This window comes from Ruminococcoides intestinihominis, from assembly GCF_040096285.1.
Taxonomy (GTDB): Bacteria; Bacillota; Clostridia; order Oscillospirales; family Acutalibacteraceae; genus Ruminococcoides; species Ruminococcoides intestinihominis.
In genome coordinates, this window is sequence record NZ_JBBMEY010000011.1 from 1 (window position 1) to 57,671 (window position 57,671).

The 57,671-nt window shown below is 34.5% G+C and carries 54 protein-coding genes and 3 tRNA genes (1 of these 57 running past the window's edge); 28 read left to right on the plus strand and 29 right to left on the minus strand.

Translation table 11 applies throughout. From position 1 onward, the window contains the following. Positions 1-505: 505 nt before the first annotated feature. Positions 506-1,372 (minus strand): class II fructose-1,6-bisphosphate aldolase, encoded by an 867-nt coding sequence (gene fba, locus WMO18_RS04280; protein WP_211147236.1) that lies wholly within the window; start codon positions 1,370-1,372, stop codon positions 506-508. A 258-nt stretch (positions 1,373-1,630) separates the two neighbouring features. On the opposite strand from fba, the gene WMO18_RS04285 reads away from it, so the two are divergent. Beyond that, on the plus strand, positions 1,631-3,334 hold the full coding sequence (locus WMO18_RS04285; protein WP_211147237.1) for an AMP-dependent synthetase/ligase: 1,704 nt from the start codon (positions 1,631-1,633) through the stop codon (positions 3,332-3,334). A gap of 123 nt (positions 3,335-3,457) precedes the next feature. Here the strand turns inward: WMO18_RS04285 and WMO18_RS04290 are convergent, their stop codons facing one another. Then, positions 3,458-4,678, minus strand: a complete 1,221-nt coding sequence (locus tag WMO18_RS04290) for a resuscitation-promoting factor (RefSeq protein ID WP_022505913.1) — start codon at positions 4,676-4,678, stop codon at positions 3,458-3,460. Between the two features lie 633 nt (positions 4,679-5,311). On the opposite strand from WMO18_RS04290, the gene WMO18_RS04295 reads away from it, so the two are divergent. Then, positions 5,312-6,565 carry a cation:proton antiporter gene (locus WMO18_RS04295; protein WP_211147270.1) on the plus strand — a complete coding sequence of 418 codons (1,254 nt, stop codon included), beginning with the start codon at positions 5,312-5,314 and terminating at the stop codon, positions 6,563-6,565. Positions 6,566-6,634: 69 nt separating this feature from the next. Beyond that, a complete protein-coding gene (locus WMO18_RS04300; RefSeq protein WP_211147238.1) occupies positions 6,635-7,414 on the plus strand; it encodes a histidinol-phosphatase in 780 nt (259 codons plus the stop codon). Positions 7,415-7,461: 47 nt separating this feature from the next. Here WMO18_RS04300 and WMO18_RS04305 read toward each other — a convergent pair whose 3' ends face one another. The 6 genes from WMO18_RS04305 to rplM all read right to left on the minus strand — a co-directional run bounded on the left by WMO18_RS04305 (position 7,462) and on the right by rplM (position 11,814). Next, on the minus strand, positions 7,462-8,091 hold the full coding sequence (locus WMO18_RS04305) for an HAD family hydrolase (protein ID WP_211147239.1): 630 nt from the start codon (positions 8,089-8,091) through the stop codon (positions 7,462-7,464). Positions 8,092-8,100: 9 nt separating this feature from the next. Next, positions 8,101-8,769, minus strand: coding sequence for a sugar O-acetyltransferase (locus WMO18_RS04310; protein WP_211147240.1), 669 nt, complete (start codon positions 8,767-8,769; stop codon positions 8,101-8,103). 170 nt (positions 8,770-8,939) lie between these two features. Further along, the gene (locus WMO18_RS04315) at positions 8,940-10,265 is read right to left on the minus strand and encodes a uracil-xanthine permease family protein (RefSeq protein ID WP_211147241.1); all 1,326 of its coding nucleotides are present in this window, start codon (positions 10,263-10,265) and stop codon (positions 8,940-8,942) included. A gap of 10 nt (positions 10,266-10,275) precedes the next feature. Then, positions 10,276-10,857, minus strand: a complete 582-nt coding sequence (locus WMO18_RS04320; RefSeq protein WP_211147242.1) for a xanthine phosphoribosyltransferase — start codon at positions 10,855-10,857, stop codon at positions 10,276-10,278. 109 nt (positions 10,858-10,966) lie between these two features. Continuing rightward, on the minus strand, positions 10,967-11,368 hold the full coding sequence (rpsI, locus tag WMO18_RS04325; RefSeq protein WP_022505906.1) for a 30S ribosomal protein S9: 402 nt from the start codon (positions 11,366-11,368) through the stop codon (positions 10,967-10,969). A gap of 17 nt (positions 11,369-11,385) precedes the next feature. After that, the gene (gene rplM / locus WMO18_RS04330) at positions 11,386-11,814 is read right to left on the minus strand and encodes a 50S ribosomal protein L13 (protein WP_211147243.1); all 429 of its coding nucleotides are present in this window, start codon (positions 11,812-11,814) and stop codon (positions 11,386-11,388) included. 265 nt (positions 11,815-12,079) lie between these two features. Here rplM and WMO18_RS04335 point away from each other — a divergent pair, with 265 nt between their 5' ends. Both WMO18_RS04335 and WMO18_RS04340 read left to right on the plus strand, forming a co-directional pair. Next, on the plus strand, positions 12,080-13,033 hold the full coding sequence (locus WMO18_RS04335; RefSeq protein ID WP_211147244.1) for an ROK family protein: 954 nt from the start codon (positions 12,080-12,082) through the stop codon (positions 13,031-13,033). A 111-nt stretch (positions 13,034-13,144) separates the two neighbouring features. Further along, complete coding sequence (locus WMO18_RS04340) at positions 13,145-13,651, plus strand: deoxycytidylate deaminase (RefSeq protein ID WP_211147245.1); 507 nt, start codon at positions 13,145-13,147, stop codon at positions 13,649-13,651. Between the two features lie 50 nt (positions 13,652-13,701). Here WMO18_RS04340 and WMO18_RS04345 read toward each other — a convergent pair whose 3' ends face one another. Then, positions 13,702-14,376, minus strand: coding sequence for a DUF6062 family protein (locus WMO18_RS04345; protein ID WP_211147246.1), 675 nt, complete (start codon positions 14,374-14,376; stop codon positions 13,702-13,704). A gap of 78 nt (positions 14,377-14,454) precedes the next feature. Here WMO18_RS04345 and WMO18_RS04350 point away from each other — a divergent pair, with 78 nt between their 5' ends. Next, positions 14,455-15,294, plus strand: coding sequence for a DNA-3-methyladenine glycosylase family protein (locus tag WMO18_RS04350; protein WP_211147247.1), 840 nt, complete (start codon positions 14,455-14,457; stop codon positions 15,292-15,294). A gap of 37 nt (positions 15,295-15,331) precedes the next feature. On the opposite strand, the gene WMO18_RS04355 is transcribed toward WMO18_RS04350, so the two are convergent. From WMO18_RS04355 to guaB, 6 genes are all read right to left on the minus strand, one after another. Further along, the gene (locus WMO18_RS04355; protein ID WP_211147248.1) at positions 15,332-17,281 is read right to left on the minus strand and encodes an N-acetylmuramoyl-L-alanine amidase; all 1,950 of its coding nucleotides are present in this window, start codon (positions 17,279-17,281) and stop codon (positions 15,332-15,334) included. Positions 17,282-17,423: 142 nt separating this feature from the next. Next, positions 17,424-17,511, minus strand: a tRNA-Leu gene (locus WMO18_RS04360). 6 nt (positions 17,512-17,517) lie between these two features. Further along, a tRNA-Glu gene (locus tag WMO18_RS04365) sits at positions 17,518-17,592 on the minus strand. A 4-nt stretch (positions 17,593-17,596) separates the two neighbouring features. Beyond that, a tRNA-Met gene (locus WMO18_RS04370) sits at positions 17,597-17,673 on the minus strand. A 210-nt stretch (positions 17,674-17,883) separates the two neighbouring features. Beyond that, positions 17,884-18,381: a SprT-like domain-containing protein gene (locus WMO18_RS04375; protein ID WP_211147249.1), complete on the minus strand. Its 498-nt coding sequence runs from the start codon at positions 18,379-18,381 to the stop codon at positions 17,884-17,886. 57 nt (positions 18,382-18,438) lie between these two features. Then, a complete protein-coding gene (guaB, locus tag WMO18_RS04380) occupies positions 18,439-19,908 on the minus strand; it encodes an IMP dehydrogenase (RefSeq protein WP_367286381.1) in 1,470 nt (489 codons plus the stop codon). A gap of 169 nt (positions 19,909-20,077) precedes the next feature. Between guaB and WMO18_RS04385 the strand changes: the two genes are divergently transcribed. Then, positions 20,078-20,554 carry a hypothetical protein gene (locus WMO18_RS04385; RefSeq protein ID WP_211147251.1) on the plus strand — a complete coding sequence of 159 codons (477 nt, stop codon included), beginning with the start codon at positions 20,078-20,080 and terminating at the stop codon, positions 20,552-20,554. Between the two features lie 88 nt (positions 20,555-20,642). Here WMO18_RS04385 and serS read toward each other — a convergent pair whose 3' ends face one another. The 13 genes from serS to rpmH all read right to left on the minus strand — a co-directional run bounded on the left by serS (position 20,643) and on the right by rpmH (position 31,552). After that, positions 20,643-21,929, minus strand: coding sequence for a serine--tRNA ligase (gene serS / locus WMO18_RS04390; RefSeq protein WP_211147252.1), 1,287 nt, complete (start codon positions 21,927-21,929; stop codon positions 20,643-20,645). Positions 21,930-21,940: 11 nt separating this feature from the next. Further along, the gene (locus WMO18_RS04395; protein WP_022505895.1) at positions 21,941-22,798 is read right to left on the minus strand and encodes a ParB/RepB/Spo0J family partition protein; all 858 of its coding nucleotides are present in this window, start codon (positions 22,796-22,798) and stop codon (positions 21,941-21,943) included. Beyond that, on the minus strand, positions 22,791-23,564 hold the full coding sequence (locus tag WMO18_RS04400) for a ParA family protein (RefSeq protein WP_211147253.1): 774 nt from the start codon (positions 23,562-23,564) through the stop codon (positions 22,791-22,793). The genes WMO18_RS04395 and WMO18_RS04400 overlap by 8 nt, the downstream gene beginning before the upstream one ends. 245 nt (positions 23,565-23,809) lie before the next feature. After that, positions 23,810-24,655 carry a ParB/RepB/Spo0J family partition protein gene (locus WMO18_RS04405; RefSeq protein ID WP_211147254.1) on the minus strand — a complete coding sequence of 282 codons (846 nt, stop codon included), beginning with the start codon at positions 24,653-24,655 and terminating at the stop codon, positions 23,810-23,812. A gap of 170 nt (positions 24,656-24,825) precedes the next feature. Then, the gene (gene rsmG / locus WMO18_RS04410) at positions 24,826-25,533 is read right to left on the minus strand and encodes a 16S rRNA (guanine(527)-N(7))-methyltransferase RsmG (RefSeq protein WP_211147255.1); all 708 of its coding nucleotides are present in this window, start codon (positions 25,531-25,533) and stop codon (positions 24,826-24,828) included. Beyond that, a complete protein-coding gene (locus WMO18_RS04415) occupies positions 25,530-25,748 on the minus strand; it encodes a hypothetical protein (protein WP_022505891.1) in 219 nt (72 codons plus the stop codon). The genes rsmG and WMO18_RS04415 overlap by 4 nt, the downstream gene beginning before the upstream one ends. A 1-nt stretch (position 25,749) precedes the next feature. Further along, entirely contained in the window at positions 25,750-27,618 is a 1,869-nt protein-coding gene (gene mnmG / locus WMO18_RS04420; RefSeq protein ID WP_211147256.1) for a tRNA uridine-5-carboxymethylaminomethyl(34) synthesis enzyme MnmG, read from the minus strand. Position 27,619: 1 nt separating this feature from the next. Beyond that, entirely contained in the window at positions 27,620-28,981 is a 1,362-nt protein-coding gene (mnmE, locus tag WMO18_RS04425; protein WP_211147257.1) for a tRNA uridine-5-carboxymethylaminomethyl(34) synthesis GTPase MnmE, read from the minus strand. Positions 28,982-29,044: 63 nt separating this feature from the next. Further along, positions 29,045-29,821 (minus strand): RNA-binding cell elongation regulator Jag/EloR, encoded by a 777-nt coding sequence (gene jag, locus WMO18_RS04430; protein WP_211147258.1) that lies wholly within the window; start codon positions 29,819-29,821, stop codon positions 29,045-29,047. A 20-nt stretch (positions 29,822-29,841) separates the two neighbouring features. Beyond that, positions 29,842-30,771, minus strand: coding sequence for a YidC/Oxa1 family membrane protein insertase (locus tag WMO18_RS04435; RefSeq protein ID WP_022505887.1), 930 nt, complete (start codon positions 30,769-30,771; stop codon positions 29,842-29,844). Continuing rightward, positions 30,768-31,013, minus strand: coding sequence for a membrane protein insertion efficiency factor YidD (gene yidD / locus WMO18_RS04440; RefSeq protein WP_022505886.1), 246 nt, complete (start codon positions 31,011-31,013; stop codon positions 30,768-30,770). Before yidD ends, WMO18_RS04435 begins: the two co-directional genes overlap by 4 nt. Positions 31,014-31,016: 3 nt before the next feature. After that, positions 31,017-31,358, minus strand: a complete 342-nt coding sequence (rnpA, locus tag WMO18_RS04445; RefSeq protein WP_022505885.1) for a ribonuclease P protein component — start codon at positions 31,356-31,358, stop codon at positions 31,017-31,019. Positions 31,359-31,417: 59 nt separating this feature from the next. Continuing rightward, complete coding sequence (rpmH, locus tag WMO18_RS04450) at positions 31,418-31,552, minus strand: 50S ribosomal protein L34 (protein ID WP_022505884.1); 135 nt, start codon at positions 31,550-31,552, stop codon at positions 31,418-31,420. 367 nt (positions 31,553-31,919) lie between these two features. Here rpmH and dnaA point away from each other — a divergent pair, with 367 nt between their 5' ends. The 9 genes from dnaA to gyrA all read left to right on the plus strand — a co-directional run bounded on the left by dnaA (position 31,920) and on the right by gyrA (position 41,599). Then, positions 31,920-33,236, plus strand: a complete 1,317-nt coding sequence (dnaA, locus tag WMO18_RS04455) for a chromosomal replication initiator protein DnaA (protein ID WP_022505883.1) — start codon at positions 31,920-31,922, stop codon at positions 33,234-33,236. A 249-nt stretch (positions 33,237-33,485) separates the two neighbouring features. Next, a complete protein-coding gene (dnaN, locus tag WMO18_RS04460; RefSeq protein WP_022505882.1) occupies positions 33,486-34,583 on the plus strand; it encodes a DNA polymerase III subunit beta in 1,098 nt (365 codons plus the stop codon). Continuing rightward, complete coding sequence (locus tag WMO18_RS04465; RefSeq protein WP_211147259.1) at positions 34,583-34,801, plus strand: RNA-binding S4 domain-containing protein; 219 nt, start codon at positions 34,583-34,585, stop codon at positions 34,799-34,801. The genes dnaN and WMO18_RS04465 overlap by 1 nt, the downstream gene beginning before the upstream one ends. Beyond that, positions 34,798-35,901 carry a DNA replication/repair protein RecF gene (recF, locus tag WMO18_RS04470; RefSeq protein WP_211147260.1) on the plus strand — a complete coding sequence of 368 codons (1,104 nt, stop codon included), beginning with the start codon at positions 34,798-34,800 and terminating at the stop codon, positions 35,899-35,901. Before WMO18_RS04465 ends, recF begins: the two co-directional genes overlap by 4 nt. A gap of 2 nt (positions 35,902-35,903) precedes the next feature. Then, positions 35,904-36,155 carry an extracellular matrix regulator RemB gene (gene remB / locus WMO18_RS04475; protein WP_022505879.1) on the plus strand — a complete coding sequence of 84 codons (252 nt, stop codon included), beginning with the start codon at positions 35,904-35,906 and terminating at the stop codon, positions 36,153-36,155. Positions 36,156-36,169: 14 nt separating this feature from the next. Next, positions 36,170-36,736: a hypothetical protein gene (locus tag WMO18_RS04480; RefSeq protein WP_211147261.1), complete on the plus strand. Its 567-nt coding sequence runs from the start codon at positions 36,170-36,172 to the stop codon at positions 36,734-36,736. A 9-nt stretch (positions 36,737-36,745) separates the two neighbouring features. Further along, positions 36,746-37,057, plus strand: a complete 312-nt coding sequence (locus tag WMO18_RS04485) for an MJ0042-type zinc finger domain-containing protein (RefSeq protein WP_022505877.1) — start codon at positions 36,746-36,748, stop codon at positions 37,055-37,057. A 26-nt stretch (positions 37,058-37,083) separates the two neighbouring features. Then, a complete protein-coding gene (gene gyrB / locus WMO18_RS04490) occupies positions 37,084-39,039 on the plus strand; it encodes a DNA topoisomerase (ATP-hydrolyzing) subunit B (RefSeq protein ID WP_211147262.1) in 1,956 nt (651 codons plus the stop codon). Positions 39,040-39,052: 13 nt separating this feature from the next. Next, positions 39,053-41,599 (plus strand): DNA gyrase subunit A, encoded by a 2,547-nt coding sequence (gene gyrA, locus WMO18_RS04495; RefSeq protein ID WP_248004645.1) that lies wholly within the window; start codon positions 39,053-39,055, stop codon positions 41,597-41,599. Between the two features lie 144 nt (positions 41,600-41,743). Here the strand turns inward: gyrA and WMO18_RS04500 are convergent, their stop codons facing one another. Further along, on the minus strand, positions 41,744-43,606 hold the full coding sequence (locus tag WMO18_RS04500; RefSeq protein ID WP_211147263.1) for a glycoside hydrolase family 13 protein: 1,863 nt from the start codon (positions 43,604-43,606) through the stop codon (positions 41,744-41,746). A gap of 149 nt (positions 43,607-43,755) precedes the next feature. Here WMO18_RS04500 and WMO18_RS04505 point away from each other — a divergent pair, with 149 nt between their 5' ends. From WMO18_RS04505 to WMO18_RS04560, 12 genes are all read left to right on the plus strand, one after another. Then, positions 43,756-44,280 (plus strand): cell division protein ZapA, encoded by a 525-nt coding sequence (locus tag WMO18_RS04505; RefSeq protein ID WP_367286382.1) that lies wholly within the window; start codon positions 43,756-43,758, stop codon positions 44,278-44,280. 11 nt (positions 44,281-44,291) lie between these two features. Next, positions 44,292-46,346 carry a U32 family peptidase gene (locus WMO18_RS04510; RefSeq protein WP_211147265.1) on the plus strand — a complete coding sequence of 685 codons (2,055 nt, stop codon included), beginning with the start codon at positions 44,292-44,294 and terminating at the stop codon, positions 46,344-46,346. 225 nt (positions 46,347-46,571) lie between these two features. Next, entirely contained in the window at positions 46,572-47,015 is a 444-nt protein-coding gene (gene dut, locus WMO18_RS04515; protein ID WP_211147266.1) for a dUTP diphosphatase, read from the plus strand. A 149-nt stretch (positions 47,016-47,164) separates the two neighbouring features. Beyond that, positions 47,165-48,172: a rod shape-determining protein gene (locus WMO18_RS04520; protein ID WP_211147267.1), complete on the plus strand. Its 1,008-nt coding sequence runs from the start codon at positions 47,165-47,167 to the stop codon at positions 48,170-48,172. 61 nt (positions 48,173-48,233) lie between these two features. After that, the gene (gene mreC / locus WMO18_RS04525) at positions 48,234-49,073 is read left to right on the plus strand and encodes a rod shape-determining protein MreC (RefSeq protein ID WP_211147268.1); all 840 of its coding nucleotides are present in this window, start codon (positions 48,234-48,236) and stop codon (positions 49,071-49,073) included. Position 49,074: 1 nt separating this feature from the next. Next, complete coding sequence (gene mreD, locus WMO18_RS04530; protein ID WP_367286383.1) at positions 49,075-49,590, plus strand: rod shape-determining protein MreD; 516 nt, start codon at positions 49,075-49,077, stop codon at positions 49,588-49,590. Between the two features lie 41 nt (positions 49,591-49,631). Beyond that, on the plus strand, positions 49,632-51,635 hold the full coding sequence (locus WMO18_RS04535) for a penicillin-binding transpeptidase domain-containing protein (protein WP_367286384.1): 2,004 nt from the start codon (positions 49,632-49,634) through the stop codon (positions 51,633-51,635). Positions 51,636-51,896: 261 nt separating this feature from the next. Beyond that, a complete protein-coding gene (gene minD, locus WMO18_RS04540; RefSeq protein ID WP_211147953.1) occupies positions 51,897-52,643 on the plus strand; it encodes a septum site-determining protein MinD in 747 nt (248 codons plus the stop codon). A gap of 61 nt (positions 52,644-52,704) precedes the next feature. Further along, a complete protein-coding gene (mgsA, locus tag WMO18_RS04545) occupies positions 52,705-53,100 on the plus strand; it encodes a methylglyoxal synthase (protein ID WP_022505865.1) in 396 nt (131 codons plus the stop codon). Positions 53,101-53,151: 51 nt separating this feature from the next. After that, complete coding sequence (gene hisS, locus WMO18_RS04550) at positions 53,152-54,450, plus strand: histidine--tRNA ligase (protein WP_022505864.1); 1,299 nt, start codon at positions 53,152-53,154, stop codon at positions 54,448-54,450. A gap of 16 nt (positions 54,451-54,466) precedes the next feature. Continuing rightward, on the plus strand, positions 54,467-56,242 hold the full coding sequence (gene aspS / locus WMO18_RS04555; RefSeq protein ID WP_211147952.1) for an aspartate--tRNA ligase: 1,776 nt from the start codon (positions 54,467-54,469) through the stop codon (positions 56,240-56,242). Between the two features lie 157 nt (positions 56,243-56,399). Next, positions 56,400-57,671, plus strand: the 5' portion of a protein-coding gene (locus WMO18_RS04560; RefSeq protein ID WP_211147951.1) for an Ig-like domain-containing protein. It continues 15 nt past the right edge of the window; 1,272 of the gene's 1,287 nt are visible here — the first part of the coding sequence; the start codon lies at positions 56,400-56,402; its stop codon lies off the right edge, out of view.

Consider the following 57,671-nt stretch of genomic DNA (forward strand, 5'->3'; position numbering starts at 1 on the left):
ATCACACTTTCATTACGGGCGAACACTGTTCGCCCCTACGACTGTGAGCCAAAATTTTGTTATAATTCACACCCACAAACCCTAATTTATAGAACTGATTAATCTTTACCCACAAACAAAATTTTAAAATTTAAAAAGAAAAGTTTTCCACATTATCATTTGGTAATGTGGAATTTTTATTTTCATCATAAGGTGGTGCAGATATAAGAAGGTCATTTCTTAAAGTCTTCTATATAACAATTTTTGCCATTAATTTGCCCTAAAGAGGACTTTAAGTAATGAGGTTCATACATCTGCACCTTTTTTAATTCCGATTATTTAGTGAAATGAAAATGCTTTTAATAACTATGTTCTCTACCCTATCATTGATGATATTGTGTAAAGCTTTAGAAGTATTGAATATTATAAATTAAATAATATAAATTAATAAAATTTTTGGAAAATGAAAAAGACTCCCCAACCGAAGTTAGGGAGTTTGAAAAATGGAAGTTTTTCCGAAATAATCTTAAGCCTTGTTAACAGAACCGAATAGTTCCATCTTTTCTTTTACTGTAGCCTTGATTGCTTCAAAACCAGGAGCAAGAAGCTTTCTTGGGTCAAAGCCCTTACCTTCCTGATCCTTACCGGCTTCAATATACTTTCTTGTTGCTTCAGCAAATGCTAGCTGACATTCTGTGTTAACATTAACCTTGCTTACGCCAAGAGTGATAGCCTTCTTAACCATTTCATCAGGGATACCTGAACCACCGTGAAGAACTAGAGGCATATCGCCTGTCTTCTGCTGAACAGCGTCTAGTGTTTCAAATGATAGACCTGCCCAGTTTGCTGGGTACTTACCGTGGATATTACCAATACCGGCTGCAAGCATTGTTACACCTAGGTCTGCAATTCTCTTACATTCTTCAGGATCAGCACATTCACCGGAACCGATAACGCCATCTTCTTCGCCACCGATTGCACCAACTTCAGCTTCAATTGAAAGACCCTTTTCGTTACAGATGTTAACTAGTTCAGTTGTCTTTGCAACATTTTCGTCAATATCATAATGAGAACCATCAAACATTACTGATGAGAAACCAGCTTCGATACAAGCCTTTGCACCTTCGTATGAGCCATGGTCTAGGTGAAGTGCTACAGGAACTGTAATGTTAAGTTCTTCTAGCATACCGTTTACCATACCAACTACTGTCTTGTAGCCACACATATACTTACCTGCACCCTCAGATACACCAAGGATTACAGGGCTGTTTAGTTCTTCTGCTGTTAGAAGAATAGCCTTTGTCCATTCTAGGTTATTAATGTTAAACTGACCAACTGCATAATGACCAGCTTTTGCTTTTGTAAGCATTTCTTTTGCATTTACTAATGGCATTTTGAATTCCTCCGTAAATTAAATTGTGGCATAATAATTTATTGCCTTACAATGGTATTATACAATATAGAAAATACATTATAAATCATTTAAAGAAATATAAGTACAAAAAGGGCCTTATTTCGATATTTTTTTAACAAACTTACATATTTCTAAAAAATGTTGAATAATATACACTATATTGTTTGACTTAACATACTTTAATATGCTAAAATTATTTAAGTATAAAATAAGTATATTTAATTTCGGGAGAATATTATGGATAATGTAACATTTACACCTCCTGCAATAGCTAATTTGAAAGATATGCTTAACAAATCAGCTATGCTCTATGGTGAAAAAGACGCTTATCAAATAAAGAACAGTGATGGTACTTTTACACATTACACCTATAAAGATGTACTGAATATGGTACAGGGTCTTGGAACAGGTCTTATAAATATGGGACTTAAAGGTCAAAAAATTGCAATTATCGGTGAAAACCGTATTGAATGGGAAATTGCTTACCTTGCCATTGTATGTGGTGTTGGTATTGTTGTTCCTATTGATAAGACTTTACCGGAAAATGAACTTAAAAGTGTTATTGAGCGTTCAGAGGTTAGTGCAATTTTTTATTCAGAAAAATATAAGGATGCATTGACCAGAATTAAGTTTGGTGGACAAAACAACCTAAGACACCTTATCTCTATGGATCAAGAAAAGCATAGTGGTGGTGTTTATAGTCAAAAAGAACTGACTGAATACGGTAATCACCTAATTGATGCCGGATTTAATGAATATATTGATGCAAAAATCAATCCTTACACAATGAACATTATGTTGTTCACATCCGGTACAACCAGTCAATCAAAGGTTGTTGCACTTTCTCAGTACAATATTTGTTCTAATCTTTTAGACATTGATAAAATTCTGGATATTAGTTATGAGGATATTTTTCTGTCTTTCCTACCACTAAACCATGTTTTTGAATGTACAGTAGGTTTTCTGTTCCCTATTTATAAAGGTGCAAAAATTGTTTTTGCTGACAGTGCAAGAAGAATTGTTAAGAACTTACATGACTACAAAGTTACTTTCCTTGCTTGTGTACCGGCTATGTATGAGAAAATCTTTGAGCATGTTAACAAAGCCCTTGATAAAGCCGGTAAGCAAAAGAACATTGTTAAGCTAAAGAAACTACATAAGCACGATTCTATGGAAAAGAAAAAGGAAATTTTCAGCTACATACACGATATGCTTGGTGGTAACATTAGATACCTAATCAGTGGTGCTGCACCACTTGATAGAGATTACGAAAGAAGATACAGAGAACTTGGTCTTAACCTACTACAGGCTTATGGCTTAACAGAAACCTCACCTGTTGTATCTATGGCAAATGAAGAAAACTATAAACTTGGCTCAGTTGGTAAACCTGCTCCCAGTGTTGAGGCTAGAATTGCTAATCCTGATGCTAACGGTATTGGTGAACTGGTGGTAAAAGGTCCTAATGTTATGATGGGCTATTACGCCAACGCTGAGGCTACTGCACAAGTTTTACAGAATGGTTGGTTTCATACCGGTGACCTTGCAAAAATTGATGAGGATGGATTTATCTTCATCTGTGGTCGTCAGAAGAATGTTATTGTTCTTAAGAACGGTAAAAACATCTTCCCAGAAGAAATGGAAGCTATCGTTAACAAAATTGAAGGTGTACAGGAATCATTAATCTATGGTAAACAACATGGTGCTGACAAAGATGACCTTCGTATTCATGTTAAGATTGTTTATGATCCTGAAACTATGGAAAGAGTTTACCACCTAACTGATGAAAAAGAAATTCAACAAGCATTGTTCCAAGAAGTTAAAGCTATCAACAGAACTTTGCCTGTATACAAAGCAATCAGAGGTGTTGTGGTTTCTAAAAAACCACTAATCAAAACTGCAACTAATAAAGTTAAAAGACTTGAAGAAATGAAAACACTTTAATTTTCCACATACAAATAAGGACTCTTAGATTACTAATAATCTGGGAGTCCTTTTCCTTGCTTAAAAAATTTTCCACATAAAAAAACAGAGTAACCAATGGGCTACTCTGTAATCAACTATAAATTATAGAACATAAATTGTTACATTTCTTCTACCAAATGCAGCACAGTCAGCATATGAATCCATAAATAGGTCAACAATTGCTGAACCATCCATTAAAGCACCACCTGTATCAACAGCAGTTGCATAACCATATACATAACTACCGTCAGATGCTTTAATATAAAGTTTACTGCCATAAGGAATAATGTTAGGGTTAACTGCTACACCACCAACCTTTGCTAAGTTACCTGTTGCAGTACCTGAACCTGCAGGAGCAGTATAAGCAGTACCTGAACCTGTAATAATCTGTTTGTAAGAAACTGTGTTACCGTTGTTATCTACGAATGTATTACCACCGTTATTACTACCACCAATTGTATATGAGTTAGTTTTCTTAGTAGTTTTCTTCTTAGTAACCTTAGTACCAATTGTCTTTTTCTGTGGTACAGGTTTCTTTGTTACCTTAGTTGAAACAACCTTTGAAGAAACAAGAACACCATCTTCATATGTACATTTCTTAGTAACTACCTTTTTACCTTCAACACCATACTGAGTGATAACTGATGTTCCCTTTTTCATTGAACTATCCTTAGTTACCTTAGTATCAAAGTCAATAGTCTTTGTTTCCTTTACATTCTTAACAGTAACCTTAGTTACATTAACTTCCATACCGTCATAAACTTTTGCATTAGCCTTTACATTTAGCTTGTCAGCCTTTTTATAACCAAGGTCAAGACTTTCTAATGCTTCCTTAACTGTACCCTTAGGTACTTCGTAAGAATCAGTTTCGCCACTTACTGTTACAGTAATGTTTACTGTTTTGTTAATAACAATCTTAGTATTCTTATCAACTTCTGTTGTAAGTGAAGGGCTAACCTTCTCGTCATTTGCTACTGTAATACCGGCTTTATCAAGTGCATCGGCAACTGTACCACTTGCCATAGTAACTGATGTTGTCTTTCCATTGTGTTCAATAGGAAGTTGAAAAGCCTTTAAAATAGTAATACTGATAAGACCGTTGTTGTCTGTTCTGATAACTTCATCATCATCTGAAAGCTGAAGACTGGCCTTATCCAAAATGTTATCTGTATTAATATTTGATGTGGTAGGAGTATTCATATCTGTGCCATAAGTTGCTTCATCATTAGTAAGAGCAGCAACTGAAAGAACTGTTGCAAAAGTAATAGCCAATGTTAACACTATTGAAACTAATACAAACAAGCTCTTCTTGTTAATAGCCATAATAATTAACTCTCCTTTTCTTAATTTTTCATAGACGCAATTTGCCTACGGTCTATAGTATATCCGTTTGATTTGTTTATGTCAAACATATAACAGCCTTTGAATTTGTGCATAATATACAACAAAGAGCGAAAATCCTTTGGACTTGCCAATTTTATATTCTTTAAAAGAATTATTAACGGCTTTTTGTTGTGCAAAATAGAGAAAGTTATCTGTAACTTTTCTGTAATCTTTAGTTCTGATTTAGAAACAAATTTATTACAGAAATTTGAGAAAGCCCATTAAATCTAGGTTTTCTCCATTTAATTTATTAAATACAAGAAAAATATTTGTTACAACTCTGTAATAAATACTGTTTTCTCCCCTATTTTGGGCTGATTTTTTATTCTTTTTCTGCAAAAAGAGCTATTTTTATTGAATTTTTCGTATAGACTTTTAAGGTAAATGGGTATATAATGAAGTTGATTTTGGGTGTTTTTATGACAGGAAACACTCACAATTTTACAAGACATTTTTCTATTACTTTTATCGTAGAAACGAACATTATTAATCTAATTTTCTTTCTATTATATATAGTATATAGAGGATGTTAAAAACGGGGGTTAAAAAATGGATTTTATTGATCTAACAAGTTTGCATAGTTACAGCTATCTTTTAGTTTTAGCTGCAATTTTGCTAACTACAAAACTACTTGGACTTTTCTCACGATGGGTTCGTTTGCCACAGGTTCTTGGTGCATTGGTTGCCGGTGTTATTCTTGGTCCTGTTGTAAATGCTATTGTGGGTTGGAGTACAGGTGATGGTTTCTTCTCACAAGCAGCCGGTTCTGATCAGCTATTCGGTATGCTTTCTGAACTTGGTGTTATTGTACTGATGTTTGGTGCAGGTCTTGAAACTGATGTTCAGGAAATGAAAAAATGTGGTAAAGCCTCATTGATTATTGCAGTTATCGGTGTTATCACACCACTTATCTTTGGTGCTTTTGCAAGTTACTACTTTATTGACGACCCTAACAGCCAAGAAAGATTACTAAAATCTATTTTCATTGGTGTTGTTCTAACTGCTACTTCTGTTTCAATTACTGTTGAAACACTAAAGGAACTTGGCAAGTTAAATACTCCTGCAAGTAATGCAATTCTTGGTGCTGCTATTATAGATGATGTTCTGGGTATTATTGCTTTAACAATCATCACAAGCTTCAAGAGTAAGGATGTAAACATTTGGTTTGTACTAATCAAGATTGTTCTATTCTTTATCTTTGCTGCAATTCTTGGTTTCATTATGCTAAAGATATACAAGTGGATGAACAAGCATACTTCAAGAGATAGCAGAAGACATGTTATTATTGCTTTTGCTTACTGCCTAGTATCTTCATTCGTAGCTGAAGTATTCTTTGGTGTTGCTGATATTACAGGTGCTTATGTTGCCGGTCTTGTACTTTCAATGACTAATCGTAAGAGATACCTAGTAAACAGATTCTCTACACTATCATATATGTTACTTTCTCCAATCTTCTTTGCTTGTATCGGTCTAACAATCGAAATGCCTGAATTAACAGTTTCACTACTGGTATTTGCAATTCTAATCACTATTGTTGCTGTAGCAACTAAGTTATTCGGTTGTGCCTTAGGTGGTAAGATTTGTGGCTACTCAACAAAAGAATGTTTCCAGATTGGTGCAGGTATGATTTCAAGAGGTGAAGTTGCTCTTATCGTTGCTAAGAAAGGTGAAAGCTGTGGTCTAATGGACCCTAAGCTATTTGGTCCACTGGTAATTGTTGTTGTACTTACAACTATCATTGCTCCTATTATCCTAAAGATTCTTTTTGCTAAGGATAAAGATAATGGTGAAAAGGGTCCTCGTCTAGAGGATAAACAACCTGCTTAAAACATATACTACTAAAGCCTTCTAGTAATAGAAGGCTTTACTTATACTAATATGTAAAGGAGATTTACTATGTTATATAATCTTCATACACATACATTCAGATGTAATCATGCTACAGGTGAGGACAAGGCATATGTTGAATATGCTATACAATCAGGTGTTAAGGTTCTTGGCTTTTCCGACCATTGTCCTCAATTCTTCAAAAAGCCAAACTACTACAGTCACTTCCGTATGCGTCCTATTTTTGTGGAAAAATATGCACAGTCAGTTAGAGATTTAGCTGAGGAATACAAGGATGACATTAAAATTCTTTTAGGCTTTGAAACTGAATATTATCCTGAAACCTATGATGAACTTATTAAAACTATAAGAGATTTAGATACAGACTACTTAATTCTTGGTGAACACCTAATCGGTAATGAATATGATGAAGAACAGTTTTATACCGGTGAGCGTGGTGGTGACGACTACCTAAAGAAATACACAGACCAAGTAATTGAAGGTTTAAAGAAAGGTGTTTTCACTTATCTCTGTCATCCTGACTTGGTTAATCATAAAGGCATTGAAGAAGTATATATAAAAGAAATGACCAGACTTTGTAAAAAAGCAAAGGAGCTTAATATTCCTTTAGAATACAATATGCTGGGTAAATATTACGGTAGGAACTATCCTAACAAGGTATTTTGGAATATTGCTAAGAAAGTTGGAAATACTGCTGTAATCGGTTTTGATGCACATACACCTACATTTATGTTAAAGACAGATTTACGAGATGAATGTGTAAATGAACTTAATGACTTAGGTATTAAGCTACTTGATTTTGATGAAATCAACATTATTAAACCATAATAAGATATAGAAAAGGTGGGTACTAATTAATAGCACCCACCTTATTTTTATTGAAAAATTTCTTTAGCTACCTTAGATAAATCAGAGAACTGCTGAAGCACAAACTCACTATCAGTATCACCAAATCCATACTTAGCATAGATAAATGGTACATTAGCAATAACAGATGCCTCTTTATCCATAACAGTATCACCAACATAACAAGCCATATCAAGGTTATTTCTTTCGGCAACCATCTTGATATTTTCACCTTTACATTTACCTGTTCTACCTGCCATTTCAAAGTCATCAAACAAATAACCTAGGTGAGAAACTTCCATAAAAATTTGAACATATCCGTTCTCACTATTGCTTACACAATAGAAGGAATATTCATCCTTCATACTATTAAGTGTTTCTTCTACCTTAGGGTAAATTTCTCCACAACTTGAGTTTAGTACCTTATAGCTATTTTTGTCACACTCTTTAGCTATTTTCATTTTTGTATCATAGTCAAGGTCAGGCATATGAAGTTCTGCAATTTGCTCCAAAGTTTTGCCCATATAACTTTCCATTAATGGTCTTGTTAATAATTTGCAAAAGTCATATTTGCTTAAAACTTCATTCCAACCCTTTACTGCAAGGTTAACAGTATCCCATAGTGTACCGTCTAAATCAAAGATTATCCCTTTCTTCATAACATTCTCCTATTCTCCTTGACTTCCAAAGTTATTTTCTATATCAACACCTGTTTCGGCATAATCATATAGTTCTTTATCAATTTCCATATTTCTAAAATAATACTTCTTGTCCTCATCTGTAATTTTTCTTATTACTCTACAAGGATTACCAACTGCAATTACATTGTCAGGAATGTTCTTAGTTACAACACTGCCTGAACCGATAACAACATTACTACCGATAGTAACACCCGGATTGATTACTGTCTGAGCACCTACCCATACATTGTCACCGATAGTTACAGGAAAATTGTATTCAATCCCTAAATTTCTTGGATGAGGATGAACAGGATGACCTGCAGTATAAATACCTACATATGGAGCAAGAAAAACATTGTCACCGATAGTAACCTTTGCACCGTCAAGAATAGTTACACCGGTATTGGCATAAAAGCCTTCACCTACATATGTATTCTTGCCATAATCAAAGTAGATAGGTCTTTCCATCCATACTCTTTCACCTGTTCCCCCTAGCATTTCTTTAAGAAGTGCGATTCTACCCTTAGAATCATCAGGGTCAAGGTGGTTAAATTTAAACTGCAATCTCTGCTGATGTTGTTTTTCTTCTTCTAATACTTTATCAAATGACAAACAAGGCTTGCCATTTAACATTCTTTCTTTCATATCTAAACTCATAATTATATCTCCTATGTTTTCCATATTAATATGGTTTTATTAATAATTATTAACTACAGTTTAACAACTCTAAACAGTAAATGTCAAGATACTAAAACTAAAAAGTTTTCCACATAAAAAGGCATCCTCATTGAGAATGCCTTTTTATGTGTTATATATAAGTAATAAAATTACTGTTGTTCCATATTTTTAGGAAGGATAAGGTTAAGGATAATTGCAGTTACAAAAACAAGTGCAACACAGTTTTCTGCAAATACTGTCTTAACAAGTGTTGGGAAAATATCAAAAATTTCCGGACACTGAGTAAAACCAAGACCAACACTAAGGGATAGTGCTGCAATAGTAATATTACGCTGAGAGAAACCACATTTACCAATCATCTGTACACCACTGATAACAATTGTACCGAACATCATAATTGTACAACCACCAAGAACTGCACTAGGTAATGTTGCAAGAAGTGTACCAATATAAGGGAAAAATCCGGCAAGAATCATAATACCGGCACCTGTAGCAATAGCATATTTATTAACAACCTTAGTCATTGCTACAAGACCGACATTTTGGCTAAATGATGTGATAGGTAAACAGCCAAATACAGAGGACAATGAGCTTACAAATCCATCACAAGCGATAGAGCCGGAAGTTTCTTTAGTTGTTGCATCTCTGTTTAAACCTGAAGATGCAAGTGCTGATGTGTCACCGATAGTTTCAGTAGCTGAAACCATAAAGATTAGTACGAATGCAATAATTGCATTTATATTAAATTCAGGCTTAAATGGAAGGATATGAGGTAGTGAAATAATACTAACATCTTTAAATGCTGAGAAGTCAACCATACCCATAAATAAAGCTAAAATATATCCTACAACAAGACCAAATAATACTGAAAGTTGCTTTAAGAATCCTTTTGCAAAAATGTTGAACAAAATACAACTAACAAGTGTAACCATACCAAGAATCCAATGTTCAACTGCACCGAAGTTATCAACACCTGAACCACCACCAAAGGACTGAGCACCTACTGATAGAAGTGAGAAACCAATGGCAGTAACAACTGTGGCTGCAACTATAGGAGAAACTATCTTAATCCAAAACTTTGCAAACAGTCCCAAAACACCTTCTACCAAGCCACCAATAAGTACAGAACCTATGATAGTACCATAACCATACTGTGCACCTACTGTACAAGCCAGGGAAACGAATGTAAAGCTAATTCCCATAACAATAGGAAGTCCCGAACCTACTTTCCAAAGTGGAAATAGCTGAATAAGTGTACCGATACCGGCAATTATCATTGCACTTTGAAGTAACATACTGGCATCTTTAGTAGATAATCCTGATGCACCTGCAACAATAATGATAGGTGTAATATTTGCAACAAACATTGCAAGGATATGTTGTAGTCCAAAAGGAAAGGCCTTTAAAGGATTAATCTTTCCATTAAGGGTATATATTGCATCCATCTCTTTATTATTAACTTTTTCTTTAGCCATTATGTACCTCTTACTGTTCTCTAAAAGTAATCTTGCCTGTCTTAGCATCCATATCTTCAACAATAGCAAGTGACTCTAACTGATAGCCAAGGTTACGAATAATATTGCCACCAACCTGGAAACCTTTTTCAATAGCAATACCGATACCTTCAACAGTACCACCGGCCTGGTTAATAATAGAGATAAGACCCTGTAATGCACAACCATTAGCTAGAAAGTCATCAATAACAAGTACATGGTCGTCCTCGTTTAAAAACTTCTTAGAAACAATAACTTGGTTCTTACACTTATGAGTGAAAGACTCAACCTCAGCAATATACATATCACCTTCAATGTTAATGCTCTTTGACTTTTTAGCAAAAACAACCGGTACACCAAAGTGCTGAGCTACTACACAAGCAATACCGATACCGGAAGCCTCAATAGTAACAATCTTGTTGATGTTCTTACCTTCAAATCTTTTCTTAAATTCTTCACCCATCTGATTAAATAGGTCAATATCCATTTGGTGATTTAAGAAACTGTCAACCTTAAGAACATTACCCTCTTTTACAATGCCGTCTTTAACTATTCTTTCCTCTAAAAAATTCATAGTATATTATCCTTTTCCCATAATCCTTATATTTATAAACAATTCCTTATAAAAGAAATTCCCTTGGAATAACTCCAAGGGAAATAATATATGTGTATATGTGCAAAAATTATCTCTTTGAGAACTGTGGTGCACGACGAGCAGCCTTTAGACCGTACTTCTTTCTTTCCTTCATACGAGGGTCACGAGTTAAGAAGCCAGCTTTCTTAAGTGCTGATCTTAGGTTTTCACTATCGTACTGTAGAAGTGCTCTTGAAATACCGTGACGGATTGCACCGGCCTGACCAGTAACGCCACCGCCTGCAACTCTACATACAACATCGAACTTTTCGCCTGTCTCTGTTAGTTCAAGAGGCTGACGAACGATTAGCTTTAGTGTATCAAGACCGAAATATTCGTCGATATCTCTGTCGTTGATTGTGATCTTACCAGTACCCTGATATAGTCTTACACGAGCTACTGATGATTTTCTTCTACCTGTGCCATAGAAAAATGGTGTCTTATCGTACATTATAATAGCCTCCTTCCTTAAATTTCATATGCTTCTGGTGACTGAGCAGCATGGTTGTGTTCTGCACCAGCAAATGATCTTAGTCTTAGAATCTGTGCTCTACCTAGTGAGTTATCAGGTAGCATACCCTTAACAGCAAGTTCAACAGCCTTTTCAGGACGTGTAGCCATAAGTGTATCATAGCGTGTAGCCTTTAGATGACCGATATAACCTGTGTGTCTGTACCAAACTTTCTGAGTTAGTTTATTACCAGTTAGAACGATGTCCTTGCAGTTTACAACGATTACGTGATCACCGCAGTCAACATGTGGTGTGTATGTTACTTTGTGCTTGCCTCTTAGAAGAGTAGCAGCTTCAGCAGCAACCTTACCAAGAGTCTTGCCCTTAGCGTCAATTACATACCACTTGCGTTCAACTTCGCCTTTTTTAGCCATATAAGTTGACATAAAATTGTCCTCCTTGTTCGTTAATCTTTAATTGCAAAGATGATTTTATCACCTTTGTAAAGAGAAGTCAACACTTTTTTGAAATATTTTAATTTATCTTTGTACAATCTCTCAAATACTCATTTAATCTCTCGTATACTCACTTATACTCATTTGCTATTTTAAAAAATAATTCAGCATTTATCCCATTTTCTGATGATTACCATTGAAAATAGTACCTATTTGTGGTATAATTCTAAGCATAAATAATAGGAGGTTAATTCCCATGAACGAATATAAAATAGGTATCGACCTTGGTGGTACAAATATTGTTGCAGGTGTTGTAGATAAAGAATTTAACATTATTGCAAGAGCAGAGTGTAAAACTGCTATTCCTAGACCTGAAAGTGAAGTATGTGACTCAATGGCAGAAATCGTTAGAGAAGCTATTGCCAGAGCAAATCTAACAATGGATGATATTGCACACATTGGTATTGGTGTACCGGGTGCAGTAAATCCTGAAACAAGAATTGTAGAAACTTGTCCTAACTTGCGTTTCCAAAACTGGGAAATCAGCAAGATGCTTGAAGAAAGACTTCATAAGTATGTAAAGATTGAAAATGATGCCAATGCTGCTGCTTGGGGTGAATTCCTAGCAGGTTCAGCAAAAGGCTGTAAGAATGCAGTAGCTATTACACTTGGTACAGGTGTTGGTGGTGGTATCATCATTGACGGTAAGCTATATAGTGGTAGCAACTATGCCGGTGCAGAACTTGGTCATATGGTAATCGTTAAAGATGGTCAAGAATGTGGTTGTGGCAGAAAAGGTTGCTGGGAAGCATACGCATCAGCTAATGCACTAATCAGAATGACTAAAGAAGCTATTATGAATGAAAATGCTGAATTCTCATATATGCTAAAGTCTGTTAGTGGTGACATTAACAAGGTTAACGGTAAGACACCATTTGACGCAATGCTTGCAGGTGACGCAACAGGTAAAGAAGTTATCAACAAGTATGTTGGCTACCTAGCAACAGGTCTTGTAAATATCGTAAACATCTTCCAGCCTGATATTATCTGTATCGGTGGTGGCGTTTGCAGACAAGGTGAAAACCTTCTTGCTCCTGTAAGAGCTATTGTTGAAAAAGAAAGAATCACAAAATACAACGAAAAGCAGACTGTTATTTGTACTGCATCTCTAGGTAATGATGCCGGTATTATCGGTGCAGCAATGCTATAATTTTTGAAACCTAAATAACACTAAGCCATCCATAATTTTGGATGGCTTTTTTATTGACTTATATATTCTAAGATTGTACAATATAATCAAAGTACCTTATGAGGTGAGTATATGAAAAGACAAGATTATATAAGTTGGGACGAATACTTTATGAGTATTTCTTTACTTGCAGCACAGAGAAGTAAAGACCCTAATACTCAGGTAGGTTGCTGTATTGTCAGTGGCAAGGACAGTCCTTATCCTGAAAATGTTATTATATCAACAGGATACAACGGTTTTCCTTATGGTTGTTCCGATGATGAATTTCCTTGGGACAGAAGTGGGGCACCAAATGCAACAAAATATCCTTTCGTTGTACATTCAGAGTTAAATGCAATTCTTAATGCCGGTGGCAAGTCACTTGTTGGTGCAAAGTTATATGTATCACTGTTCCCTTGTAATGAATGTGCAAAGGCTATCATTCAGTCAGGCATAAATGAAATTGTATATTTATCTAATAAATATAAAGATACTGATGCAACTAAGGCATCAGAAAGAATGTTAACATCAGCCGGTGTTAAGCTGACACAGTTTAAACCTACTAAGGACAAGATTGTTCTTGACTTTAACATTGAATAAAAATAGGCAGTTCAAAAGTGAAAAATTTGAACTGCCTTTTTATATATAATTTATGGTTTTTCTTTAGTTAAAAATTCAATGTTTCTTTCAATAACATTGATACTCTTACCCCAATCTTTTCCTTGATTACGATAATCAAACATACTGCAAAAATATGTTGTATCTTCTTTTAATTCAAGAAGATAGTTTTTGAAAAGGTTTGTTGTTGTTTCGTAGAAATCGGTTAAATCCTTACCCTTTAGCTTTCCGGTTGCATTTTCAAGTACCTTTCCGTAATGTTCAAGACAAATAAATTCTTGGTCTTTGTAAAGATTTTGAAGATCATTGCCCTTTTTCCATTCTGTAAAAACAATTTGGATAAGGTGATTCATATTGCTTTCTATTCTGTCACAAACATAACAACTGTGAGTCAACTCTTTTATTTTTGCTAAGAACTTTTTATCGGGCTTTTTACCTTTAGGTAATGCATCAATAATTTCTTGTAGGTGGCTTTCCATAATAAGTGCATTAGGTAGCTTTTTACCGGACTGTTGCATCATTGAAAAATGTCTGTGACAAAAACCTTTTTTGTTGGTTTCTATTCTGGTATTAGGCTCCATCATAGCATCACCTATAATATAGTCAACTTGAATTTTCTCAAGCATTTTTTCCATAGTACAAAAAGGACAACCCTTTTTCTCCATAAATATATCATTAATCGGTATTGTGCGTATATCTTCTTTCATAGCTTACATCCTTAATTTAAGATACATTAAGTATATCATATAACTTTTATTTATGCTATAATAATTGTGGTGAATATAATGAATTATGAATTAATTAACAATAATGTTGTAGTACATAATGTTACTGCACTGAATTTAGCTGAAACTTTAGATTGTGGTCAGTCCTTTAGGTGGGTTGAAAACTCTGACAAATCTTTTACAGGTGTTGCCTATGGTAAGGTTGTTACCGTCAGACTTGAGGGTACTGACTTTATAATTGAGAACAGCAGTATAGAGGACTTTGAAAATATATGGAAAAAGTACTTTGACCTTGAACTTGATTATGACAAAATCAGAAAAGAAGTTAGTGAAATTCATCCTATATTAAAGGAAGCCTCAGAATATGCCTCAGGTATAAGAATTTTGCAACAAGACTCTTGGGAGGCACTTTGTACCTTTATAATAAGTCAAAACAACAATATAAAACGAATTAAAGGTATTGTAGAAAGGCTATGTGAAACCTTTGGTGATAGGATTGATAATACAGATTACTTTACCTTCCCTACTGCTGAAAAACTGTCACAACTAACACCTGAGGACTTATCCCCTATTAGAGCCGGTTTTAGAAACAAATATATTATTGATGCCAGTCAAAAGGTTGCAACCGGTGAAGTTGACCTTGATAAATGCAGAGGACTTTCCTATGATGATGCAAAATCTGAGTTATGCAAAATCAAGGGTGTTGGTGTTAAGGTAGCTGACTGTACCCTACTGTTTGGCTTTCATAGAATTGAGGCATTTCCTATTGATGTATGGATGAAAAGAGCAATGGAAAAGCTATTTCCTAATATGACAGGTAGTGACTTTGGCTCTTATGCCGGTATTGCACAACAATATATTTTCCACTATTCAAGAATGCATCCGGAATTATTTGAATAAAAAACTAGAGTGTGACTTATAAAAGCCACACCTTTTTTTAATACAATGTATTTGTTTTTACATAATAGTAATTATTCTTATAGCACACATAGGAGTAACCCTTTTTCTTACCTTTATTAATAGTAGAAACTAATCGTACCCTTGTGTTGTATGATAGGAACTTTACTTTATATTTATTGCCACAAGGCTTAGTATATAAATATGTACCTTTATAATTTACCTTTTTTTTAACATACTTTGAGCCATATGCAAGGTTAGTAAGGTTGTTTTGTACATAACCTTTTTTGTTGGAAATCTGCACATAAGACCAACCGTTAAAGTTATCTCTTAGGAATGTAACCTCTTGACCTTTAGATATTTTCTGAAGTTTCTTGCTACTGTTTCCGTATTCATCAACTATATCTTTAGACCATACATACAAATCACTTTTAGCTTTGATTTTCTTATGCTTTGTACCGGACTTTAGGTCAGGGTTTTTATCAATTTTGTAAATCTTTTTCTTTACGGTATTTCTAAAGTCATTCATATTCTTACCGTAAATTTTTAGCCAATGGTCAATATCACCGTGGGCACTACCATAACCCTCAGCACAAGCACCTGCATGGCTAGTAACCTTAGTATATGGTAAGCTATATCTTAAGCATAAATAAGCACAGAAGTCAGTAGCCTCATCATATACTTGATTAAAGTATGTTCTGTTGTACTTACTATCTTCACAACATTCAAATTGAATATACCCAGGGTTATAGTTGTATGAGCCTTTAGGTCCACCACCTACACCCCAACAAGCCATTTCAAAAGGCAGTACCTGCCATACTTCTAACTTACCTTTAGAATTCTTACCTAGGAATGCGTGAACACAAACTTCTCTACCACCGGGTTTTGGAACATTCCAAGCCGGTACATAAGTTCTTAGGTATGGTGCATTTTCACCTGTTGAATGAACTACAATACCCTTAGGGTCAATAGCAGTTCTTTCTTTATAACAATTGTTGTTTGTAAAGATGTATTGGTATAGCTGAAATGATGTAACAATAATTTTCATCTTATTTGATGTTTTATTACTACCATCTGTAGACTTGCAATAAACATAGCAAGTACCCTTTTTCTTAGCTTTTACTTTACCATTACTATCAACAGTTGCAATATTCTTATTTGTGGTAAACCACTTTACCTTTTTATTTGTAGCAATACTAGGACTTAATTTTGCTTTAACTGTAGTAGTCTTTTTCTTACAAACAACTTTCTTCGTATTTAAAGTAATACTGCTAATCATTAAGATAACATTATTACCGTTTACTCTGGCATACTTATATATAGGAGTGTTTGTACCATAACATTGAATTTTTGTAGTTTTAGGAATTGTATAACCACCAAAATTAATTGATAAACTTGGATTCATAACCTTAATTATAGGTGTTTTACTGCCCTTAAATGCATCTACATTGATTCTTGAAATATTCCGATTTAAAGTTAATGCAGTTAATTTCTTAGTATTTAGAAACGCACATTTACCGATAGATTTTAGTTTTTTGCTATAATAAATTTTCTGCAAGTTAATCATATCGGCACACATATATGAACCGATATTAGTTAAGTTAGTAGCCTTATTCACATATACTGCTTTAACATTACTTGCAAAGCTATGCCATGGTGGTAGGTTCTTTTTTGAATAATTATTCATTGTAGTACCTATACCTGAAATATGCAAAGTACCGTTATTTCTGTTGAAATAGTACCTTAAATTCTTACCTGCTACACCGGAATAATTAATTGTTGGTTTTGTAGGCTCAGTAGGTTCTGTTGAGTCAGTTGGTGTTGTTACAGTAGGGTCACTACTTTCCGTAACAGGTTCAGTTGTTGTAACTGTTGATTCCGTTGTACTAACCTCTTCCTCATTATCCACAGCGAAAGCAGTTGTAAAAGTTGAAAGAACAATTACTGTTGCAATAACTATCGACAACAACTTGCTAAAACTATTGTTCATAAAAATCACCCTCATTACCAATATAATATTTATTGTACAATATAAAAGTAATATAGTCTAGTGAAAAAATAACAAAAGAAAAAAGACACCTAAAAGGTGTCTAAACCGATATGCTGATGTTACACAAGGTAGTCCCAGCATTTGGTGCTGGTGACCGGACTTGAACCGGTACGGATTATTAGTCCGAGGGATTTTAAGTCCCTTGTGTCTGCCTATTCCACCACACCAGCGAATTTTGGTGACCCGGACGGGAATCGAACCCGTGTTACCGCCGTGAAAGGGCGGTGTCTTAACCGCTTGACCACCGGGCCATATTGGTAGCGGAAATAGGACTTGAACCTACGACACTTCGGGTATGAACCGAATGCTCTAGCCAGCTGAGCTATTCCGCCGTATTTTGCGCTTTCTTTTGGAAGTCAGCGTAAATAATTATAAACTAAAAGTTCGTATTTGTCAATACTTTTTTAAGAATTTTTACAAAAAAATTTCTTATTTCTTTTAGTAAAGACTTCAAAAGCGTCTTTTCGTCTTATTTCCTCTCTAAGACGAATGTTATTATACTATATAAAAATGAGAATTGCAAGTGTTTTTTGAAACTTTTTTTATTTTTTTATAATTTTATATACCCTTAGCTTTCCTTTACACTTTGAACACCTATAAAGCTGAGAATTTGTGATTAATTTTGACTTTTTCATTCTATACATTTTGGTGTTACAGTTTTCACACATAACAAGGTACTTTGCTTCGTTTTGAATTTGTGTTACCTCTTTCCCTTTATATGTGGTTGTAACATTGTAACCAAGCTGATTTATCTTATCACAATAGTATTTAAACCTTTTACCATGATTGAAGCAACCATAACAGGTGTGTATTAATTCATGGGCAATTGTGTTCATTATCTCTTTTTTTGAATAATTTAAAAGAAAGTCAGATATTTCTATTACAAAGTTACCATTGACCTTTCTACAACAACCATGCATTCTCTTTGCTCTAGGATTTATTTTTATCGGTACATTCTTAGTATATGGTATCTTTATTTTGTCCATATCTGCCCTTACTAATTCATAAAGGCTATATAAATATATAAGTTTATTTTCCATAATAATATAAGTACAGGGTTCTCAAGTGAGAACCCTGTTTAAAATCAAAATTATTAATTATACATTAAAGCTATAGTTAGGAGCTTCCTTAGTGATCTGAATGTCATGTGGATGACTTTCCTTTAGACCTGCACCTGAAATCTTACAGAACTTAGCCTTTTCGTGTAGGTCTGTGATTGTAGCACAACCTGTATAACCCATACCGGCTCTGATACCACCTATCATCTGGAATACTGTATCTGCTAAAGGTCCCTTGTAAGGTACTCTACCTTCAACACCTTCAGGAACAAGCTTCTTGTTACCACCCTGGAAGTATCTATCTGAGGAACCCTTGCCCATTGCAGCAAGTGAACCCATACCACGGTAAACCTTGAACTGTCTGCCCTGATAAATTTCTGTTTCACCAGGAGATTCTTTACAACCGGCAACAAGTGAACCAACCATTACTACTGAACCACCGGCAGCAAGAGCCTTAACAATGTCACCACTGTACTTAATACCACCATCAGCAATAATAGGCACACCATACTTTTCAGCTTCTCTTGCAGCATCAAAGATTGCAGTAACCTGAGGTACACCGATACCTGCAACAACTCTTGTTGTACAGATAGAACCCGGGCCAATACCAACCTTAACAGCATCAGCACCGGCTTCAATTAGGTCGTGAGTAGCTTCAGCAGTTGCAACATTACCGGCAATAAGCTGAACATCAGGATAAGCAGCCTTAACCTTAGCAACACTCTTAACAATGTTACTGTTGTGACCGTGAGCAGAGTCAAGAACAAGTACATCAGCACCTGCCTTTACAAGTGCTTCTACTCTGTCAAGTACATCAGGAGTAGCACCGATAGCAGCACCACATAGTAGTCTACCCTTTTCATCTCTTGATGAGTTTGGATACTGAATTGACTTTTCAATATCCTTAATTGTGATAAGACCACCTAGGTTGCCCTTTTCATCAATAAGAGGAAGTTTCTCTACTTTATGTTTCTTTAGTAGTTCTTTAGCTTCTTGAAGTGTTGTACCAACAGGAGCAGTGATTAGGTTTTCCTTAGTCATAACTTCTGAGATTGGTTGCTTAAAATCTTCTTCACTTAAGAATGCCATATCTCTGTTAGTAATAATACCAACAAACTTTCCATTTTCACAAATTGGAACACCTGAGATCTTGAACTTACCCATAAGTTCATCAGCTTCTGCAACTGTCTTTTCAGGTGATAGATAGAAAGGATTTGTGATAACACCGTTTTCTGAACGCTTAACTCTGTCAACCATATCAGCTTGTGCTTCGATAGACATATTCTTATGGATAATACCGATACCACCTTCACGAGCAATAGCAATTGCCATTTCAGATTCAGTAACTGTATCCATAGCAGCAGTCATAAGTGGTGTGTTTAGCTTTATTTTCTTAGTAAGATGAGTAGAGATGTTGACATCTTTAGGTTCTACATCTGACTTACCAGGAATTAGAAGTACATCATCAAAAGTGAGTGCTTCTTTAACAACTTTTTCTTCATTAATCATGGCTCATTTCCTCCTAAATATATACTTACCTATTTTATTTATTGACAATTATTATACCATTAATACCCTGTAAATTCAAGATAATTTTCAACATTTTCCCTGTTATTTTGTTGAAAAATATACCGTAGTATGATATATTATAAGTAAAGTATTTGTGAGGTGAACACTTTTGAAAAACAAGGAAATTAAACTACCAACAAGTGTTGAAAATAACATTATTTCTATTATAAATATAATTGAAAAAATTTATAAAATTAAGTTTACAGAGCTTAGCTTATTGACTACTAAAATTGACAACAACACAGAAGAAGTGCGTAATCAAATTCTTGAAGTCAGAAACCTTCTTCGCAATCAAATGGAAATTTGTGATGAACAAATTACTACCCTATTTGAAGATGAAAACTATACCGGAAAGCAGTTTCTAAAGAACTTTATTGAAGAATTCACTTTGGTTGATGCTAAACCTAAGAAAAGGTATGCTTACTATGATGCAGAAAGACTTATTCGTGATGAATATGAATTCTGTAAAAATCGCAAAGTTAGAAAAGCTATCAACAAAATGGAAAAGCAAAGAAGAAAGTTCTATAAACTTTCCAACAACTACACTAAGAAAACTAAGGTTAAAAAGATACTTTCAAACAGCTAAAGTTTTCATCATTTTGAGAATTTAATAAGGAAAACTATTTATAGTTATTAAGAATGCCTATCCGAAAGGATAGGCATTTTTATTATCATTATTTCTTTGGGACTATTTTATCCATACCACCCATATATGGACGAAGTGCTTCAGGAATATTTACAGAACCATCTTCATTTAAGTTGTTTTCTAGGAATGCAATTAACATTCTTGGAGGTGCAACAACTGTGTTGTTTAGTGTATGTGCAAAGTACTTACCATCTTTACCTGATACTCTAATCTTTAGTCTTCTAGCCTGAGCATCACCTAAAGTTGAGCAAGAACCAACTTCAAAGTACTTCTTCTGTCTTGGTGACCATGCTTCAACATCAACAGACTTAACCTTAAGGTCTGCTAAGTCACCTGAACAACATTCCAATGTTCTAACAGGAATATCCATTGAACGGAATAAATCAACAGTATTCTGCCATAGTTTATCGTACCATTCCATACTATCTTCAGGCTTACATACAACAATCATTTCCTGCTTTTCAAACTGATGAATACGATATACACCTCTTTCTTCAATACCATGAGCACCCTTTTCTTTACGGAAACATGGTGAATATGAAGTTAGTGTATAAGGTAGGTCTTCTTCCTTTAGCATTTGGTCTTTGAACTTACCAATCATTGAATGTTCTGATGTACCGATTAGATATAAGTCTTCACCTTCGATTTTGTACATCATAGCATCCATTTCAGCAAAGCTCATAACACCTGTAACAACATCTGAACGAATCATAAATGGTGGTACACAGTAAGTAAAGCCTCTGTTAATCATAAAATCTCTTGCATAAGAGATAACTGCACTATGAAGTCTTGCAATATCACCCATTAAATAGTAGAAACCGTTACCTGCAACTCTACGAGCAGAATCTAGGTCAATACCATCAAATCTTTCCATAATATCTGTGTGATATGGTACTTCAAAATCAGGTACTTTAGGTTCGCCATAACGCTGAACTTCTACATTTTCGCTATCATCTTTACCGATAGGAACTGACTTATCAATAATGTTAGGAATAACCATCATTCTGCTTGTTACTTCTTCCTGTAGTTCAGCTTCTTGCTTTTCAAGTTCAGCTAGTCTGTCACCCTGTTCAGTAACAAGCTTCTTCATTTCTTCAGCTTCTTCTTTCTTGCCCTGACCATATAAAGCACCAATCTGCTTACTAAACTTGTTTCTGTTAGCTCTTAGCTGGTCAGCTTCTTGCTTAACTGCTCTTGACTTCTTGTCAAATTCAATTACTTCGTCAACAAGTGGAAGTTTGCTGTCCTGAAACTTATTCTTAATATTCTGTTTTACAACATCCGGGTTTTCTCTTAGAAATTTAATATCAATCATTTTTGTTCTCCTTATTCCTTAACCTCTAATTTATTTGCAATTTCAATCAAGTCATCTTGACTGTAAAATTCAAGTGTAATAGTACCACCCTTGCCTTTACTCTTTTTAGAAACAGAGACTTTTCTGCCTAAGTTTTCATTTAGTGCAAGTTCTACTTCTTTAAAGAAGTTTGGCTTTTCTTCTTTCTTTGGTGGTTCTTTTTTTTCTTTCTTTAGATTCTGAGTAATCTTTTCTGTTTGTCTAACTGATAAGTCCTTATCAAGTATTTCTTGGGAAATAGTAATCATATCAGCTACATTTTCTAGGGATAGTAATGCTCTTGCATGACCACTGGAAATTCTACCGTCAGCAAGTAAGATAAGTACTTCTTCCGGCAGGTTAAGTAGTCGTAACGAGTTAGCAACTGCCGATCGACTCTTCCCTACAGACTCAGAAACTTGTTCTTGTGTAAAGCCATAAGTATCCATCAATGTTTTGTAACCCTTAGCTTCTTCTACAGGAGTTAGGTTTTCTCTCTGTAAGTTCTCAATAAGGGCAATTTCCATTGTTTCTTTGTCATCAAGTTCTCTAATAACAACCGGTACTTCTGTTAAACCGGCCATTCGTGATGCTCTGTATCTTCTTTCACCGGCTACAATCTGATAACCACCATAAAGTAGTGGTCTTACTAGTAGTGGTTGTAAGATACCATGCTTACTGATGCTTTCAGCAAGTTCAGCTAAAGATTCATCATCAAAGTCCATTCTTGGTTGGTCTTTGTTAGGCTCAATCTCAGAAATATTAAGTGTTACAGTGTTGTTCTGGTCTTCACTTTCATTTTCCATAAAGATTGCCGACAAACCCTTGCCTAGTCCACTTTTTTTAGCCATTACTTTTCTCCTTCTTTATAATTTCTGTCGCAAGAGAAAGGTAAGCCTCAGTACCTTTACATTTCTTATCAAAATAATAACAAGGCATACCAAAGGAAGGTGCTTCTGATAATCTAACACCTCTAGGAATAACTGTAGCAAATACTTTCTTAGGAAAGAACTTCTTTACCTCAGCTACTACTTGTTGCGTCAAATTAAGTCTTCCGTCATACATTGTAAGCAACACACCCTCAATATCAAGGTGTGGGTTGTAAATTCTTTTTACTCTTCTAACTGTAGCCATTAGCTGACTTAAACCTTCAAGTGCATAATATTCGCATTGAATTGGCACTAAAATTGTATCTGCCATAGTTAGAGCGTTAGTTGTGATAACACCAAGAGATGGTGGGCAGTCAATTATAATATAGTCAAATTCTTGTTTAATAGACACTACAGAATTCTTTAGAATTGACTCTCTGTGTGGATAATCGGCAATTTCAAGCTCAGCACCGGCAAGGTTAATATCACTTGGTAAAAGTGAAAGACCTTGAAACTCTGTTTCAACTATACATTCTTCTGCCGGTATTCTATCTGTTAAAATTGTATATGTACTGTTCTTAACATTTCTTCTGTCAATACCTAGTCCACTTGTTGAATTTCCTTGAGGGTCAACATCAATTAGTAATACTTTTTTATTATATAAACCAAGGGATGCAGCTAAATTTACTGCAGTGGTAGTCTTGCCTACACCACCCTTTTGGTTTGCAACTGCAATTACTTTTGTCATTTTTTCACCTTAAAAATTCATAATATTCTTTCGTACCCTTAAATTATACCATACCTATAGTTAAAATTAAAGTATTTACTGTGATTTCTATTATATATTTTCAGATTTTTCTCTGTTTCACACTATTATTGTTTCACGTGAAACATAACGCCAAAAGGCCACACATTACTGTGTGACCTTTGGCAAGGGGTTCAGATAAGGAAATGGGTATGAGTGGATCGGATAAAGAAATAAATTTCTCCATCCTAAGAGGAAAGCATTTTTAGGCATCTAGATTTCTCTAGTGCAGTTTCTTTGGGAATTTTCACTGTATATTCTATATAGTCCTCAGTTTCTTCCTTGTTACTAACTGCGTCAATTCCCGACATACGCATAGTATCTACTGCTCGACTTATGGTATTGACAAATATTCGTACATCCTTAACCACAATCTTTTTATCATTATTATTATGTAAAGGTTGTACCTTTTTATTATCAAGTAATGAAGAAATGTACTTTTCTGTTTCTTTTACATTTAGGTTTTCTGCAATAATATGTGACAGTACTTCCTTTCTACTGTCCTCATTCTGAATTTTTAGCAAAGCTCTTGCGTGCCTTTCAGTCAAACCGGCTTGTACTATCCAGTCCTGTTCATCATATGAAAGTCTAAGTAACCTTAGCTTATTGGCAACAGTAGATTGCTTTTTGCCAAGTTGTATTGCAGCTTGTTCCTGAGTTATGCCATATTTTCTAATCAAACGGTTAATACCACGAGCTTCTTCAAACATTCCTAAATCTTTTCTTTGGAGATTTTCAATCAATGCAAATATAGCTGAATCTTTGTCAGAACACTTCATTACTATACAAGGAATCTTTGTAAACCCTGCCATTACACTTGCTCTTAGTCTTCTCTCCCCTGATATCAGTTCATACTCATCATTTTTAAGTTTACGAACTGTCAATGGTTGCAATAAACCATTGTTAGAGATTGACTGAGAAAGTGAACGCAAGTCCTCTTCATAAAAGTCTTGTCTAGGCTGAGTTTTATTAGGTCTGATTTTTCTTGCCGGTATTTCAATAACTTTCTTATTGTATTTTGTCAGCAATTTCATTTCTTAATCATTCCTTTGTTTTCCCTGTGACTATATAATACACCATTCTATATAAAAACCTTGTCGTTTTAGCACCGAATAAAAAATTTTGTTTTGTAACTATATATATTAATTTGTCGGATAATAAAAAACATTCTTACTAACATTAGTTAATAAGAATGTTAATAACTTTATTTAAGTGGATTGTTCTTTATTTTGCCACCTTGTCTTGGATACTGCATTGGTGTATGTGACTTTTTATTAACCACAATGATAGTTCTTTCATCACCGTTTGGTAATAAGAATTCATCACACTTTACAATTTCACCGTTAAGAGTTTTAATTGCACCTTTTGCATTTTCAAGTTCCTCAGCACCGTTTTTGCCTTTCATAGCAACCATTTTTCCTTTTACCTTGACGAAAGGCATTAGATATTCTGAAAGTGTATTCATATTGGCAACTGCACGAGATGTGGCAATATCGTATTTTTCTCTTAAATTCTTATCTCTGCCACCTTCTTCTGCTCTTTTATGAATAATCTCAGCATCAATACCTATATTATCGCAAACTTCTTGCAAAAATATAAGTCTTTTATTAAGGCTGTCTAGCAAGGTTAATTGAATGTCAGGTCTCATAATTTTTAGAGGTATACCGGGAAAACCTGCACCTGTACCAACATCAATTACTTTTCCACATTCTTTTATATCTGTGTGGAAAAGAAAAGTGATACTATCATAAAAGTGCTTAATTGCAACTTCTGTTGGTTCAGTTATTGCAGTAAGATTCATTTTTTCATTCCACTCTATAATCAACTGATAATACTTTTTAAATTGGCTTGTTTGAGTGTCGTTTAACGCAACATTTTCTTTTGCAAGAGCATTTATCAGAGTTTCTATCATTTTCTTTTCTCCATAAAAGTTCTGTTAATAGCTGTACCATCATTTTTACATTCATAAATAACAGCTTTGGTAGCTACCTTTTTATCTACATAGTTACCGTTGTCATCCATATAGAATATTTCAGAGTAGTCCCCACCATTTGGTGTAGGCCTGTTATATCTTTCGTGAGTAACCTTTTCTTCAATATCATCAAGATTTATAATTTCTCTATCCATATTAACCTCTTTGAGCTAGCCAAATAAGTAGTACACTAATATCTGCCGGTGAAACACCACTGATTCTTGATGCTTGACCAATATTATCAGGCTTAACATTGTTCAACTTTTCTTGTGCCTCTAATCTTAAACCTGTAACTGTCTTATAATCAACATCTTTTGGTAGTAGCTTCTTCTCTAACTTACGCATTTTTTCAACTTGTTCAAGTTGTTTCTTAATGTAACCCTCATATTTTATCTCAATTTCAACTTGTTCAAAAATATTATGGTCAATATCAGGTCTATCCTTATCAACTTCAGTTAAACAATCATAATTTAGCTGAGGTCTTTTTAGTAGGTCAATCATTCTAACACCTGTAGTTATTTCAGATGTTTCACGTGAAACAAGTATGTTATTTAACTCATCAGTTGGAGAAAGAACAGTATTTTTAATACGCTTGTACTCTTCTTTCTTAAGTTCTTGCTTATGTAGATACTTATTCCATCTTTCATCAGTAATAAGACCGATTTCTCTACCAAGTGGTGTGAGTCTTACATCGGCATTATCTTGACGAAGTATAAGTCTGTATTCACTTCTGGAAGTCATCATTCTATATGGTTCGTTACAACCCTTAGTAACTAAATCATCAACCAAAGTACCAATATATGATGATGCTCTATCAAGAATAAATGGTTCTCTTCCCTGTACCTTTAGTGCAGCATTAATACCGGCAATTAAACCTTGAGCAGCAGCCTCTTCATAGCCACTACTACCGTTAAATTGACCTGCACCATATAGTCCTGAAAAATCTCTAAACTCAAGTGTATTATCCATCTGTGTTGGGTCAATACAATCATATTCAATAGCATAAGCAGGACGCATAATAACTACATTTTCAAGACCTTTAATACTATGGTAGAATTCTGTCTGTACTTCTTCAGGTAATGATGAACTCATACCTTGCAAGTACATTTCTTCAGTTTCAAGGCCACAAGGCTCAATAAATAGCTGATGTCTTTGCTTATTACTAAATCGAACAATCTTATCTTCAATACTTGGGCAATATCTAGGGCCTACACCCTCAATTTTACCAGCATACAGAGGACTTCTCTGAATATTATTTAAAATAATTTCCTTAGTCTTTTCATTAGTCCAAGAAATATGGCATACTACCTTATTATCACCTAGACTTTCAGTATCATAACTAAATGGTACAGGTGGTACATCACCCTCTTGTACTTCAAGGTCAGAAAAATCAATAGAACTTTTAAGTACTCTTGCCGGTGTACCCGTCTTAAATCTTCTTAACTTTAAACCAAGATTTTTTAGACTTGCACCTAAGAATTTTGCCGGAAAAATACCGTCAGGTCCACTTTCGTAAGAAGTTTCACCTACAAAAATCCTACCACCTAAATAAGTACCTGTAGCAATAACTACAGCTTTTGCAGTAAAAATTGCATCCATTCTGGTTGTTAGTTTCCAAGTGCCATCTTCATCTCTGTCAAGTTCAGTGATTTCAGCTTGACGAAGAATAAGGTTTTCTTGAAGTTCAATTTTATGCTTCATAGTATCTGCATATTTTCTTCTGTCAATTTGCGCTCTTAGAGAATGTACTGCCGGACCTTTGCCTCTGTTTAACATTCTCATCTGCAAGAAACACTCATCAGCAGTCTTACCCATTTCACCACCAAGGGCATCAATTTCTCTTACTAAATGTCCCTTTGCAGTACCACCAATTGATGGATTACAAGGGCAGTTACCAACTGCATCATTGTTAATTGTGAAAATTATTGTTTTACATCCTAGTCTAGCAGATGCAAGTGCTGCCTCAATTCCGGCATGACCTGCACCAATAACTGCTACATCAAAATTACCTGCATTATATCCCATATTACTTACCTACACAGAAATTATGGAATACTGAATCCACAATTTCTTCTCCTGCCTTTTCTCCGGTTAATTCTAATAAATAATCAATAGTTTCTTGTAAAGAAACAGTAATAGCATCCATAGTCATACCCATTGCTAAACTTTCTTTTGCTTCATAAAGACTGTTTACTGCATTTCTAATTGCATTTCTTTGTCTTTCATTGGCAATAATACCAGCACTAGGGTCAAAGTCCTCAGTTCCGGCTATTTTTTCAATCATATTCTTCAGTTCATCAATATTATCCTGTTGTTTAGCTGATATATAAACTACATTTTCTATATTATCTGTAATATACTTTTTGTCAACCTTATCTTCCAAATCAATTTTGTTGATTACGGCAATACAAGGCATATCCTTAATTTTATTAATAAGGTCAATATCCTCGCTATTAAGTTCTTCATTATTATCAAACAGTGCAATTACTAAACCTGCACCGTTGATTTTATCAAAGGTTTTTTGTACACCTATCTTTTCAATTTCATTGTCTGTATCACGAATACCGGCAGTATCAGAAAGTTTTAGCATTACATTACCAACTAAAACTGTATCCTCAACTACATCCCTTGTTGTACCGGCAATGTTGGTTACAATTGACTTTTCTCTGCCTACAAGTAAATTCATCAAGGTTGATTTACCGGCATTAGGCCTACCGGCAATAACTGTGTCTATTCCCTCTTTTACTACTTGTCCCATATCATAGGTTGAAAGTAGTTTCTCAAGAATAGAAATACTTTCTTCTATTGCCTCCATAATAGAGTCCTCAGATACTTCCGGAATATCCTCCTCCGGATAGTCTGCCCATGCTGAAAGGTGAGCAGCTTTATCAAGTAGCAACTGCTTTACCTGTTGACTTTTCTTAAACAAAGCACCATCCTTAACAAACAAAGCAGCCCTTGCTGCACTTTTTGACTTAGCAGATATAATATCCATAACTGACTCAGCTTCTGTTAAGTCCATCTTACCGTTAAGGTATGCTCTCTTTGTAAATTCTCCCGGTTCAGCTAAGGATGCACCTGCCATAATAACTGCATTTAGAACTTCTTTAGTAATATACATACCACCATGGCAAGAAATTTCAACTACATTTTCACCGGTGAAACTTTTTGGTGCAACATACTTTAGTACAACTGCCTCATCAAGGACTTCTTCATTATTATATATATGTCCGAAAAGAGCAGTATAGCCCTTAATTTCCATAATTTTTTTGCCACTGACCGACTTAAAAATTTTATCTACAATAGTAAATGCCTGTTCACCACTTACTCTGATTACACCAATTCCACCTTGTCCTTGGGCAGTAGAAATTGCTGCAATAGTACTCATAAAATCCCTTCCTTATATAAAAAAATAGAGACGATAAAAATCGCCTCTATCATTAGTAATCAATTATAATTTTCCGTAAAGGCTACCTTCGTTGATTGGCTCTCTGGTTGGTGTGCTTGTTGTGCTTTCACCACTTCTGTTATAACCACCACGTCTGCCTCTATTATTATTGTTATTTCTTCTGTCATATCTTGGACGAGCATCAGGGTCAGGACCGATAACAACATGACGGTTCATATTCTCACCTTCACTCCAAGATGTAGCACCTCTAACCTTTTGAACTGCAGTATGAATGATTCTTCTTTCATATGGATTCATTGGTTCAAGGGCTGTTTTTGCACCTGTTTTTGATGCCTTAAAAGCAAGTTTTCTACCTAGAATTTCAAGAGTTTTTTCTCTCTTTTCTCTATAATTACCTGTGTTAATTGAAATTCTGTAATAGTTATTCTCTACATGATTTGCAACTAAACCTGTTAGGTACTGTAGAGCATTTAGAGTGTCACCTCTTCTGCCGATTACATAACCGATACCTTCACCTTCAAGGTTGATTTCAGCACCGTCTTCATCTTCTTTAACTGTCATTTCAATTTCAGTTAAACCAAGTGCATTTAAAATATTTCTTAGATAATCTGTAGCTACCTTTGCAGGTGACTCTTTTTCTTTAAATGTTACCTTAACTTTAGCATCCTTACCACCAAAAAGACCTAGCTTTTTCTTTTCAGGTTGCTGTACAACTTCAAAGTCCACACCTTCAGTTGTGGAGTCAATGCCAAGTTCATTGTAGGCATTTTGAAGGGCGATTTCAATGGATTCGCCAACACCAATAGCTTCCTTAATCACTTTTTCACCTTCTGAAATAATTACAATTTTCTTTCATTCTGTTCAAGCAAAGCAACATGTCTTGCTTCTTGATTTGCAATCATTGTAACCGGGTTGTAGAACTTGTGCATAACAATAGACTGTACTAAACCTAGTAGAGTAGAACAAATCCAGTAGAAACCTACGGCTGCAGGTACAGAATAAGCGATATAAGCTGAGAATAGTGGCATTGCTAACATCATTGCCATCATACAACCCTGCATCTGTGTACCGTTTAGCTTCATTGTTAGAATCTGAGTTACAACTGATGAAACAAAACACAAAACAGGAATAATTGTATAGAATGAACCGAAGAAACCATATGTTGATGGTACTTGTAGCATACTAATTCCACTACCCGGGAATAGGTCAAAACCATTAGCTAACATTTCAATATGGCTTATTTCTGCTTGTGTAAAACAGTTATGAACAAAATCTGTATTAATTACAGCACCAAAGTTATTTAGAACTTCAATCTGCTGATAATATGTATTTACACCACTATGTAGAGGCATACCGGGAATATGCTGTGCATATGTAACTGTAGAATTTACAAGATCTGCATTTAGATGCAATGTATTTGTAAGAGGAGAAGAAATACTGTAGAAGATACCTAGCATAACAAGCATAGGTACGATACTGGTTAAGCAACCGGAAGAAGGGTTAACTCCCTCTTTCTGATATAGCTTTTGCATCTCCTCATTTGCTTTCACTTTATTATTTTTATATTTTTCTTGAATTTCTTTTTGCTTTTTCTGAAGTCTAGCATTGTTGGCCATAGCCTTCTGTTGCTTGATTGAAAATGGAAAAAGAACAATTTTAGCTAAAATTGCGAAAATGATAATTGCTATGCCGTAGTTTTGTACAACATAGAAGATAGGCCACAAAACATAACCGAATATACTTCCGAAGAAGTTAAATATTGCCATCATTTTGGATTTCTCCTCTTTATTTTCTCTTTCTTTGGTGGTACAGGGTCATATCCCCCTTTGGAGAAAGGATTACATCTTAAAATTCTCCAGACTGTCATTAAACCACCTTTAAATGCACCATGTACAGAGATAGCCTCTAATCCATATGAAGAACAAGTGGGATAGTACTTACACTTTGAACTGGTTAATGGAGAAATGCATTTTTTATAAAACTTAATAACTGCTATAAAAATCTTTTTCATTATTTACGCAGTCCTCAAAACCTTCGCTTTTTTCAGATGATCAGTCATTTCTTTCTTTACAACATCACTTTTTACATAAGGAGTCTTACCCCTAGCTACAAAGACAATGTCATAACCCGGAATAATATCACTGTACAGATCATAAAGAGAAGCTCTGATAACTCGTCTTGCTCTGTTTCTCTGCACAGCCTTACCAATTTTCTTACTGGTTGTTATTCCGTACCTTTTTTCATTACTTCTGTTTTTTAGAACATAGGTTACAAGGGAAGAACTAACATAACATTTACCCTTACGATAAAGTCTGAGAAAATCCCTGTTCTCTTTTAAAGTAACATTTTTTCCCATAGTGTTCCCCTTTTGATAAAATAAAAGAAAGACCACTTTGTAATAAAGTGGCCCTTATTTTAGTAAGACAACTGCTTTCTACCTTTAGCTCTTCTTCTTGCTAAAACTTTACGGCCATTCTTAGTTGCCATTCTTTTTCTAAAGCCATGTTCTTTCTTTCTATGAAGCTTCTTAGGCTGATATGTTCTCAACATTAGGAAACCCTCCTTTCGGATTTAAATACATTACCTTGCAATATAGAATTATATATTATTTTGCAATAACAGTCAACAAAAATTTTCTTTTTTTTCATTAAAATTTTCTTTAAACTCAAAAATAAGTGTGAAACCCACCACATATAGTATTAACCCGGATTTTAAATACTACCTATATGACCTAAAAAATAAATAATCCGGTATATATTTTATAATAGTAATATATACATACATAATACAGAAATTATTTGTTGCAAATTTATTTGATTTTTGTTATAATACATAGTGAATTTGTATGGGTGGGATTTTGCCCTTTTTTATTTGATACAAATAATTTATACTATAGTACAACTAAGGAAGTGAAAAAATGGATTCGTTTAATGAGGCGTGGAATATTATATGTGAATATTGTAAAAACAACACAACTACTTTTGCATATGATGTTTGGATTAAAAAGATTGAACCGGTAGGTCTTGACTTTGATAAGGGAGAAGTTACTCTTTTAGTTCCAAATGATTTTCACAGACAAACACTCCAGAAATGTTATATTCCACTTTTAAATGATGCATTTGATAGTGTTTTTGGAACTCATTTTCAAATTGTTTTTCAAGTTCCACAAGAAGTTAATAACATTCAAGAAAAAGAACAGAAGTCAACAGCTGAAACAGGATATGACTTTACATTTGATACTTTCATTGTAGGTTCATCCAATAAATTTGCTCATGCTGCTTCAATTGCAGTTGCTCAAAACCCAGCCGGTGCTTATAATCCTCTTTTTCTTTATGGTCACAGTGGTCTTGGAAAAACTCACTTGCTTTGTGCCATTAGTAATGAAATAAAGAAAAATCATCCTGAAACTAATATAGTATATGTTAAGGGTGATGATTTTACTAACGAACTTGTTGAGGCTATCAGAAAAGGTTCAACTTCAGGACTTAGAAACAAATACAGAAACGCTGATGTTCTTTTGGTGGACGATATTCAGTTTATCGGTGGTAAGGAACAGACTCAGGAAGAATTTTTCCATACATTTAATGCTCTTTATGAAGCTAATAAACAGATTGTTCTTACATCAGATAGACCTCCAAGGGAAATTAAGACTTTGGAAGAGAGACTTCGTTCCCGTTTTGAGTCAGGTTTACTTGCTGATATTCAGCCACCTGATATTGAAACAAGAATTGCTATTGTAAAGAGAAAGTCTGAAATTCTTGGTATTAACCTAAGTGATGATGTTTGTGAATATATTGCTAAAAACCTAAAAACAAATATCCGTCAGCTTGAAGGTGTTGTAAAGAAGCTAAAGGCTAAAATTCTTCTTTCAGGTGAAGAACCATCTTTATCAGTAGTAAAAGAAGGAATCAGTGATATTCTTAATGATGACACACCACCTGAACTGACAGTAGAAAAGATTATTGAAGAAGTAGCCAGAAACTATGGATTTAGTCCTGATGAAATAAAAAAATCAAAGAGCCGTAGAGCCGATTTAAGCCAAGCAAGACATATTGCAATCTACATAGCAAGAAATATCACTAACTTAACTGCTGTAGAAGTTGGTAAAGAATTTGGTGGTATGCACTACTCATCTGTACTGTATGCAACAGAACATATTGAGAAAGATATGAAGACAAATAATGATATAAAAGAGTCTGTTGAGGACATTATTAAGAACATTAGAGACAGATAAGTTTTCCACATTTCCTTACACATTAACATCACATAGATTCACATAATGTTAAAAACTTTAGAATTTTGAAAAGTTATCAACATTCCTAAAAATTATCAACATTTTCTGTGAGGAGTTAAAAATGTGATGATAACTAATCTACTGTGAGTTTTTCTACAAATGCACACACTCTAATACTACTACTATTTTAATTTACATATCAATTCATTTAAAACGGAAAATCTGCAAAAACGGAAGAAAGGTACGAAAATGAAATTTACTTGTTCAAGAACAGATTTAAGCAATGCTGTTACTTGTGTTCAAAGAGCAGTAGCAACTAAAGCATCTACACCTTCCCTAGAAGGTATATTAATAAAAGCATATGACAGTAACCTAAATTTGTCAGGTTACGATCTTGAAATCGGAATTACAACTGACCTTGAAGTTCAAATTGATACTGAAGGTGAAATTGTAGTTTCTGCTAAGCTATTCGGTGACATTATCAGAAAGTTACCTGAAGAAGTTGTAACTATCGAAACTGATGAAAGAATGGTTACTTATATTACCAGTGGTAATGCATCTTATCAAATTGTTGGTTTATCAGCTGCCGAATATCCTGATTTACCTAAGTTTGAAGAAACAGATAAGATTGTTATTAACGGTGGTATCCTAAAGGATATGATTCGCCAAACTATATACGCAGTTTCTGATAACACATCAAAACCAATTTATACAGGTTCTTTGTTTGAAATCAAAGACAAAATTATGACTATTGTTGCAATTGATGGTTACAGAATGGCTATTCGCAAGGAACAAATTGACAGTGACTCAGAAAACAGCTTTGTAATTCCTAAGAAAACTCAAAGTGAAGTACTAAAACTTATTACTGATGAAGAAGAAAATGTAGAAATTGTAATCGGTCAAAGACACACTTTGTTTAAAGTCGGTTCATTCTATGTAATTTCCAGATTAATTGAAGGTCAGTTTATTGACTATAATTCAACTATTCCAACAGGTACTGCAACCGAAGCAGTTGTAAATACCAGAGAAATCAGCTCAGCAGTAGAAAGAATGAGTCTTCTTGCCAGCGAAAAGATTCCTTCACCTGTTAAATGTGAATTTAGCAGTGATGAAATTAAATTAACTTGTAAAACATCTATGGGTAAGGCTAACGACAGTATCAGAACTACTATTTCAGGTGATGATGTTGAAATTGGCTTTAACAACAGATATTTACTAGATGCAATTAAAAATTGCGAAACAGACGAAATTAGACTAATCTTAAATGGTGGACTTTCACCTATGATTATTAAACCGGTTAAAAGTGACGACTTCCTATATCTAGTCGTACCAATGAGAATATCATAATGGAAAAACAAATAATTTTTATAGATACAGAATTTATTAAACTTCAGGATTTGTTAAAGTTTGCAGGACTGGTTGAAACCGGTGGACAAGCAAAAATCTTAATTCAAGACGGTTATGTTACAGTTAATGGAGAAATTTGCACAATGAGAGGCAAAAAAATTCGTAACGGTGACATAGTTACTCTTGATGATGATACTTTAGAGGTAAGACAGTCTTGAGAGTAAATTCTTTAGAATTTGAAAACTTTAGAAATTTAGAAAAAAATAAGATTTTTACTGACAAAAATACCAATGTTATCTTTGGAGAAAATGCTCAAGGTAAAACAAATTTACTTGAATGTATCTGGCTTTTCTGTGGTGGTCACTCATTTAGAGGTTCTGCCGAGAAGGAACTGATAAATTTCAATGAAAAATTTGCAAAAATAAAACTTGAATTTACAAGTCAAGACAGAGAACAAAATGCAGAAATTCGCTATACAGGTAACAAAAAGGAAGTTTTTATTAACGGCGTAAAGAAAAAAAGCGGTGCTTCATTAATAGAAAAATTTTCTTGTGTGGTGTTCTCCCCTGAACATTTATCACTTGTAAAGGCAGGTCCGGGAATAAGAAGAAAGTTTCTTGATGGTGCTTTGTGTCAGCAAAAACTTAAGTATGCAAAATATTTTTCTAAGTACAATCAAATCTTAAACCAAAGAAATGCCCTACTAAAAGATATAAACAAACATCCTAAACTACAGGTTACTTTAGAAATTTGGAATGAAAACCTTGCATCTTTCGGTGCATATATAATTGCAGAAAGAATCAAGTATGCAGAGAAGCTAAAAGAAAATGCAAAGTTCTTTCATTCAGGTATTTCTAATGACAGAGAAACTCTTGATATTGAATATGTTTCCACAATTAAAGAGATAAATGTGGATAACCTGGAAGAAATTAAAGAAAAGTTCTTAGCTGAACTTAATAATAAACTAAAGGATGATCTCTATAACGGCTACACAACAGTCGGTCCTCACAGAGATGATATAAATATTTTAATTAATGGAATGAAAGCAAAGAATTTTGGCAGTCAAGGTCAACAGAGAAGTGCAGTACTTTCCTTAAAACTTTCTGAGGCTACAGTTTTAAGTGAAATTTTGGAGGAAAAACCTGTACTGTTACTTGATGATGTTTTGTCAGAACTTGACTCAAAAAGACAAGATTATTTGCTTAATAAAATAGATGGCTATCAAGTTTTTATAACTTGTTGTGAACATAACGACAAAAAGCAACTTCAAGACGGTAAGCTTTTTGTCGTAAATCAAGGAAGAATTACAGAGGAATAGTTATGTATCTACATTTAGGTGAAAATACAGTTGTTAGAACAGACAGTATAATTGGGATTTTTGATATGGATACATCCACTATTTCAAAGTGGACCAAAGACTATTTATCCAATGCAACAAAAAATAAAAGAGTAATCAATGTTTCTATGGAATTACCAAAGAGCTTTGTTGTGTGTAATGAAAATAATGAGATAAAAGTTTATGTTAGCCAGATTAGTAGCCAAACTCTAATGAAGAGAAAGAGTAATTTTTGAAAGGAAGTATTGTTATGAAATTAGCAAAGTGTCCTTATTGTGGAAGAAGAATGTCTTATTCTTCAGCTTTTATGAACAAATCAAAAGGTGAATACAAGTGCAGTAGATGCAAGAAAGAAAGCAATATTTATATTAACAAGAAGATATGGCTTGCTTTTATCCTAACCTTTATGGTAGCTGCAATTATAATGACTATTGTTATTATGAAAACTGCAACAAAAAGTCCATTTATGTTTTTTCTTGTAATGATACCTTTCCTTATTTTCTATATTTTTGTGCCATTCTTTATAAGACTGAGACCACTGAAAAAGTATAGAGAATTTGTCAGTCAACAACAGAAATTTATCAAGCCTGAGATTTTGCCACCTATTACAGACAGTGAATTTGAACAGAGTGGTCCTGTAATCAATACAGATGTGTTTAATCAAATTAAGGCAAAAAGAAAAATCATTACTGAGGAAGAACAAGCAAGAACTAAGGCTTTCATTGAAGATGATGAACATAAGGTAGAATCAGATACAATATCTAGAAATTTATTCAAAGACAAAACTGCGGCTTTTAACTTAAACGATAGAAAGTAAGGCAAAGTTATGTTTAAAAAACCTACCTGTCCATATTGCAAGGCAATATATACTAGTGATGAAATAAAAAAACAATACAATAACGAAAAAGTAAAGTGTCATAACTGCAAAAAAGTTTTTGTAGTAAAGAAAAACGGTGGATTGGTGTTGCTTATGACAATGGCAGTTCTACTGGCTATTTTGGTAAATATTTTTATGATGTCCGTAATTGGTGTAAGAAGTGTTATTCCTATGTTTATTGTGACAATAATAATAATAGTTATTGCACTTTTAATGAGGTCATTTTTCGTTAAATATAAGAAAGAAGATTATAAAAAGTAATTTGTGGTCTTTTTGGAGGAATTATCTTGGATAATATAAATGAATTAGCAAAAGTAGAAAATGAATATGGTGCTGACGAAATACAGGTACTTGAAGGACTGGAAGCTGTTCGTAAAAGACCTGGTATGTACATAGGCTCAACCGGTGAACAAGGTCTTCATCATCTTGTTTATGAAATTGTAGATAATTCAATAGATGAAGCTTTGGCAGGTTACTGTACAAAGATTGAAGTATCAATTTTACCCGGTAACATTATCAAAGTTAAGGATAATGGTCGTGGTATTCCTGTTGGTATCAATCAGAAGATGGGTTTACCTGCTGTTACCGTTGTATTTACTGTTCTTCATGCCGGTGGTAAATTTGGTGGTGGTGGCTACAAGGTTTCCGGTGGTCTTCACGGTGTTGGTGCATCTGTTGTAAACGCACTTTCTGAATATTTGGAAGTTAAAGTTTGTGACGGTAAAGATATTTATTTTCAGCGTTATGAGCGTGGTAAAATAATGAATGACCTTGAGGTTATAGGTCATGGAACAGAAAAGGGTACTGAAGTTACCTTTAAGCCTGACCCCGTTATGTTTACCGATACTACAGTTTATAAATATGAAATTCTTGAAAAAAGACTTCGTGAACAAGCATTTCTAAATGCAGGTGTTAGAATTGAATTAAGGGATGAAAGAGATCCTGAAAATATTATCTCAAATGAATATTGTTATGAAGGTGGCGTAAAGTCATTCGTAAACTTTATTCGTGAAAAGAAGAGTAAAACTAAAGAAATCAATCCTCTACATGATGAGATTATTTATTTTGAAGCAGAAAATGAGGACCAGACAATGTCAGTAGAAATTGCTATGCAGTATACTGATGCAATCACTTCTGATGTTCGTTCTTTTGCAAATAATATTCACACTATTGACGGTGGTACTCATGAAGAAGGTTTCCGTAGATCATTAACTAAGGTTATGAATGACTACGGCAGAAGATTTAATAAGCTAAAAGAAAAAGACAGTGACCTAAAGTATAGTGACTATGAAGAAGGTCTGTTTGCAATTATTTCTGTTAAGTTGACAGAAGCTGAATTTGAAGGACAGACTAAGGCAAAACTAGGTAATACTGAAGTTCGTTCAATGGTTTATAAACTGGTAAAAGAAAAACTTTCTCAGTATCTTGAAGAAAATCCTGCCATTGGTAAGATTATTTTTGATAAGGCTATGATGTCCTTTACTGCAAGAATTGCAGCACAAAGAGCAAGAGAAAATGTAAGAAGAAAGTCAGCCCTTGACGGTGCAAGACTTCCCGGTAAACTTGCTGATTGTCAAAGTAAAGACTCAAGTGAAACTGAAATATATATCGTCGAAGGTGACTCTGCCGGTGGTTCTGCTAAGGAAGGCAGAGATAGAAAAATTCAGGCTATCCTCCCTCTTTGGGGTAAAATGCTAAATGTAGAAAAGGTTAGAGAAGACAAGGTTTATGGCAATGATAAGTTAACACCTGTTATTTTGGCGCTTGGTACAGGTATCAAGGATGACTTTGATATTTCAAAGTTGCGTTATGACAAGGTTATTATTATGGCCGATGCCGATGTTGATGGTTCTCATATCAGAACTTTGCTACTAACTTTCTTCTTCCGTTTTATGCGACCATTAATTGAAGAAGGTCATGTGTATATTGCACAGCCTCCTCTATATAGAATTACCAAAGGCAAAAAACATAAATATGCTTTCTCTGACCAAGAGAGAGATGCAATGCTTGCTGAAATTGAAGGTAAAACTGAAATTCAGCGATACAAAGGTCTTGGTGAAATGGACCCTGAACAGTTATGGGAAACAACAATGAACCCTAAAACAAGAACAATGCTTAGAGTTGAACTTCATGATGCCGAACAGGCTGATGAAACATTCTCAATGCTAATGGGTGAAAAGGTTGAACCAAGAAGAGATTTTATTGAGCAGAATGCTCGTTTCGTAGAAAATCTAGATATTTAAGGAGGGATAGAAAATGGCTGATAATAAAGATAATGAAATTTCAATGCCGGAAGCAAAAACCATTGAAGTAGATATTGACAGAGAAATGAGAAAGTCATTTCTTGACTATTCAATGTCAGTTATTGTATCCCGTGCACTTCCTGATGTAAGAGATGGCCTAAAGCCTGTACACAGAAGAATTTTATATACAATGCACGAAAAAGGACTTGAACCTAACAAACCATACCATAAGTGTGCCGATACTGTTGGTGCAGTGCTTGGTTCTTATCACCCACATGGTGACGCATCTGTTTATGATGCACTTGTAAGACTTGCACAAACTTTCTCAATGAGATATATGCTTGTTGACGGTCATGGTAACTTTGGTTCTGTTGACGGTGACCCTCCTGCTGCTTACAGATATACAGAAGCAAGAATGAGCAAAATTTCAACAGAAATGCTTACAGATATTGATAAGAATACTGTTGACTTTATGCCTAACTATGATGACAGACTTGAAGAACCTACTGTTCTTCCTGCTAAATTTCCTAATCTACTTGTTAACGGTTCATCAGGTATTGCCGTAGGTATGGCTACTAATATTCCACCTCATAATCTAGGTGAAGTAGTAGATGCAATGTGCCTATTAATTGACAATCCAGATGCTGAAGTTGCAGACCTAATGGAATGTCTTCCGGGACCTGACTTCCCTACCGGTGGTATTATTATGGGTAGAAGTGGTATCAGAGCTGCTTATGCTACAGGTAGAGGCAAGATTGTTCTTAGAGCAAAAACAGAAATTGAAGAACAGAAGAACGGTAGATTTAAGATTATTGTTAGTGAACTTCCATATCAGGTTAATAAGGCAAGACTTATTGAAACTATTGCCGATATGGTTAGAGATAAGAGAATTGAAGGTATCTCCAACATTGAAGACCATTCTGACAGAAATGGTATGCATATTGAAATTGATATTAAGAGAGATGCCTCTCCTCAAGTTGTACTTAATTTATTATTTAAGAATACTCAGTTACAAACTACTTTTGGTGTAATCAACCTTGCTATTGTTAACGGTGAACCTAAGATTCTTACACTAAAGGAAATGTTGCAACATTACATTGACTTCCAGGTTGAAGTTATTGTAAGAAGAACAGAATTTGACCTAAAGAAAGCTAAAGAAAGATGTCATATTCTGGAAGGTTTAAAGATTGCTCAAGATAATATTGATGAAGTTATCAAGGTTATCAGAGAGTCTAAGGATCAGGCAACTGCTAAGGTTAATTTGTGTGAAAAATTTGGTCTTGATGATGTACAGGCTCAGGCTATTGTTGCAATGCGTTTAGGTCAGTTAACAAATCTTGAAAGAAACAAGATTGAAAATGAACTAAATGAACTACATCTAAAGATTGATGATTTAGAGGATATTCTTGTACACAAGGAAAGACAGTTAAAGATTGTAGAAGAAGAAACTATTGCAGTTCGTAATAAATATGCTGACCAGAGAAGAACAGAAATCTGTGCAGTATCAGGTGAAGTAGATATTGAGGACCTTATTCCTGTTGAAGATTGTGTTGTTACTTTAACACAGTTTGGTTATATTAAGAGAATTCCTGCCGATACTTATAAGATTCAAAATCGTGGTGGTAGAGGTGTTTCCGGTATGTCACGCAGAGAAGAAGATGTGGCAAAGGAAATGTTTGTTGTAAATTCTCACGATTTAATCTTGTTCTTTACCGATAAGGGTAAGGTTTATAAAATTAAGTGTTACGAAATTCCTGAAGGTTCTCGTCAGAGTAAGGGTATGAATATTGCTAACCTACTTCCTATTGACCAAGATGAAAAAGTTACTTCTATGATTAAAGTTGATAATATGGAAGATGACAAGTATCTTGTTATGGTTACAAAGCAAGGTATTATCAAGAGAATTGAACTTTCTGCTTATAATACTGCCCGTAAAGGTGGTTTGATTGCCCTTGAACTTAATGAGGGTGATGAACTTGCTTGGGTTAGAATGACTGAGGGTAACGACAATATTATTGTTGCTACCGAAAAGGGTATGGCAATCAGATTTAACGAAAACGATATTCGTGCAATGGGTCGTCAGGCTCGTGGTGTTAAGGCTATGAAACTTGCTGAAGATGACCAAATTGTAGGTATGTGTGTTGCCCAAGATGATGATATGATTCTAACTGTTTCCGAAAAGGGTTACGGTAGAATTTCTAAGGCTACTGACTACAGAGTACAGTCAAGAGGTGGTAAAGGTCTAACCAACTACCACACAGATAAGTACGGTAAGGTTGCTGTACTACAGTCTGTTAACCTTGATGATGATATTATTATGATTTCTCAGTCAGGTATTGTTATTAGAATTGAAACTTCTTCTGTAAGAATTTGTAACAGACCAAGTAAGGGTGTTACTCTTATGAGAATCGGTGAGGATGATAAGGTTGTTACTATTGCTACAACACCTCACGAAAATGAAGAAGAAGCTGAAAAAGTTGATAATGAAGAATCAACTGAAAATTCAGAAACTACCGATACAGTAGAAAATAATGAGAACACAGAGAATACAGAAGAATAATTAAAATAAACGAGGTGGCTTTTTAGTCACCTCGTTTTTATGTAAAAAGAAAATTTCCACATTTTATGAGTATAATGTGGAAAACAAAAAGGCAGAGAATTTTATTTTCTCTGCCTTTAAAATAATATATAATTTTATATTGATTTACATTGAAATAAATGCACTGCCCTTAGCCGGTACAACAACTCTGTTCTTAATAATTTCTGTATCCATATATGGTGTACTTTGTGATGCTGAGAAAGGAATATCCATAATTACATCAACATCACCGGAGTTGAATGCACAGTAAATGCCTGACTTGTTGTCATATCTTAGGTAAGAGATAACATTGCCCTCAGCATAAACAGGTCTAAATTCACCGTCACAAAATGCTGAGATTGAACCTCTCATTTGACCCAGGTCTTTGTACCATTCTACAAGGTCATTGTCTTCCTTACCCCATGGGAAACCACATCTGTTAAATGGGTCACGATAACCTTCCATACCGGCCTCATCACCGTAGTAAACACAAGGAAAACCAGGTAATGTGTACTGAATACCGGTAGCAATCTTAACTAACTGCAAACCCACTTTTCTTTGTTTCTTAGTTAGTTTAGTTTCTGCTTGCCACTTACGGTCACGACCATTTAGTGGTTCACCGGCAATAACTGTTAAGATTCTCTCTGTATCGTGAGTAGAAAGTAAATTCATAAGAACTCTGATTACAGGTCTTGGATAATTTTCAAGTATATTTAAAATATTACTCATAACATACTTTGCATCAACACCCTTACAGAAATCAATAATTGCATTTCTGAAAACATAGTTCATTACTGAGTCTAGCTGGTCACCAAGAATAAATTTTCTTCTTGCACCGTAGCTTTCTTTATTTGATGCATCTTCCCATACTTCACCGATAACAAAGCCTTCCGGATTTTCTGCTTTAACTGCTTTTCTTAAATTTTCTAGGAAAACATCAGGTAATTCATCAGCAACATCAAGTCTCCAGCCTGAGTTACCGTCTCTCATCCATTTTCTTACAATACCGTTTTCGCCATTGATATATTCGTTAAAGTTAGGGTCTTCTTCGTGAACTTCCGGTAGTGTGTAGAAACCCCACCAACTGTTGTAGTTATTTGGCCATTCGTTAAACTTATACCAACTAAAGTATGGTGAATTTCTATCTCTATAAGCACCACCGTCACCATAGTTGCCAAATCTGTTGAAATATTTTGAGTCACAACCTGTGTGGCTGTAAACACCGTCATTAATAACATGAATACCTAGCTTTTTTGCCTCTTTACATAAAGTTTTAAAGTCCTCTTCTGTACCAAGCATTGGGTCAACTTCTGAATAGTCACCTGTGTCATAACGGTGGTTACTGTATGACTTTGAAATGGGGGTTAAATAAATACAAGTAACACCAAGTTTTTTTAGGTAGTCAAGTTTCATTATAATACCCTTTAAGTCACCTTGGAAAAAGTCAGTATTTGTAATTTCACCATTTTCATTAGGCCACCATTGTGGAAGACCATACCAATCATCCATAATTGTAATATCGTTTCTGTCTATATCTTTCTTTTCGCCACTAAAGAAAAATCTATCAGGAAAAATTTGATACATAATACCACCAACAGGCCACTTTGGAGTATCAAAACCTTTTTTATAGGAAGTAATCTGCCATGCTCTGCCCGGTGTATCGGAAATACAAGACTTTGTATCTACATTAGTAGGTATAATATACTTTATGCCCTCAGGTGTATGAATTCTGAAACCATGCCAATATAATCCTATTCTATCCGGTGTAAATTCACATTGCCACTTGTCATATTCATTTTCATGATTACAGTACCAGAACATTTTGTAATATTGCCAGTTGTAATCATAATCATACTTTATTGCCAGTTCAGCAAATGAACAGTTAAGGTTGTGTGGAACTCTAATTGTAATGCGTATTGCAGTACCTACTTCTACTGCACCGAATGGTGAACGATATGCTTCATTCCTTGAATCATATGGTGCTATCATTATTACCCCTCCTACTTCTGTTTATACAGAAACCAACTATCATTATACTCTTGTTTATTATATATTTCAACATAATACTATTTAAAATAGGGAAAATTAAGTAACAAAACCGATAGAATGATTACAATATTAATACATTACTTTTTCTTTTGAAGAAAAAAGATTATAATGATATTATAGAAGATATGCGTAAAAGAAAGGTAGTGTCCATTATGGGAAGACAGATAGTTTTTGTAGGGGGAAAAAGATTTACTATTATCACTGATGAAAGTGAAGAATATATGAAGAATATTGTGGAAAGACTTGATACCAGACTTCGTTCTATTATTTCCACAAATCCTAAGCTGGATAAGGACTCAGCAGCACTTTTGGCTTCTCTTGATTACTGTGATGAAGAATACAAAATCAAGAAGAAACTTGATGAAAACAAGGAACAGATGAAACAGTATCTTAGTGAGATTACTCGACTACATATGGAAATTGACAGCCTTAAGAGAGAAAAGAAAGAAATGCAAATTAAAATCAATAAGATTCTTAATGTTGATCCTGATGATGTTGTTACTGAAAAGCCATCAGAAAAGAAAATTATTGCAACAGGCAAAATTGAAAAGTCTGTACCTAAGATTCTTGGTGGTGCAGTTCAGCAAAGTCTTTTTAACAATACTAAGAAATAAGAGTAAAGTATATGAAAAAAATTGAAATTTTAGCTCCTGCAGGTAGCTTTGAGTCAGTTATTTCTGCCGTAAGAAGTGGAGCTGATGCAGTTTATCTTGGTTTACAAGATTTTTCTGCAAGAAAAGAAGCAAAAAACTTTTCTTTTGAAGAGTTAAAAGAAACAACTTCATATTGTCATATTAGAAATGTTAAAGTCTATGTTACTATGAACACACTTATCTTTGACAGAGAATTGGAAGATGCTTTAGAGTGTGTGAAAAAAGCTTGTGAATGTAACATTGATGCACTTATTGTGCAAGATATTGGCTTTGCAAATATGGTACACAAGGCTTGTCCAAATCTGCATTTGCATGGTTCAACTCAAATGAGTGTCCATACTTTAAGTGGTGCAAAATTACTGAAAGAAATGGGCTTTAACAGAGTTGTCCTTAGCAGAGAAATGTCCAGAGAAGAAATTAAGTATATTGCAGATAATGTTGATATTGAACTTGAAGTATTTGTTCATGGTGCATTATGTATGTGTGTCAGTGGTCAGTGTTATTTTTCTGCTATGCTTGGTGGCAGAAGCGGTAACAGAGGTTACTGTGCTCAAACTTGCAGATTGCCTTTTAAGGTTGACGGTTGTGATCATGCACTAAGTCTAAAGGATAATTCTATTATTTATTACCTTGATGATATGGAAAGTATCGGCGTAACTTCTGCTAAAATTGAGGGCAGAATGAAACGCCCTGAATATGTTGCATCAGCAGTCAAGGCCTGTTATGAAAAAAGAGAAAAAGGCTTTATCTCTACTGCTACAATGGAAAACTTAAAAAATGTATTTTCTCGTACAGGTTTTACTGACGGTTACTATACAAATCATTTAGGTCATGATATGTTTGGCTATAGAAAAAAGGAAGATGTAGTTTCTGCTACAGAAAAGTTGTTTAGAGAAATCAGAACTTCTTATAAAGATGAAATGCAGAGAGTACCTTTAAAAGGAAAGTTTACACTTAAAGAAAATGAAAGTCCTACCTTTGAAGTAACTGATGGTAAAAATGTAGTTATTGCTACTTGTGATGATGTTAAGGGTGAAAAGGCTCTAAAAGTTGCTTTAAGTGAAGAAAAAGCAGTTTCTCAGTTTTCTAAGACAGGTGGTACACCATATTATTTCAGTAATATTGAAGCTGAAATTGATGAGGGCATTACTGTACCAATCTCTTCCCTAAACAAAATCAGAAGAGAAGTTCTAAGTATTATGGATAGTAAAAGGGACTTTGATTATAATTATTACTTTACTATGCCTGAAATTGACTTTACACCGGCTGACCAAAGAATTACTGAAAAAAGAGCAGAAGTAAGAAAAATTGATGATAAAATCGGTAAAGATTATGACCTAATCTTTGTACCTATTACAATCAGTGATGAAGATTTAGAAAAAGTTAAGAAAAAATGCAATAAAATCGGTATCTCTGTACCTAGAGGACTTTTTGGCAGAGAAGATAAGATTATAAAAAAGCTAAAAGAGTTTAAGGCAAATGGTATCAATGATACTTTGTGCAACAATTTAGGTGCAGTTTATTTCTGTAAAGAACTTGGTTTTAATGTTCATGGTGGAGAATTCCTAAATATCACAAATACTGCATCTGTTTTGTGGGCAGAGGAATATGGTTTAACTGATATTTTGGTTTCTATTGAAATTACTGACGAACAAATCAACGCTTTAGGTGGTAATATTAAGCGAGGATTAGTAAGTTATGGATATATTCCACTGATGCTAACAAGAAACTGCCCTGTAAAGAGTGGTAGAAAAGACTGTAGAACTTGCAAAAAACATGGAAAAATGCAGGATCGTAAAAAATACGAATTTTCACTTTATTGTGACGGAAACTGTGTGGAAGTATTAAATTCCGTACCACTTAATATTCTCTCAGAGATTAATAAAAAGTTTTTCACATTTTTCACAATGGAAAAGTTCTATGTGGAAAACTCTGTGGAAAAGGTGGAAAACTACGGGGAAAACAATGGAAAACGAAGTCAAACCACAACATATACGCGTGGTATGTACTTCAGGGGCATAAAATAGTGTGGAAAACTATTTTCGAGGAATGATAATAACTTAAGTTTTCCACATTATTAACATTGCAATGTGAGGGAAACTTTACAACCTTGTAATATTTCTTAAAAAGCATTAAAAAGTTGTAATATTTTATATAAGTAAAATTATTATTTTTTTGATAAATAAATTTAAAATTCAACATAGTTTTATTTTTGCAAGATTTAATGTAATTTTGCAAGAAGGAGTAGAAAAATGAATGTTCTTAAGATAAAAAAGTTAAAAGAAAATGCAATTATTCCTAAAAGAGCAACTGAGGGTTCAGCCGGTATGGACCTTTATGCTTGTATTGACAGTAGTGTGGTTATTAATCCCGGTGACCTTGTAACTATTCCTACCGGTATTGCAATTCAGTTATCTAGTGGAGACTTTATGGCAAATATTTATGCAAGAAGTGGACTTGGTATCAAACACGGTATTTGTCTGTCAAACGGTGTTGGTGTTGTGGATAGTGACTACCGTGGTGAAGTTTGTGTCGGTCTTTGTAATGTTTCTAACAAACCATACACAATTGAACCTAATGAGAGAATTGCTCAGATGGTTATTGCACCTGTTTCTCTAATGAATGTGGAAGAAGTATCTTCCTTAGAAGATACAGTTAGAGGTGAAGGTGGTTTCGGCTCAACCGGTAAGAAATAATTACGGTTTTGTCACACTAATATTCGACTTGTTATTGTTGAAAACAAGGTGTTATTAATGTATAATACTTAAGCATTAAAAGCATTAAAAATGATGATTATTTTATACTATCAGAATTTTTGAGATTACTATTTTGAAAGGTAGATTGTATGTTTACTAAAGACATTGGCATTGACCTAGGTACTGCTAATACTCTTGTTTATATGAAAGGCAAAGGAATTGTTCTTCGTGAACCTTCTGTTGTAGCAGTTGATGTTCGTGAGGATCAGGTTCTGGCAGTTGGTGCTCAAGCAAAAGAAATGATTGGCAGAACACCCGGCTCTATTGCTGCAATTAGGCCATTAAAAGATGGTGTTATTGCTGACTTTGAAATAACTGCAATTATGCTAAAACACTTTATTAGAAAAGTTGTTCATAGCAATTTCTTTTCAAGACCAAGAATAGTTATCTGTATTCCAAGTGGTGTTACTCAAGTAGAGAAAAGAGCAGTTGAAGATGCTGCCCGTCAAGCCGGTGGCAGAGATATTGAGTTAATAGAAGAACCTATGGCTGCTGCTATTGGTGCAGGTTTGCCTGTTGGTGAACCTACCGGTAGTATGGTACTTGATATTGGTGGTGGTACATCAGAGGTAGCAGTTATTTCCCTAGGTGATATTGTTGCCCACAATTCTGTTAGAGTTGCCGGTGATAAATTTGATGATGCAATTATGACCTATGTTAAGAAAAAGTATGGACTGACTATCGGTGAAAGAACTGCTGAAGAAGTTAAAATTAATATTGGTTCAGCATATCCTCATGAAAATGAAAAGACAATGACAATAAAAGGCAGAAATACTGTTGATGGACTTCCTAAGGATGTTACCATCTCAGCAGAAGAAGTTAGAAACGCTTTAGCTTCACCACTTTCAACAATTATTGATGGTGTTATTGATACTTTAGAAAAAACACCACCGGAACTTTCTGCCGATATTATTGACAGAGGTATTACCTTAACAGGTGGTGGTGCATTGCTAAAAGGTCTTGATTTATTAATCAGCAGACAGACAGGTATGCCTGTGCATATTGCAGACAGACCACTTGACTGTGTAGCTGACGGTGCAGGTAAAAGGCTGGAAACTGTAATGCCTAAGGATTTTTACAGAGATAGAAGAAGATAATTTTCCTATAAACCCCACTTTGGTGGGGTTTAATTAAAAGTATGGGTTACTGAGGTATAGTATGAGAGAAATTTTCAGAACAAAAAGTTTTAAAATTTTAATAATAACTGTAGTTGTGTTGGCACTATGCACTATTTCATCAACTGCATTTGGTACAAATATTATTTCCTCAGCTGTGGGATATATAACTACAGGTATGCAGAGAGTTTCTGCCACCGTAACAGAAAATAACGGTAAAAAGTCTTATAGTGAGTTATTGGCAGAAAATGAAGAACTAAAGAAAGAAATTGCCACGCTAAGAACTCAACTTGCTGATTATAGCGACACTAAGGTTGAAAATGCCAGACTGTGGAAATTCTATGGTTTAAAGAAAAGTGATGACAGTTACGACTTTGTACCGTCAACAGTTATAAGGCGAGATAGCCAAAGTAAATTCTATTCTTTCACAATTGACAGAGGTACAAGTGACAATATTAATGTTAATGACCCTGTAATTTCTGAAAATGGACTGGTCGGTTATGTAAATAGTGTTAGCAGAAACCATAGTACAGTAACAACTATACTTTCACCTGACCTTTCTGCCGGTGGTTTTGATGTGAAAAGTAAGGATAAAGGCTTAATTTCAGGTGACCCTGAATATAGTGACAAGGGACTTGTTACCTTTAAAAAGTTAGAAGAAAATAATAAAATAAAAGTAGGTGACCAAATCTCTACTACAGGTGTTGGTGGAGTATATCCTAAGAATATTTCTATAGGTAAAGTAAAAGAAATTAAGTACAATGACTTTGATACTTCTCTTTATGCAGTAGTTGAACCTTATGAAAATATAAAAACCGTTTCTGATGTAGTGGTTATTACTTCTTTTAAGGGACAAGGTGAAGTTTCTGCTAAGGAGGATTAGTATGGGTGAAAGAAAATATACCTTTCTAAAGTTTTTTGCCTATGTAATAGAGATTATAATTTTTTACATACTTGAAGGTGTACCAAACCTTTTTCCGGATGTATTGCAAGGTAAACCACTTTTTCTCTTGCCTATTGCTTTATCAATAGGATTTTTTGAAAAAGAAATTACTGCTATGGTTTATGGCATAGTTTGTGGTAGTTTAATTGATTTTGGTGTAACCAGTCACTTTGGATTTTATACCTTTAGTTTGGCAATACTTTGTTTTTTTATAGGTTATATTGTGGAAAACTTTTTTAATTTATCTTTAGTTTTCTTTTTGATAGTGAGTGTTATTGCTGTACCTGTTCTTATAAGTTTGAACTTTGTGTTTACTTATATTGTTTTAGGTTATAGTGATTATATTACTTATTATGTAAATCATATTGTGCCTATTATGATTTATACATTTATTGTGTCACCGATTTTCTATGGTATTAATAAGGTGATTCATAATAAATTCAGTGTTGTAAAATAATAATTAAAATTAAAAATTTTCCTTACAATGGAGGTGATTATGTGGAAAACAAATTGAACCGTAGAGGTATCCTTGTACTTGTAATTGCAATAGTTATTTTTGTGGGTTTTATGGTAAGACTTTTCTTTTGGCAAGTTGTAGATGGTGAAAAGTATAAAGAAATTGCAAAGAACAATTCCACATATTCTTTAACTTCTAACAGAACAAGAGGAGAAATTCTGACAAGTGACGGTAAACCACTTGCCACAAACAAAACTATATATAATGTGGTACTGAAAAAAGGTTATATTGATGATAATAAGCTGAATGATACTATTATCAAGGTGCTTAATTTGTTAAAGACAAGAAATGAAAAGTGGATTGATAACCTACCTATTTCATACAAAAATAACAGTTATAGTTTTAAGAATGATGATAACAGTAAGGAAAATTTGTCATACCTAAAAAGTAAAGAATTTTTAGGTTATTTGGATATTGATAAAGATGATTCAGCCGATAACTTTGTGGAAAAGTTAGCAGATAGATATGATTGTAAAAATATTAAAAATGAAGAAGAAAAAAGAAATGTAATTTCAGTTAGATTTAATATGGAAAAAAGTAATTTATCAACTACTAACGACTATGTCTTAGCTGAAAATATTTCAAATGATATGATGCAAATTGTATCAGAAAATACCCAAAGTATGTCAGGTGTTGAAGTTGATACAGAAGTTGAAAGAGTATATAAAAACGGTACTTTAGCACCTCATATTGTAGGTACAGTCGGTAAAATAAACGAAGAGGAATATAACGAAAATAAGGGTTATGAACTTAATGACCTTATCGGTAAGTTTGGCATAGAAAAATCCTTTGAAAGTGAACTTCGTGGTGAAGTTGGTAAGGCTTATGTGGAAAAAAATTCTAAGGGAAATGTTATCGGTACTGTAGAAACTGAAAATGCAAAACCCGGTAATACTGTTTGGTTAACTATTGACAGTGGTCTTCAAAAGGTAGCTTTGGAGTCTTTGGAATATAATATTAATCAGTGTCACAGTTTAGTTGCCAATGACTGTGTAGCAGGTGGTGTTGTAATGCTAAATGTAAAGGACTTTTCAGTTTTGGCAGCAGCCTCATTCCCTACTTATGATATTTCAAAGTATAGTGATTATGACTACTACACTTCACTTTCTAATGATGAAACAACTCCACTTTACAGCAGAACATTTGACGGTGCATTTGCACCGGGTTCTGTTTTTAAACCTTGTGTTGCTTTAGCAGGTCTAGAGGAAGGAAAAATTACTAAGGACTCTGTAATAACCTGTACCCAAGATTATGACTACTACCCTACTGATATTGTTAAATGTATGGGTTATCATGGTGATACTTCACTAAATAAAGCACTTGCAGTTTCTTGTAACTATTATTTTGCAGAAGTTGGCAGAAGATTAGGTATAAACACTATTTACAGTTATGCAGAGAAATTTGGTTTAGGTCTCCCTACAGGTGTGGAAATTAATGAAAGCACAGGTATTCTTGCCGGTAGAGATAGCAAAAGTTGGACTGCCGGTAATACTGTACAAGCTGCTATCGGTCAAAGTGATAATGCATTTACACCGGCACAACTTGCAACTTATGTTGCTACAATTGCTAATAACGGTACAAGACTACAAACTCACTTAATGAAGAAAATTACTTCATATGACAGAAAAAAGACTATTAAAGAAAATACTGCTGATAATGTAGAAGTTAAGTCAACTCTAAAGGTAAATAAGGAAAACTTAAAGGCAGTACAAAAAGGTATGTGGAGTGTATGTAACGAAAGTGACGGTACTGCATATGATGTGTTCAGTAATTACGGTGTAACTGTTGCCGGTAAAACCGGTACTGCAGAAAACAGTGGTACAGACCATACGGTATTTATGTGCTATGCTCCATATGAAAAACCTGAGGTTGCAATTGCAGTAGTAGTTGAACATGGTTCAATGAAAAAATATTCAACAGATGTTGCAAAAGCACTTCTTGATAAATATTTCTATAACAAAGACTATACTCCAAGTGAAGAGTGATTTTGGCAAAATTATTGATTATAATGATTTATTTGTTATTTTGTAAGAAAATTTTTAGTGATTTGACAAAATATAAGTGATTTTTTAAGATTTTAGTGTATAATATTTATGTAATAATTAATATTTTACATATAAAATTAATATTGATTATGAACATTAGTGTATATTTTATTCAATATGCCTAAATTTTAATTAATTTATTCTACACTATAAAATTTGTTTATCTTTCGATTTTGTGATAGAATGTATTAGAGGTGTACTATGAGTCAGATTATTGTTTTAGCTTCCGGTAAGGGTGGTACAGGTAAAACAACTGTTACCGTTAACCTTGCAGTGGCTTTGTGTAATAAAGGAAAAAAAGTATTATTAATAGATTGTGACTGTGGAATGAGAGGTCTTGACCTAATGCTTGGTCTTGACAAGAACCTTGTCTATGACACCAGTGATGTTATTGCCGGAAACTGTTTTACTGAGGATGCTATCTATAAGTATGAACCGGTTGAGGGTTTGTATCTGTTACCGGCACCAATTGACACAGATGATGAAATTTCACCACAGGTTATGAAACAGTTTACTGATACTATTAAGAATAGTTACGACTATATTTTGATTGACTCCCCTGCCGGTATCGGTAGTGGATTTATAACAGCAATTACACCTGCTGACAGAGCAATTATTGTTACTAACCCTGAACCTACAAGTGTTAGAGGTGCAGTAAAGGTTAGACAAGCATTGCTAAAACATAATGTTGATAATATCAGACTTGTTATCAATAGACTGAATGTTAAAAACTTTAAGGAACTTGGTGTTTATCAAGATTTAGATGAAGTTGTTGATAAAAGCGAAACAAAACTTATCGGTGTTGTACCGGATGACTATAGACTGGTTAGCTTTAGTCAGACAGGTAAGCCAAACTTAAACAATTCTATTTCTAAGGAAGTTTTTGATAGAATTGCCGATAGACTAACAGGTAAAAATTTGCAACTTGCTTTTCCAAAGAAGTTTTAAATTTATTTGATATATAGAATAGATAAGAAAAGGTATTTTAAGGATATATGGAGGTTTTACGATGAATATTGCACTTATTGCTCATGATGAAAAGAAAGAACTAATGGTTCAGTTTTGTATTGCTTATTGTGGTATTCTTAGCAGAAATATTATTTGTGCTACAGGTACAACAGGTAAACTTGTTGAAGAAGCAACAGGTCTAGAGGTACAGAAGTTCCTTGGTGGTAGCCAAGGTGGTGACCAGCAGATTGCCGCAAGAATAGCTTGTAATGAAATTGATATGCTACTATTTTTCAGAGACCCACTAAATCCAAAGCCATCAGAACCAAATGATATGAACCTTCTAAGACTTTGTGATATGCACAACATCCCTGTAGCAACAAATATAGCTACAGCAGAAGTTCTTATTCATGGTCTTGAAAGAGGCGACCTTGATTGGAGAAATATTGTTAAATAATTTACCTTATATATAGTATAGGATAATTATGCCTATTGAAAGGAAAGAGAAATGGGAGATATTATTAGAAAGATTAAAGGTACAGAGGACATTATGCCTAAGGATGTCTACAAGTGGCAATTTGTAGAAGATGTTATGCGTCAGCAGGCTGAGTCTTTTGGTTACAAAGAAGTTCGTACACCTGTTTTTGAGCAGACTTCTCTATTCTCAAGAGGTGTTGGTGAAACAACTGATGTTGTTCAAAAAGAAATGTACACATTTTCAACTAAGGGTGACGCAAGTATTACACTTCGTCCTGAAGGTACTGCCGGTGCAGCCAGAGCATTCCTTGAACATGGTGTTCAAAACGACGGTTTACCATCAAAGCAATATTATCTAATTACTTGTTATAGATATGAAAAGCCTCAGGCAGGTCGTCAAAGAGAATTCCACCAGTTTGGTATGGAAGTTTTCGGTACACAAAATCCTGCAGCCGATGCTGAGGTTATCTGCCTAGCAAACGGACTTTTCGAGAGATTGGGTTTATCAAATATCAGACTTGAAATTAACTCAATCGGTTGTCCAAAGTGTAGAGCAGAGTACCACAAAAAGTTAAAAGAATATTTTTCTAATTATAAAGACCAATTGTGTGAAACTTGTCTTGGCAGATTAGACAGAAACCCTATGCGTATCATTGACTGTAAAAGTCCTATTTGTAGTGGTATTGCTAAGGATGCACCAAAGGTGATTGATTTTCTTTGTGACGAATGTAAAGAACACTTTGAAAGCGTTAAGTCTTATCTTGATGTTGCAGGTGTTAAGTATGAAGTTAATCCATCAATCGTAAGAGGTCTTGATTATTATACAAAGACAGTTTTTGAATTTGTTTCAGATAATATCGGTGCACAAGGTACAGTTTGTGGTGGTGGACGATATGACGGCTTAATTGAAGAATTAGGTGGTCAGCACACTCCTTCACTGGGTTGTGCAATGGGTATTGAAAGACTACTGTTATTAATGGAAAACAGTGGTGTTGAAATTCCTAAGCCTGAAACTTGTGACTTATATGTTGCATCAATGGGAGAAAAAGCTCAGCTAAAGGCTTTCTCAATTGTAGAAGAAGTCAGAAAGTCCGGACTGTTTGCTCAGAGTGATATTGTTGGCAGAGGTCTTCGCCCACAGATGAAGTTTGCTGACAAAATCGGTGCTAAGTTCTCAGTTGTTATTGGTGACAACGAAATTGAAGAAAATAAAGCAGAAGTTAAAAATATGGAAACAGGAGAAAAAACTACTGTTTCATTAGATGACTTTGTTTCAAATTTTCAGGATGTACTTATTGATGCTGAAACAAAGAAAATAGCAGAGATGTAAGAAGTAGGAGAAAATTATGGCAGAATATATGGGAGAACTTCGCCGTACCCATTATTGTGGCGATTTAAGAGAATGCAATGTAGGTGAAACAGTTGTTGTTTGTGGCTGGGTTGCAAAGCAGAGAGATTTAGGACAGTTGATTTTCATTGACTTGCGTGACAGAACAGGTGTTGTTCAGTTAGCTTTTAATGAAAGTACAGAAAAAGAAATTTTTGACAAAGCCTTTTCTGCAAGAGCAGAATATGTTCTTTGTGCAAAAGGTGTAGTTCAGGAAAGAAGTTCTAAGAACCCTGACATTAAAACAGGTGATATTGAAGTTCTTGTTGAGGACTTAAGAGTTCTTTCAAAGGCTCAGACACCACCTTTTGAAATTGTGGATGACTGTAAAACAAGTGAAGATGTTAGACTAAAGTATCGTTACCTTGATTTAAGAAGAAAACCTTTACAGAATAACATTATTATGCGTTCTAAGATTGCAAAGGTTGCTCGTGACTATTTCTATGAAAACGGCTTTATTGAAATTGAAACACCAATGTTAATTAAGTCAACTCCTGAAGGTGCAAGAGATTACCTTGTTCCGTCAAGAGTACATAAGGGTAGCTTTTATGCCCTACCTCAGTCACCACAAATTTATAAGCAGTTACTAATGCTTTCCGGTTTTGACAGATATATTCAACTTGCAAGATGCTTTAGAGATGAAGATTTAAGAGCTGACAGACAACCGGAATTTACACAGATTGATATGGAACTTTCATTTGCTTCTATGGAAGAAATTATGGAAATCAATGAAGGTTTGTTTAAGAGATTATTTAAAGATATTCTTGGCAAAAATTTGGAAACTCCATTTGAAAAAATGACATATGCCGATGCTATGAATCGTTATGGTTCTGATAAGCCTGATGTTCGTTTCGGTATGGAAATTTGTGATGTTTCCGATGTTGTTAAGGAATGTGGCTTCGGAGTATTCTCCGGTGCAGTTAAAAACGGTGGTAGTGTTCGTTGTATCGTAGCAAAGAACTCTGCATCTGTATTAACAAGAAAAGAAGTAGATAAATTAACTGAATATGTTAAGGGCATCGGTGCTAAGGGTCTTGCATTTATCCGTTGGGTAGATGATGAACCATCTTGTGGCTTCAAGAAATTCTTAACAGATGAAGAATTTAATAGTATTATCAGCACTTGTGGTGCAGAAAAAGGCGATGTTGTACTATTTGTTGCAGATAAGAATTCTGTTGTACTTCCAACTTTAGGTGCATTAAGATTAAAAGTTGCTAAGAAACTGGATATTATTCCAAATGTATTTAAATTTGTTTGGATTGTGGATTTCCCATTCTTTGAATTTGATGAAGAAAGTGGCGAATGGGTAGCAATGCACCATCCATTTACAATGCCTAAGGAAGAATGTTTACAGTATCTTGATACTGACAAGGGTAAGGTTGTTGCTAAGGCTTATGACCTTACACTTAACGGTACAGAACTTTCATCAGGCTCAATCAGAATTACTGATTATGAACTTCAGCAAAAAATGTTTAAGGCACTTAAGCTTACTGATGAAGAAATTGAAGCTAAGTTTGGTTTCTTAGTTGAAGCATATAAGTATGGTGCTCCCCCACACGGTGGTATGGGTATCGGTCTTGACAGAATCGCAATGTTACTTTCAGGTGCTGAAAGTCTAAGAGATGTTACTGCGTTTCCTAAGGTACAAAATGCCTCAGAATTAATGAGTCAAAGCCCTGCTCCGGTTGATCAGGAAAGTCTTGATGTTCTAGGTATTGAAGTGGTTTCGGAATAATACACAAAACCGATAATAGTTAGTAGTGCAAAACTACTAATCGTACATAAAAAATTAACATTTTTTGTTGCTTTAAATATAGATTTTTATGGGCGATTATTATATAATAGTAGTACTGAATAGTACTGAGAAATTTAATTTTAGGATGTGAATTTTTATGAAAAAGTCAGTATCTTTGCTACTAACAGTTTTAATGGCAATGTCTATTATCACTGTAGCAGCAACATCAGTTTCAGCAGCTGAAACTGCAAAGGTAAATGATAAGGACTGCTATGTTGGACAGAAAGTAGTTTATACTTACTTCCTACAAGCTCCCGGTAAAGCAGAAGACTTCCAGGGCCAACTAGAATATACAGATGGTCTTAGTCTAGAAAAGGTAGAAATTTCTGATGCTTCCGGTGTAATGATTGACGGTGAGAAGGGTGTTATGGTTAACACTGCAATAAGCAACAATGTTTATTACAGTGGCGTTAACATTAACGAAGGTTATGATTACACTACTAAATCTGCTTTCATTACAGCAGAATTTTTAGTTGAAAAGTCCGGTGACCAGACAGTAGCTAATAAGCTGGAAATTCTTTCAGGTTCAAACGGCACACAGTATGTAGAAGACTACAAAGCTATTGAAGGTGTTCAGTCTTCAGATGAAACAACTGTACAGCCTGTTGATGCTGAGAGCGTTAAGTTGAATGTAACTGCTAAGACAGTTTATGCAGGTTCTAAGTTTACTCTAAAAGCTACAGTAACTCCTGAACTTGCTTCTGCAACTAATGATGTAGATTGGTCTTCATCAAAAGAAGCAGTTGCTACAGTTGACAACGGTGTTGTAACTGCTAAGAAAGCCGGTTCAGCAGTTATCACTGCAAAAGTTGGTGCTGTTACTGCAACATGTAAGGTTACAGTAAGACAGCATGTAACAAGTGTTAAGCTAAATGCAACAAGAAAAGTTCTTTACAATGGCAAGGCAACAACTCTAAAGGCAACTGTTTATCCATCAAATGCTTCTAATAAGGCAGTAACATGGAAAACATCAAACAGTAAAGTTGCTACAGTAAATGCAAAGGGTGTTGTAAGAGCTAAGAAGCCTGGTTATGCTTATATTACAGTAACAACTAAGGATTCTAAAAAGACTGCTAGATGCAAGGTTACTGTTAAGGCTCAGAAGGCTACAAAGGTAACAGTAAATGTTAAGAAGTCAATTTCACTACAGAAGAAGGGTAAATCAGTAAACATTAAAGCAACAGTTTCTCCTTCAAATACATATAACAAGGCAATCACAGTTTCTAACTCTAAAAAGAAAGTTGTTAAAGTTTCAACTTCTAAGATTAGATCTGGTAAGACAGTTAAGGTAACTGCTCTTAAGAAGGGTTCTTCAAAAATTAAGTTTACTGCTGCTGACGGTTCAAGAAAGTCAACTACAGTAAAGGTA

What these genes read in the sequence shown, in the direction of transcription:
- fba (WP_211147236.1), bottom strand. Translation starts at nt 1,372, where the DNA reads ATGCCATTAGTAAATGCAAAAGAAATGCTTACAAAAGCAAAAGCTGGT.
- WMO18_RS04285 (WP_211147237.1), top strand. Translation starts at nt 1,631, where the DNA reads ATGGATAATGTAACATTTACACCTCCTGCAATAGCTAATTTGAAAGAT.
- WMO18_RS04290 (WP_022505913.1), bottom strand. Translation starts at nt 4,678, where the DNA reads ATGGCTATTAACAAGAAGAGCTTGTTTGTATTAGTTTCAATAGTGTTA.
- WMO18_RS04300 (WP_211147238.1), top strand. Translation starts at nt 6,635, where the DNA reads ATGTTATATAATCTTCATACACATACATTCAGATGTAATCATGCTACA.
- WMO18_RS04305 (WP_211147239.1), bottom strand. Translation starts at nt 8,091, where the DNA reads ATGAAGAAAGGGATAATCTTTGATTTAGACGGTACACTATGGGATACT.
- WMO18_RS04310 (WP_211147240.1), bottom strand. Translation starts at nt 8,769, where the DNA reads ATGAGTTTAGATATGAAAGAAAGAATGTTAAATGGCAAGCCTTGTTTG.
- WMO18_RS04315 (WP_211147241.1), bottom strand. Translation starts at nt 10,265, where the DNA reads ATGGCTAAAGAAAAAGTTAATAATAAAGAGATGGATGCAATATATACC.
- WMO18_RS04320 (WP_211147242.1), bottom strand. Translation starts at nt 10,857, where the DNA reads ATGAATTTTTTAGAGGAAAGAATAGTTAAAGACGGCATTGTAAAAGAG.
- rpsI (WP_022505906.1), bottom strand. Translation starts at nt 11,368, where the DNA reads ATGTACGATAAGACACCATTTTTCTATGGCACAGGTAGAAGAAAATCA.
- rplM (WP_211147243.1), bottom strand. Translation starts at nt 11,814, where the DNA reads ATGTCAACTTATATGGCTAAAAAAGGCGAAGTTGAACGCAAGTGGTAT.
- WMO18_RS04335 (WP_211147244.1), top strand. Translation starts at nt 12,080, where the DNA reads ATGAACGAATATAAAATAGGTATCGACCTTGGTGGTACAAATATTGTT.
- WMO18_RS04340 (WP_211147245.1), top strand. Translation starts at nt 13,145, where the DNA reads ATGAAAAGACAAGATTATATAAGTTGGGACGAATACTTTATGAGTATT.
- WMO18_RS04345 (WP_211147246.1), bottom strand. Translation starts at nt 14,376, where the DNA reads ATGAAAGAAGATATACGCACAATACCGATTAATGATATATTTATGGAG.
- WMO18_RS04350 (WP_211147247.1), top strand. Translation starts at nt 14,455, where the DNA reads ATGAATTATGAATTAATTAACAATAATGTTGTAGTACATAATGTTACT.
- WMO18_RS04355 (WP_211147248.1), bottom strand. Translation starts at nt 17,281, where the DNA reads ATGAACAATAGTTTTAGCAAGTTGTTGTCGATAGTTATTGCAACAGTA.
- WMO18_RS04375 (WP_211147249.1), bottom strand. Translation starts at nt 18,381, where the DNA reads ATGGAAAATAAACTTATATATTTATATAGCCTTTATGAATTAGTAAGG.
- guaB (WP_367286381.1), bottom strand. Translation starts at nt 19,908, where the DNA reads ATGATTAATGAAGAAAAAGTTGTTAAAGAAGCACTCACTTTTGATGAT.
- serS (WP_211147252.1), bottom strand. Translation starts at nt 21,929, where the DNA reads ATGATTGATATTAAATTTCTAAGAGAAAACCCGGATGTTGTAAAACAG.
- WMO18_RS04395 (WP_022505895.1), bottom strand. Translation starts at nt 22,798, where the DNA reads ATGGCTAAAAAAAGTGGACTAGGCAAGGGTTTGTCGGCAATCTTTATG.
- WMO18_RS04400 (WP_211147253.1), bottom strand. Translation starts at nt 23,564, where the DNA reads ATGACAAAAGTAATTGCAGTTGCAAACCAAAAGGGTGGTGTAGGCAAG.
- WMO18_RS04405 (WP_211147254.1), bottom strand. Translation starts at nt 24,655, where the DNA reads ATGAAATTGCTGACAAAATACAATAAGAAAGTTATTGAAATACCGGCA.
- rsmG (WP_211147255.1), bottom strand. Translation starts at nt 25,533, where the DNA reads ATGATAGAAACTCTGATAAATGCTCTTGCAAAAGAAAATGTTGCGTTA.
- WMO18_RS04415 (WP_022505891.1), bottom strand. Translation starts at nt 25,748, where the DNA reads ATGGATAGAGAAATTATAAATCTTGATGATATTGAAGAAAAGGTTACT.
- mnmG (WP_211147256.1), bottom strand. Translation starts at nt 27,618, where the DNA reads ATGGGATATAATGCAGGTAATTTTGATGTAGCAGTTATTGGTGCAGGT.
- mnmE (WP_211147257.1), bottom strand. Translation starts at nt 28,981, where the DNA reads ATGAGTACTATTGCAGCAATTTCTACTGCCCAAGGACAAGGTGGAATT.
- WMO18_RS04435 (WP_022505887.1), bottom strand. Translation starts at nt 30,771, where the DNA reads ATGATGGCAATATTTAACTTCTTCGGAAGTATATTCGGTTATGTTTTG.
- yidD (WP_022505886.1), bottom strand. Translation starts at nt 31,013, where the DNA reads ATGAAAAAGATTTTTATAGCAGTTATTAAGTTTTATAAAAAATGCATT.
- rnpA (WP_022505885.1), bottom strand. Translation starts at nt 31,358, where the DNA reads ATGGGAAAAAATGTTACTTTAAAAGAGAACAGGGATTTTCTCAGACTT.
- rpmH (WP_022505884.1), bottom strand. Translation starts at nt 31,552, where the DNA reads ATGTTGAGAACATATCAGCCTAAGAAGCTTCATAGAAAGAAAGAACAT.
- dnaA (WP_022505883.1), top strand. Translation starts at nt 31,920, where the DNA reads ATGGATTCGTTTAATGAGGCGTGGAATATTATATGTGAATATTGTAAA.
- dnaN (WP_022505882.1), top strand. Translation starts at nt 33,486, where the DNA reads ATGAAATTTACTTGTTCAAGAACAGATTTAAGCAATGCTGTTACTTGT.
- WMO18_RS04465 (WP_211147259.1), top strand. Translation starts at nt 34,583, where the DNA reads ATGGAAAAACAAATAATTTTTATAGATACAGAATTTATTAAACTTCAG.
- remB (WP_022505879.1), top strand. Translation starts at nt 35,904, where the DNA reads ATGTATCTACATTTAGGTGAAAATACAGTTGTTAGAACAGACAGTATA.
- WMO18_RS04480 (WP_211147261.1), top strand. Translation starts at nt 36,170, where the DNA reads ATGAAATTAGCAAAGTGTCCTTATTGTGGAAGAAGAATGTCTTATTCT.
- WMO18_RS04485 (WP_022505877.1), top strand. Translation starts at nt 36,746, where the DNA reads ATGTTTAAAAAACCTACCTGTCCATATTGCAAGGCAATATATACTAGT.
- gyrA (WP_248004645.1), top strand. Translation starts at nt 39,053, where the DNA reads ATGGCTGATAATAAAGATAATGAAATTTCAATGCCGGAAGCAAAAACC.
- WMO18_RS04500 (WP_211147263.1), bottom strand. Translation starts at nt 43,606, where the DNA reads ATGATAGCACCATATGATTCAAGGAATGAAGCATATCGTTCACCATTC.
- WMO18_RS04510 (WP_211147265.1), top strand. Translation starts at nt 44,292, where the DNA reads ATGAAAAAAATTGAAATTTTAGCTCCTGCAGGTAGCTTTGAGTCAGTT.
- dut (WP_211147266.1), top strand. Translation starts at nt 46,572, where the DNA reads ATGAATGTTCTTAAGATAAAAAAGTTAAAAGAAAATGCAATTATTCCT.
- WMO18_RS04520 (WP_211147267.1), top strand. Translation starts at nt 47,165, where the DNA reads ATGTTTACTAAAGACATTGGCATTGACCTAGGTACTGCTAATACTCTT.
- mreC (WP_211147268.1), top strand. Translation starts at nt 48,234, where the DNA reads ATGAGAGAAATTTTCAGAACAAAAAGTTTTAAAATTTTAATAATAACT.
- mreD (WP_367286383.1), top strand. Translation starts at nt 49,075, where the DNA reads ATGGGTGAAAGAAAATATACCTTTCTAAAGTTTTTTGCCTATGTAATA.
- minD (WP_211147953.1), top strand. Translation starts at nt 51,897, where the DNA reads ATGAGTCAGATTATTGTTTTAGCTTCCGGTAAGGGTGGTACAGGTAAA.
- mgsA (WP_022505865.1), top strand. Translation starts at nt 52,705, where the DNA reads ATGAATATTGCACTTATTGCTCATGATGAAAAGAAAGAACTAATGGTT.
- hisS (WP_022505864.1), top strand. Translation starts at nt 53,152, where the DNA reads ATGGGAGATATTATTAGAAAGATTAAAGGTACAGAGGACATTATGCCT.
- aspS (WP_211147952.1), top strand. Translation starts at nt 54,467, where the DNA reads ATGGCAGAATATATGGGAGAACTTCGCCGTACCCATTATTGTGGCGAT.